This window comes from Bizionia paragorgiae, from assembly GCF_900107625.1.
Classification (GTDB): domain Bacteria; phylum Bacteroidota; class Bacteroidia; order Flavobacteriales; family Flavobacteriaceae; genus Bizionia; species Bizionia paragorgiae.
The window spans coordinates 1-57,671 of record NZ_FNQK01000013.1 but is presented as its reverse complement, the minus strand read 5'-3'; the positions used below and the strand labels follow the sequence as shown (position 1 = coordinate 57,671).

The window sequence follows — 57,671 nt, the reverse complement described above, 5'->3', positions numbered from 1 at the left end:
TAAGGAGAATGCCTTTGGTTATATCGATATCTAGTTTTTTGCAGTATTCGAAATCTTGAATAGCGTAGATACACAATTTGAAAATTATAGGGTGGTCTTCTTCATAAATTTTGAAATACTTACCGAATAAGAGTTTTCCTTTGGCTTCTAGGTAAATTAATATCTTCTGGAAGTCGTAGTGAATACAGTTTTTATTTATTGAACCTAGATGATAGGTTATACCGCCTTCGGTGATAATATGTGGTTCTGGATTCTTCATGATCTTAGTCGTTTAGAGTGGCTGGTTGTAATTTTTGTTTTTGGTAGTTTTTAGGTTGTCCTTGTTTTGGGACACTTGCTTGCTGTTTTTTATTTCTACTGCTTTTAGCATCCAGTTTTGAGCTGTTGCTTTCCAGTTTACAATTTTAGTTTTCCCACCAACTTTCCACCCAATTCCCAGGTAATGGTTGTAGAATTTTTTAGCTTCTAATTCCGGCCAATTTTCTTTTTTAAAAAAGGTTAAAACTTCAAATTCATTTTTTGGCTGGTCAAGTTTATAACTGTTTTTTATTTGTTTATTATGTTTATATAAAGGTACCACTGCTTGTCCTTGATTTGGGACACCTAAGTCCACTGGTTGGTTTGGTACTTGTCTTGATTTTGGGACAGTTGTTTTTTCAAGAAAATCATTTGTTATTTTAATAGGATCTTCATCGGATACGGGATGAAAAATAAGCATCCTAATTTGTGAGCCTTTAAAAGGGTTGTGCGAGGGAAAATAGACGAGGTACTTATAGTGATCTAATTCCTTAATACACTTATGATAGGTAGATTTGGACCCGATTTTAGATAGCTTCATGACATCCTCTCGATTGACGTGGAATTTTTTTGGGAATCGGTTGTGGTTCCACAATTGAAAGAATGCCATGTATAAGCTAATATGGGTAGGGTTTAATCTACTGTCTTTAGAGAACTGATGGAAGACTGCGTTAAGATGCTTTATGTAGTTTATAGTTGACATAGAGAGCTTTTGTGTTTACTTCAACTTCTTATCTGCTTATTTTTAGGTAAGCAGGGGTAAGTTGTATAAAAGGTCACCACTTTTTCTGGGATTAGATATGATGAATACGATTGGCTTCAAGAACCTTGTTTATGTCTTCTTCGTCATAATAAATTATACCTCCTAATTTGGTATATGGTAACACGCCATTAACTCTTAAGTTTTGTAGTGTTCCTGGACTTACTTGTAGGAGGTCCATAGCTTCTGAAGACCTTAAATACCTTTTTGAGGGTTGTGCGTTTGAAATAATGGTTTTGATTTCTTCGAATAACTCTGTTTTGAATTGATACAGATCGTCTGTAGTAAGAATAGCTGTTGGCATAATCATTAAAATTAAGTTAGTAAAAATGTAATTTGTTGATACGAGATTGTAAAAAGCCACCATCATAAGCTTTCGCATGTGATGATGGCTTCTAGCTACTAATCCGTCCATCACAAAACAAATTTGAGACAATTTGTTGGAGATTTTTCGGTAGTACCGAAGAGGTACCGAAAAAATTTAACATTTTAAAGAGGGAAGATATTGGTGTTTATTGGTTGCTTATAGGCTCGTTGGCATCGTCCTTAGCCATTTTTCTTAGTAATGAAAATTTTAGATTATCTAAGAATTTTGTTTTGTTTTTACCTCGAGCTTTGATCTCTCCGTAGGTTTTGTAGTAATTTCCTAATTCTATGCCAAAAAGGGATTCGCATATTTTAGCTTGACTTCTAATATCAACTTTGCCATTCTTAATGGCGCCGGTGGCATTAATGGCATATAATAATTCTACGAGATCTGTTTTGGAAGCTGTCCAAGATGGTTTGTCTGATAGCGGGGTAGTGGGGTTTGGATTTGGAAGTTTTTTTTTAGACTTTAGGTTTTTAAGTTCTTTTTGGAAATAGCTTATAAGTAAATCGTAAGCAACAATTTGAGCAACTTTATCATCGTGACTTGTGGAGAATTCTGGGTCTATAAAATGGTTTATGTTGTTGGAAAGATCAATGCTGTTGGAACCCCTAACGAAATAGATTTGATCTAGCTTTGTAGATTTATGTCTGTAGTATTTTACGAAGTCCATCTCTTGGGCTTTGGTCTCTTCGTATTTGTCTAAAATATGATAAATATGTTTTCTTTGTTTAGAGGTGCTTACCTTGGGTCGATTTATTAAATAGGAGTGAACGTGAGAGAAGTATTTTAAATGTCCGTTAACAAAAGGTTTTAGGCTTTTAAAGAATAGAATTTCATCTGATACAGAATTGAAACCACGTTGCCTTACCGATACTCTTAAGAGTTGAAGGTAATCACAGCTTAAATGTATTAGGTCTCTTAAATTAGTAATTTCATTTAGGTTGCCTTGATGATATTTGATGAGTTCAATTTTGTATTCATCAATAAGGGTGTTTATCTTATCCATAAATGGTTAGATTTGAGTTGGGATTATAAATATACTTAATTTTCAATAAATAAGTGAAAATGAGTATTATAGCTGTTTTTTAGACTCCCTGGACTTTTTTTCTTCCTTATTTAAAATTGATTTTAAAGCGCTCATATCGGAGCTGACTTTACGGTCTAGTATTTTTGCGTAGTGCTGGGTGGTTTTTAATGATTTATGTCCGAGCATTTTACTAACGGACTCAATAGGAACTCCATTGGTAAGTGTTACAGTAGTGGCAAAAGTGTGTCTTGCCAAGTGGTAGGTGAGATTTTTATTTATACCACAGTTATCTGCAATCGTTTTTAAATACGAATTCATTTTTTGATTGCTTAGGATCGGTAACAGTTTGTCACTGTTTACTACTTGTGGGTGGTCCTCGTAGCCCTTTATGATATCGGCCGGAATAGGTAGTAACGGAATATTACTTCGCGTATGTGTTTTGGCTCTTTTTGTTTTAATCCAATTTTCTCCATCAATGCCCTTTACAATATCGTTTTTTGATAGTTGTTTAACATCAATATAAGCTAGACCTGTAAAGCAGCTAAAGATGAATATGTCTTTTACTAATTGTAGGCGAGGAATTTCGAATTTCTTCTCTATTATGGTTTGGAGCTCCTCTTTTGATAAGAATTCACGATCGATAGTTTTTAATTTTGCTTTATAATGAACGAAAGGATCTTTGCTTATCCAATCGTTAGCGTAGGCAATTCGGATGATTTTCTTAAAATTGGTAATGTATTTAATCGCGGTGTTATGACTGCACTTTCGGTTAGTCTTTAAATAGTACTCTAAACCGGTGATAAATTTATGGTCTACACTTTTAACAGGAATATCGTCTACTTGGTATTCCTTATGGATATAATTTTGCACGTGTTTTTTAGTAGTTCGATAGCGTTCTGCAGTGCCAGGAGCAAAGTCTTTACCAATTAGACTTTCTACTTCGTCGTTGTGGTCCTGGAATATTACTAGGAGCATTTTAGTCGGCTGATCTTTTCCGATATATCGGTTTTTAATAATCATTGCAGTGAATGGTCTTTCAAGATCTAAAAGACGTTCGTGGATTTTGTTTAGCTTATACCTTACATCGTCAATATACTTATTGATGGCTCGCGCTTCTGCGGAATTTCCTAAAACTTTACCATTAGTACTATCCCATTTTTGGATTAATATTTTACGCTGGATACTTATAAGTGATCTTTTTCCATTTACGGTGATACGTGCGTAAATAGGAGCCTTTCCATCAGGAGTGGCTTTTATTTTATGTAGTATAAAAAGAATACTATACGTAGAAATCATCGGTTACCTATTATATTATAACTACTAAATCTAACTAAATATACAAAATTTAAATTAAAAATCAGTCTGTAATAGCTTTATTAATAGGTGTTTACGTCTAATTCGGTTACCTGTTGGTAAATTTCAATTAGGTAACCGAATAGGTAACCTATAAGATGTTATTTTATGTTATAATTTGGTATTTGTAGAAAAGTAAAAACCCTATAAACATTGAGTTTATAGGGTTTTGGTGGAATTTATGCTATTCCTAGCGGAGAATGAGGGATTCGAACCCCCGGAGGTGTGACCCTCAACAGTTTTCAAGACTGCCGCATTCGACCACTCTGCCAATTCTCCGAGTGTCTCATCAAGTATTCCCTGATTGCGGGTGCAAATATAGAATCCTTTTTAGTTTATTTCAAATAATTTGACACCTTTTTTTTATTTTTTTTATTTTCAATCATTATCTGCTTATTAATAAGTGAGTTATCAAATTATTTTTTTTATTGCATTATCTTATAATCATATCAAATAGTACTTTTGCAGATTAAATAACAAACCCATGGAGATAATAGAGCAGTTACAGTGGCGGTATGCCACGAAAAAATTCGATGAGAATAAACAACTATCCGCTCAACATATACACCAGATTAAAGAAGCGTTTAATTTAACAGCGACTTCATTTGGATTACAGCCTATAAAACTGGTGATTATTAGTGATAAAGTGCTGCAAAAAGAATTGATGGTTAACGCTATGAATCAAGGACAAGTTTTGCAAGCATCTCATGTCCTAGTATTTTGTATAGAAACAAAAATAGATACTGCATTTATAGAAGCTTATTTTAAAAGGGTAAAAGCGATTAGAAATACACCAGACGCCATTTTAAACCCCTTTAAACAGTTTTTAATTGAAGATTTTTATAAGAAGTCGCAAGAAGATATAGAAACATGGGCAGTAAAGCAAGCCTATTTGGCTATGGGAAACCTATTAACTGTATGTGCGCTAAATAAAATTGACGCCTGTCCAATGGAAGGCTTTGAAAATGATAAATACGACGCTATTCTTGATTTAAAGTCGAAAGACCTAAAGTCAGTGTTAATTATGCCTATTGGTTACCGTGCGGAAGATGATATGTTTGCCGATTTTAAAAAGGTACGTAAACCCTTGTCGGATGCCATTATAGAAATCTAATAAAACAGCTTATTTTAAAAGACACCCCTTTAAAAACCGCTAAAAACTATTTGTTAAGCGGTTTTTTTTATTAACGAATTTCAATTAATTTTGAGTTCATTTAAAAAGAAGAAAGATGCCAGGATTTGAACGCTTTGGAGACCAAGAACGCAAAGAAGTACAAGATGTATTAGATAACGGTGTATTAATGCGCTACGGTTTTGATGGGATGCGAAACGGCCATTGGAAAGCCAAAGAATTGGAGCGCGAGTTAGAGCGTACATTACAAACCAAACACGCACAACTAGTGTCTAGTGGAACGGCAGCAGTTACCGTGGCTTTAGCATCGGCAGGTATAGGAGCAGGAGATGAAGTGATTATGCCAACCTTTACCTTTGTAGCCAGTTTTGAAGCGATTATGATGCTTGGTGCGGTCCCAGTGTTAGTGGATATCGATGATACCTTGGCTGTAGATCCCAAAGCAGTAGAAGCTGCTATTACACCAAAAACAAAAGCTGTAATGGTAGTGCAAATGTGTGGAAGTATGGGGCGTATGGAAGAGCTGGAAGCTATTTGTAAGAACAATAAGCTCTTATTAATTGAGGATGCTTGTCAAGCGATAGGAGCCACTTTTAATAACAAACCTCTTGGAAGCATAGGTGATTTAGGTTGTTTTTCATTCGATTTTGTAAAAACCATTACAAGTGGTGAAGGGGGGGCGGTTGTTACTAACAACGACAGTTACTATACGCATACCGATCAATACAGTGACCACGGTCACGATCATATAGGATCGGATAGAGGGGCGGAAACACACCCGTATTTAGGTTATAATTTTAGGATTTCAGAATTGCATGCCGCAGTAGGTTTAGCGCAGATTAAACGCTTGCCAGAGTTTTTAGAGGTTCAAAAAAGAAACTTTACTGTGTTACGTGAAGCGTTATCGGCAGTGCCTGAAGTAACGTTTAGAACCGTGCCTAAAGGAGGAGAGGAAAGCTATGCCTTTTTAAGTTTCTTTTTACCAGATTTAGAATGCGCTCGAAAAGCGTCTAAAGGATTAAAAGAGGCCGGTGTAGATGGTTGTTTTCATTATTATGATAATAATTGGCATTATGTACGAGAATGGAGTCACCTTAAAAATATAAAGTCTTTATATCCTGTTTCAGCAGAGGTTAAAAAAGGATTAGCTTATTTAGAAACTAAAACTTTTGAGCAGTCAGATCATTATATCGCTAGAAATATTTCGTGCTTAATTAAGTTATCATGGACAGAAGAGGAAGTAAAGCGCAGAGCTGAATTAATGGTCGAGGCGATCAAGGGGGCTTTATAAAGTAAAAGTGAATTCCTAATATAGAGGTCATAAAAAAAGCGTCAAGTAACTCAGTTATTTGACGCTTTTTTTATGTGCAATTAAATTTAGTAATTCACATATTCTAGAATTTCTAATCCGTACCCAATCATCCCAACACGTTTTGTTTGTTGCGAGTTAGAGATCAGTTTCACTTTATGAATGTTTAAATCGTGTAAGATTTGTGCGCCAATACCAAAGTCTTTAGCATCCATTTGAATAGCTGGTGCTTTTACCAATGTATTGTCTTGTTGTGTGTCTTTTAAAACGTTGAGACGTTGCAATAGGTTTAGTGACTGCGCTTCTTGGTTAATAAATAATATAGCACCTTTACCAGCTTCATTAATCACCTTAAACATACCGTCTAATTTCTGGTCGGCATTATTGGTTAAAGTCCCTAAGATATCATTATTTACTAAAGTGGAGTTTACTCGTGTTAATACTGGTTCATTGGTTGTCCAATCGCCCTTAGTAAGCGCAATATGAACTTGGTTATTTGTTGTCTGCTGATACGCTCTTAAGCGGAAGTTTCCAAAACGTGTTTCTAGATTAAAATCTTCTTTTTTGTCTATTAAAGAGTCGTGGTCCATTCTATAGGCTACTAAATCTTCGATAGAAACAATTTTTAAATCAAATTTCTCAGCAACTTTTAAAAGTTGTGGCAGACGGGCCATAGTACCATCTTCATTCATTATTTCTACAATAACACCTGCTGGTTCTAAACCTGCTAAACGTGCAAAATCGATAGCAGCTTCTGTATGGCCTGTGCGTCGTAAAACCCCACCTTCTTTAGCGACTAAAGGAAAAATATGCCCTGGTCGCGCTAAATCGAATGGTTTGGTTTCCTTATTCACTAACGCTTGAACTGTTAGCGCTCGATCTCCGGCCGAAATACCTGTGGTTACACCTTGACCTTTTAAATCAACAGAAACGGTAAATGCCGTCTCCATAGGGTCGGTATTATTAGTAACCATCATGTGTAGTCCTAAATCTTTACAACGGTGTTCGGTTAGTGGTGCGCAAATTAACCCACGACCGTGAGTGGCCATAAAGTTTATCATTTCTGGCGTCACTAATTCGGCAGCCGCAAGAAAATCACCTTCATTTTCTCTGTCTTCATCATCAACAACAATAATGACCTTACCGGCTTTTATGTCGTTAATTGCTTCTTGAATGGTGTTTAATTTAATCTCTTTTGTAGCTTCTGTTGTTGTCATTACTATGCCGTTTTATTTTGCAAAGATAGTACTTATCAATAGGTTTTAGGCAGTATCTGATTTGAAATTTCTGCGTCTGTTTATTAGTACTATAGTTAATAGCTAGTACACTTTAAGTCGTCTCATCATTAGATTTAAATAACTTACTGTTTGGAAACCTCTTACTTATCCAATTTTTTAGAGGAATTGTAATATGATCAAATTCAAATATTCCACGATCTGCAGTCGCTCTTCGCGTAAGATATATACTTAAAGGCAACATGATTAAAGTAGAAAACCAAGTCGCTATTATAGGATTAATACTACTGTCTTTAGCGCTATTTTTAGCAAAAATACCAATAAAGTGATACGTTAAAAATAGAACTATAGCAATAACCATTGGTAATCCTAAACCTCCTTTTCTAATTAGCGCTCCTAGAGGGGCACCAACAAAAAACAGAATAATGCAGGCTATCGCTAAGGCAAACTTTTCATGAAAGGCCATGATATGTTTGTTTAACAAGATGGTCTTAGTTTTTAAATCGGCTTCCTTAGAATTGATAATATTTGTCGTACTGCTCACTGCATTTATAGCATACTCTATAACTTGTACCTGACGTTTGGTTTTAAATAAATCTAAAACGTTTCCGGTAAAATCAGTAGCCTCTTTAGTGTCTACAGTAAGGTTTAGCGTTTCTATATTTGTACGCTTATATAGTGTTGAAGAAAAATCGGTATACGTGTTTTGTCTTGCTTTTGCTAACGAGTCGGTGGTAATTGAAAGTTCACTAATATTAAGCATCGAGTACTTATCGTCGTAAGCCTTGTCGTCTAGATCTACTTCATTTAATTTCGATAAATCGATATTCATCGTGTATTTTTCAAAAGCACTTTTTAGAAAGGGTTCTTTACGGCGTTCTTGAATATCTTTTGGAGGCGTGTCATTATAGTAATAGCCATCAAACAAAATCAATTTTAAAACATTCGAGTTTTCAGCACTTACTAATTCTCCCTTATTGGCAATGATAGTGGTGAAATTCCCCACCTTATTTGCTTCCGATTGGTGAATAACTACCGAGTCTAAAAACTGTCCGCGATCACCAGATTTTTTTGAAACCTTAATATTAAAACTTTCTCCAATTTGATTAAACTGGCCTTCGGCAATAGCCATAGCAGGTTTTACTTTGGCAATGTTTTTACGAAGATTATAACTGTTGTATTCCGCCCATGGAATAACATTATTACTAAAAAAGAAGGTGGTTATAGCCAAACCAACGATAAATATACTTAAACCCGACATCGCTCGTTGTAGAGAGATACCGGTAGATTTCATGGCGGCAAACTCATAATTTTCGGCAAAATTACCAAAAACCATAATCGACGATAGCAAAATGGTTAAGGGCAGTATTAGCGGAATTAGAGTAGGGGTAATGTAAAATAAAAACTTAGCAACCGTAATTAAATCTAAATCTTTTCCTGCCAACTCTTTGATGTAAAGCCATATGGCTTGTAATACAAAAATCAGCATGAGTATTACAAACACGCTGATAAAAGTTTTTAGATAAGAACTTAATATATATCTATCTAGTATTTTCAAGGGTAGCCTAGTCTAATTTATTAATATAGAAGTCACTATACTTACTTTTGTCAAAAGTAAACAAGGTTTTCGAAATAGGCTCGTTAGTTTTAAAAGAATTAACAGTAAGTGTTGTTTGGGTACTGTTTTTTCCTGTTTCTATAAGATTATAAATGTGTTTAGTTTGTACATCAATACCTAAAAGGATGTGTTTAATTTCTGAATCGGAATCTATAGGGGTTAACTTTACATACTGAATTTTACGTCCCTTAACATTCTGAACGATATCCATCTTATAGTTAAAGCCATCCTCGTAAAAAGATAACATTTTGCTAGGTGTAATACTTCCTTCGCCTTCAGAATTTTCTGAAGAAATAGTTACCTCTTCGTCTTCAGGGCTAATGGTATACAATGTTTTACCATCAAATATACGTGTGATGCCTAAAATATTAAGCTTGTACTTATCGCCTTGCATAGTCACATCACCACGGGTTTCTTGCTGAATGTTTTCGGCAGAATTGTTTAAGGCGTACTTAAAATCGATGGAGATATTATTATAACTTTTTACTTTTTTAGAGACGTCGTTTAAAAGTGCTTTAGCTTCGTTTGACGATTGACTAAATACTGATGAACTGATGAGTAATAAGAGTAGTACTAATTTTTTCATTTTAAATTGTTTCGTTTATTTTATTGACCTTCATTTTCTAAAAGGGCATCTAAAGACGCTAAATCGGTTACCATAACTTGCCTTGCCTTACTACCTTCAAATCCACCCACAATTCCTGCGGCTTCCAATTGATCGATAATACGACCGGCACGATTATAACCTAACTTTAATTTTCTTTGTAATAATGAGGCTGAACCTTGTTGCGCTACCACTATGATTTCTGCCGCTTCTCTAAAGAGTTTATCCCTTTCCGAGATATCTATATCAAGATTTGTGCCACCTTCTTCGCCTACATATTCTGGAAGTAAATAAGCGTCAGGATACGCTTTTTGAGACCCTATAAACTCGGTGATTTTTTCGACTTCTGGTGTGTCTACAAAGGCACACTGAATACGGATTAAATCATTACCTTGAGTATATAACATATCTCCACGACCAATTAGCTGGTCTGCCCCAGAGCCATCTAGGATGGTTCTAGAATCTATTTTACTCGTCACTCTAAAGGCAATACGTGCTGGGAAATTGGCTTTAATAATACCTGTGATGACGTTCACCGACGGACGTTGGGTAGCGATAATTAAGTGGATTCCTATGGCACGTGCAAGTTGTGCTAATCGGGCAATAGGCGTTTCTACTTCTTTACCAGCAGTCATAATTAAATCGGCAAACTCGTCTACAACCAATACAATATAAGGAAGGTAGGCGTGGCCATCATTAGGGTTTAGCTTGCGGGCTTTAAACTTTACATTGTATTCAGCGATATTTCTACAAAAAGCATTTTTTAGCATCTCGTAGCGGTTATCCATTTCAATACAAAGTGAATTTAAAGTGTTTATCACCTTGGTATTATCGGTGATAATAGCATCTGCACTATCTGGAAGTTTTGCTAAATAATGTCTTTCTATTTTATTGAATAATGTTAATTCAACCTTTTTCGGGTCGACCAATACAAACTTAACTTCAGCAGGGTGTTTTTTATACAATAATGAAGTAAGAACCGCATTTAATCCTACCGATTTACCTTGTCCTGTAGCTCCTGCCATTAAAAGGTGAGGCATTTTTGCTAAATCAACAACGAAAGTTTCGTTGCTAATGGTTTTTCCTAAGGCTATCGGTAATTCCATTTCGGACTTTTGAAACTTTTGCGAAGCGATTACCGATCGCATAGAAACAATAGTCGAATTTTTATTGGGTACCTCAATACCAATAGTTCCTTTTCCAGGAATGGGTGCAATAATACGAATCCCTAAGGCTGCTAATGATAAAGCAATATCGTCTTCTAAGTTTTTTATCTTTGATATACGTACTCCCGCATCCGGAACAATTTCGTAAAGGGTTACTGTCGGCCCGATAGTCGCTTTTATAGATTGTATTCCGATTTTGTAGTTATTTAGAGTTTCTACAATTCGGTTTTTCTTTTCTTCAAGCTCGTCTTGATCAATTTTTATACCTTCAATACTATATTTTTTTAATAGATCTAAAGGAGGGAATTTAAAGTTTCCTAATTCTAAGGTAGGGTCAAATAAACCAAAATCGGCTACTAATTTATCCGATAGATTGTCGGTTTCCGATTTTTCTTCAACTATTTGTCCCACTTCCATAGCGATATCTTCCTCGTCATCTTCTTGTTGTGGAACTTCAATTTCTAGAGCTGTTTCCCCAGTAGGTTCTGCTGGTAATTCGTCGGTGGTATCTAGTATGACTTGCGGTTGTTCTTTGGTTTCAACAGGGGGTTCAGGTTTCGGTTTTGGAGTGTCCTTATCCAAGTCTAAAGCTGTCTTTATGTATTCGGCTTCACGGCTTAAATTATTATCAAAAGGTACGACGTCATTTTTAGCATCGTTAAGATCTGATTTAAAATCTTTTTTTACTTTTTTGAATGCGTTAATAAGGCGTTCTGGTGTGACTTTAAAACGGATGGCTACATACGTTATTAATCCGAATAACAGTAAGAGGATGGTTCCGATTTTACCAATAAAAGCTTGAATAAAAGTATTAACTTCAAATCCGATAGTCCCACTTAATAGGTCATTTTTATGACCAAAAAAGCCGAATAGGGTAGAAATCCATAAGGCAATTAGAGTGCCCCAAAACCAATGCTGAATAAGCTTGGCTTTTTTTAAGTCTAACAGGGTGAAAATTCCAGATAAAAATACTAATCCCGAAAATATAAATGCCGAAAGTCCGAAGCCACGTTGGATAAAGAAATCACTTAACCAAGCGCCCGTTTGACTCGCCCAATTTTCTGTTTCTACAGCACGAGAAGGTAATTCGCTAAGCACACTTTGGTCTGCTTCTCCTGTAAATATAAACGATAGAAAAGCAATAAATAAAAGGATACCAGAAAGTACCATAAAACTACCAAAAATCAGCTTCTGCTGACTGTTCAGAACAAATAGTGGTTTTCTAACTCTCGGTTCTTTTGCTTTTTTTGCTTTTGGTTTTTTCTTCGCCATTATAGGTTTTTAGGATGAGACAAAAATACAAATTACTAACGTTTATCCTAACGGAGAATTACATTTTAAAATTGCTTTCGCCTCAATTATTTTAATGCGGATTTTAGAACGGTGATTAGCCTCTAAATAACCCTTATGCTAATAGTTTAGGGAGGTAAATAATACAGCCAACACAAGCTGCAGCGACAGCGAAAATAAATACAGCACCAGCGGCTAAGTCTTTTATAAGCCCAATTTTAGGGTGTTGTTCCGGGTGTATAAAGTCAGCAATTTCTTCAATAGCAGTATTTACGCCTTCTAAGGCCATAATAATAGCTATTACTAGGGTTTGAATAATCCACTCTGTGGTACTTATGTTAAAATAAAATCCAGCAATAGTCACTAGGATTCCAATACTAAATTGTACTTGAATGCTGGCTTCAGTGGTGAGTAATAGATAGGCGCCTTTAAAAGCATAGCCTACACTTTTTACTCGATTTATAAAAAACGATTCTTTTTTAGCCATAAGGTTATATTATATAAGACGCTTGAACGTTATTAAACAATAACACTAACAAGCGTCTTACTAATTTAAGTTTAGCTGTAAATTTTAGGAGATTAGTTATCTAATAAAGCGTATAAAGAAGCTTTGTAATTAGGCTCGTCTACAATATCCGGAACTTGTTCGGTATAGGTTACAACGCCGTTTTCGTCTAGTACAATCACACAACGTGAAAGCAAGGTTTCTAAAGGTCCTGTGGTCATATCTAGTCCGTAATCTTTACCAAAGTTATCGCCTTTAAAAGCAGAAAGCATCTCGACATTTTTGATGCCTTCGGCACCACAAAAACGTGCTTGAGCAAAAGGTAAGTCTTTAGAAATACATAGAACTTTAGTGTTTTCTATTTCTGAAGCTTCGGTATTAAACGAGCGAACGGACTGTGCGCAAGTCCCAGTGTCTACACTAGGGAAAATGTTTAAAATAACTTTTTTGCCTTTGTAATCTGCAAGTGTTTTAGTTCCTAACTCTGTTGTTGTTAAGGTGAAATTAGGTGCTTTATCCCCAACTTTAGGTAGTGAACCAGAAGTTTCTATTGGGTTCCCTTTTAATTTTATTGTGCTCAAAATAATTACTGTTTAAGGTTAAAGCATAAATTTAAGACTATAAAAAATAGTAATGAAGTGTAAAGGGTGTTTTTTTTTAGAGTGTTTAAAAAAATCAGCTTAGAAAAATGATAAGCTTTAGGTTTTAGTGGTTATAAACCTATAAAAAAGCAAAAACCACCTTAATTAAGGTGGTTTTGTAATGCTTTATAGTGAAAGGTCTATGTGTCTATAGATCCTAAAACGCGTTTCATAAATGAATTTAACGCTTCTTTTTGAGGTGTTCCCTCTTTAATCATTTTATTGACTTCGATAGCGCCGTACATATTAGAAATTAATTCTCCAATAACATCTAATTCCTCGTCTTTTAAAGACGGTACTTCGGTTAATGCTTCAAGTGTTTCAATAGTTTCTACAACATAATCCTCGTCATTTTCGGCAATAAACTGAGTTAAATGTTTTATTACAGGTAATTTCATGTCTTAGTAGTTTATAATACGGGATTAACTAAATCTTTTAAAACGTCAAACTTATTTGTTTGTACTTGGTTTACAAACTTTCCATCCTTAAATACAGCGAAAGTTGGTAAATTATCTACCGTTGCCATTTTTCGAGACTCTGGAAATTTTTCTGAATCTACCATAACAAAGGTTGCATTTTCGTGTTCTGAAGCTAATTTTTTAAATTTAGGCTTCATAATGCGGCAGTTACCGCACCAGGTTGCAGAATATTGTACAACAACAGTGTCGTTAGTATTTACAACATCTTGCAAATTATCTTGTTCTAATTCTTTTACCATAATATTTAGATTTTTAATAAAACCACACGATTTTAAACTAACCGTGTGGTTTTAATATGAGATTAGTGAGATGCTAAATACGCAGCAGTACCTTCTCGGTTTGCTTGCATAGCGTCTTTACCTTCTTCCCAGTTTGCTGGGCAAACTTCACCTTTTTCTTGAACGTGAGTGTAAGCGTCGATTAAACGTAAAAATTCGTTTACGTTTCTTCCTAGTGGCATGTGGTTAATACCTTCGTGAACTACAGTTCCTTCTTCATCAATAATGTATGTTGCTCTGTAAGTAACGTTGTCACCTTCTACTGTGATGTTTCCAGTTTCTTCGTTGTACTCTTCGTTAGTGATATCTAAAATACCTAAAGTTGAAGATAAGTTTCTGTTAGAATCTGCTAATATTGGGTATGTTACACCTTCGATTCCGCCATTGTCTTTTGGTGTGTTTAACCATGCAAAGTGAACTTCTGGTGTATCACATGATGCTCCAATAACGATCGTGTTACGTTTTTCGAATTCAGCCATAGCTTCTTGAAAAGCGTGTAATTCTGTTGGGCAAACAAATGTAAAGTCTTTTGGGTACCAAAAAAGTAATACTTTTTTCTTGTTGTTAACTGCTTCTTCAAGAACGTTCACTTTAAAAGTGTCGCCCATTTCGTTCATTGCGTCAACGTTTAAATCAGGGAATTTTTTTCCTACAAATGCCATATTATATATATTTAATTGTTATTAATTTTTCTACTACAAATATAGTATAGAAAAGGCATTCTGCATAAGAAATGAAATTCTTAATATTTATTACTTAATAGATTTAACTTATCATGAATTAATTTAATGATAAGTTTATCTTATTTAGAAGTAAGCTGCTTAATTTTAATGCTAAAAGCTGCAAAAAGTAATGTTGTAAACGGACTTAACCAGTTAAAGATGGCATACATAAAATACTCACCTACGCCAACACCTAGGACACCGCTATGGTATGCACCACAAGTATTCCAAGGAATTAAAGCTGAAGTTACCGTTCCAGAGTCTTCCAGGGTTCGGCTTAAATTTTCTGGAGCTAAGTTTTTGTCTTGATAGGCTTTTTTAAACATTTTTCCAGGTATAACAATCGCCAAATATTGATCGGATGCAATAAGGTTTAATCCGAGGCAGCTTACAACGGTACTTGCAAATAACCCGAAAACACTAGACGCTAGTTTTAAGAGTTCTTTAGTGATGCGTGATAAGGCTCCAATACCATCCATAATACCTCCAAATACCATGGCACAGCATATTAATAGGATGGTCCAAATCATACCTTGCATTCCTCCAGAACTAAACAAGTCGTTAAGCTTGTCATTATCAGTTACTATTTGTACATCGGATAGGATGGTGGTAACAATAGCTTCGATTTTAGAAGACGACAAACTATCTAATATGTTAGGTTGAAAGATAAAAGCAAATACAGCAGCTAATAATACGCCAACAGTAAGAGCTATTAAAGGTTTTGTTTTAAATAATATAAGTGCGATAACTACTATAGGAACTATAAATAACAGAGGTGTGGTGTTAAATGTACTTTGAATGCTTTCTAATAAGGGAGTAACATCGGCAGTTCCTTTTGTGACAATCATAGCGCTCATAACGCTAAACGCTATTATGGTAACAATAAAAGTAGGTACCGTGGTCATCGCCATATATCTAATGTGGGTAAACAAATCTGTTCCAGCCATAGCAGGTGCTAAATTTGTGGTATCACTTAAAGGTGACATTTTATCACCGAAGTAACCACCAGAAATTACAGCTCCGGCAATCATACCCGGATTAATTCCTAAGGCACCACCAATACCTATTAAGGCAATACCAACAGTTGCCGAGGTGGTCCATGAGCTTCCCGTTGCAATAGATATTAAGGCGCAAATAATAACCGATGCAGGTAGGAAAATTGACGGTTTTAAGACTTCTAAGCCATAAAAAACCATGGCTGGAATTACCCCGCTAACGAGCCAAGTTCCTGCTAAAGCTCCTACAAGAAATAGAATCATAATCGGAACCAATACGCTTTTTAGGTTCGACCATACTTCTCGAATCATTAATGAAACCGTAACCTTATTAAACAAGCCTACAATTGCCGATACGGCTCCTCCCATTAATAATATAATCTGATTCGTGTAGGTTCCAAACCATTCTTGACCGTCTACAAAAAAGATGTTGTATGCCAATAACCCCATAAGTATTACAACTGGGATTAATGCTTCAACTAGACTTAATTCTTTGTTATCTATAATAGTTTCGTCTTCTAACTCTATATTCGAAAGGTTATTATCGTCTTGCATTCAGGTTTGTTTTTAGGATTGTAATGTTACGATTTTCGGTGTTGTTATGCAAATAAACTAAAAAACCAAAGCAGATAGTCTTTGTTTTGTTGTTAATATCTTAGAAATAAATAGGTTTCATTGCATATAAAGAGCGTTTAGCCATCTATGCTTTCAAATACATAAGGAATACAATCTTAATTTTAATCTTTTATCGCCTCGTTGTTGTCGGCTCTTTGTCTTTTTTGAGTTGCTTTTAATAGCTTGGTTTTATAGCGGTCCTTAGTTATGTGATAGCCAATAGCATAAAATAATAAGAGTAAAATAAAGGTGATAATAACTAGGTAATGATAATCGATATACGTTAAAAGACCATCGCCTCCACGGCGACTAGGTGTAAATGGAAGTATAAAGGCTGCAATCAAAATCCCAATGAGAACCCTGGGAATCTGCTTTTGCATTTTGCTTAATTTACGCTGGGTACCTATTAAATGCGGAGTGTTTTCTAAAGGCTTAGTTTTTGTTGATCTCGTCACAAAGCTGGTATTTGCGGTAAGATAAACCAAATTAATAAAAAGGTGTTATAAACACATTGAGCCAGGCGTTATGGCGCTGGCTCAATGCTTATATAAAAAGAAGTGCTCTTTAAATAAGGGGTTTTATTTTACTGAAAACGTGTTATATTATATTAAGTTCTTTCATACATGATTTCATCATCTCGAAAGTACGCTCAATATCGTCGTCTAGTCCAATTGAAAAACGGATTAAACCATCGCTCAGTCCCATTTCCTTTTGCTCGTCTTCAGGAATTTCTGAAGATGTAGAACTTCCAGGTGCGCTGAATAAGGTTTTGTAGAAACCTAAACTCACCGCTAAATAACCAAGATTTTTTTCTTGCATTAATTCCATTAAAGCATTGGCTTTATCCAATGATCCGGCATCTACAGTTAGCATACCGCCATAACCATATTTATCGTTAAGCATGCTTTTTATTAACTCATGAGATGGGTGTGAGGCTAAACCAGGATATACTGTTTTTAATCCTAGACCTTCAAATTTCTCTGCTAAATAATGCGCATTTTTACTGTGTTGTTGTATTCTAAGATGTAATGTTCTTAAGTTTTTTAATACAGAAGCAGCACGTAAACTATCCATAGTCGATCCTAAAAGCATGCAGGCACCATCATTAACGCTTCTTAATTCGTTAATAAAATCTTGGGTACCGCAAACCACGCCACCAACAGTATCACTAGAACCATTGATAAATTTTGTTAAACTGTGAATTACGATATCTGCACCAAATTGAGTAGGTGTAATCGATAGGGGTGAAAACGTGTTGTCTACTATTAGTTTTAAGTTGTGCTTTTTTGCAATAGCAGCTAGTCCTTTAATATCTGCAACTTCTAACAAAGGGTTACTTACCGACTCGCAGTAAAGTACTTTTGTGTTAGGAGTAATAGCTGCTTCAACAACATCCAATTTTGTAATATCTACAAATGATGTTTCAATATTAAAACGCGGTGTAAAGTTTTTTAAGAAGGCATAAGTACCACCATAAATAGTACGGCTAGATACAATATGATCTCCAGCGCCGCATAATTGCATAAGCACCGGTGTAATAGCACCCATTCCAGAAGCGGTAACATTTGCTGTCTCTGTTCCTTCCATAGCTGCTAAGGCTTCACCTAAATACAAGTTAGAAGGCGTGGAGTGACGTGAGTATAAGTAGCACCCGTCGGCATTCCCTTCAAAAGTGTCAAACATGGTTTTTGCAGATAGAAACGTGTAGGTCGAAGAGTCTGAAATTGATGGGTTTACTCCACCGAACTCACCGAAGTATTGCAAGTCTTGAATTTTATTTGCAGGTTTAAAAGACATAATTATTAATTTTATTAGTGTGTTTATACTATTTTATAATTACATCAAATGTGATGAATATTAGATAGATAATCAATAGATGTATTATAAATTAGATTTTTATTCTGATAATAGTTAAATTTGATGATAATATTGCGTTTCTGAATAGCTAAACCGCTTTTCCGATGAAAAATTTTCAAAATGACATTAGATACTATAGATAAAAAATTACTCGATTTACTTCAAAACGATAGTAAGCAAACCAATAAAGCGCTAGCTAATAAATTAAACTTATCGGTTACTGCCGTATATGAGCGCGTTAAAAAGCTAGAAAACCTAGGGGTTATTAGTAAATATGTGGCGTTGCTAACCAAAGAAAAAGCCGATATGGCCTTTGTTGCTTTTTGTCATATTAAACTCACGCAACACACACAAAATAATATTGTAGAATTCGAGAATGCGGTGAATAATTTAAATGAAGTGTTGGAGTGCTTTCATATTAGTGGCGATTACGATTATTTACTCAAGGTGATTGTAAAAGATATGGAGGCGTTTAGAGAATTTATGGTCGAAAAACTCACAACGATTAATCATATTGGGAGTACACACAGTATGTTTATGATTAATGAGGTTAAATATACTACGGCTATTTCGATGTAATCATAGGACTTAAAAGAAGGTACGAAAAGACAATTTATAGTGTTATATTGATTTTGTATATCGCGTGGAACCTCATATTTAAGATGTGATATTTATCCGTTGATAATCAGTTGGGAAAACAAATAAAAAAATCATCATAAGTCATTCGCAATTCATCCTACAAAATTGTACTTTTGTATAAATTTAAAATTTCACTATTTCAGCACAAGCGAAATAATATAAAATAAACACTTTTTATGAGTAAATACGATGTAGCCGTTATCGGCTCAGGACCTGGAGGATATGTAGCAGCAATACGTTGTGCACAACTAGGAATGAAAACTGCAATTATCGAAAAATATTCAACACTTGGCGGTACTTGTCTAAACGTGGGATGTATTCCAAGTAAAGCCTTACTGGATTCTTCTCACCACTACGAAGATGCTGTAAAACATTTTGAAGAGCACGGTATTGAAATACCAGGCGAAATTAAAGTGAATTTAGAAAAAATGATTGCTCGTAAACAATCGGTTGTTGATCAAACAACTGGAGGGATTGATTTTTTAATGAAGAAAAACAATATCGATGTTTATGAAGGTGTTGGTAGCTTTAAAGATGCAACTCATATTACCATAAAAGGAAAAGAAACTTTAGAAATTGAAGCAAAAAACACCATTATTGCTACGGGGTCTAAACCGGCTTCTTTACCATTTATTTCTATTGATAAAGAACGTATCATTACCTCTACTGAAGCTTTAAAACTTAAAGAAGTTCCTAAGCATTTAATTGTTATTGGAGGTGGAGTTATTGGTTTAGAATTAGGTCAAGTTTACAAACGTTTAGGAGCAGAAGTTACTGTTGTTGAATATATCGACCGTATCGTACCAACAATGGATAAAGGTGTTTCTAAAGAATTAAACAAAATATTTAAGAAGCAAAAAATGACGATTAACACGTCTCACAAAGTGAAATCTGTAGAGCGTGTTGGTGATGAGATCATTGTTAAAGCGGATAATAAAAAAGGAGAAGAGGTAGAAATTAAAGGAGATTACTGTCTTGTTTCTGTGGGGCGTCGTGCTTATACCGATGGTTTAAATGCTGAAGCTGCAGGTGTAAAACTAACAGATAGAGGTTTAGTGGATGTGAACGAACGTTTACAAACAAGTGCTTCTAATATTTATGCTATTGGAGATGTTATTAAAGGTGCTATGTTAGCGCATAAAGCCGAAGAAGAAGGGGTGTTTGTAGCTGAAACTTTAGCAGGTCAAAAACCACATATCGATTATAACTTAATCCCAGGTGTAGTTTACACATGGCCAGAAGCAGCATCAGTTGGGAAGACTGAAGAGCAGTTAAAAGAAGAAAAAATAGAATACAAAACAGGACAATTTCCAATGCGTGCTTTAGGTAGAAGTAGAGCAAGTATGGATTTAGATGGTTTTGTTAAAATCCTTGCTGATAAAACTACTGATGAAATTTTAGGAGTTCATATGGTTGGTGCACGTGCAGCAGATATGATTGCAGAAGCGGTAGTAGCTATGGAATACCGAGCGAGTGCAGAAGATGTGTCTAGAATGTCTCATGCTCACCCAACATTTACAGAAGCGATTAAAGAAGCGGCATTAGCAGCTACTGAAGATCGTGCTTTACATGTATAGTAAACCTTATATAATTGTATAGATAAAAAAAGCGGACTTTCGGGTTCGCTTTTTTTTGTTTGTTTTATAGCCGTATGCACTATAAACATCTGTTATAAGTTTTTCCATTACATTTATATAGCCTAAATTTGTTATAAACTACGATAAAATAAAAACGTAAAAGAATGATTATAGAACCAAAAACACGCGGATTTATATGCTTAACAGCACATCCGGAAGGCTGTAAAAGCAATGTTTTAAGCCAGATAAACTATATAAAAGACCACCCAACAACCAATGGCCCAAAACGTGTATTGGTAATTGGAGCATCTACAGGATTCGGTTTAGCATCACGAATTACAAGTGCTTACGGTTCTAATGCGTCGACTATTGGTGTGTATTTTGAAAAACCACCAAGCGAAGGACGACCAGCATCTCCTGGATACTATAACTCAGCCGCTTTTGAAGACCAAGCACATAAAGATGGCTTGTATGCGAAAAGCATAAATGGTGATGCCTTTTCTAACGAAATTAAAGCGCAAACCATAAAACTGATTAAAGAAGATTTAGGGAAAATAGACTTATTAGTATACAGTTTAGCATCTCCAGTAAGACAGCACCCTGTAACGGGAGAGAAGTTTAAATCGACCTTAAAACCTATCGGACAAACATTTACGAATAAAACAGTAGATTTCCATACAGGTGAGGTTAAAGATATTACTATTGAACCTTGTACTGAGGAGGAAATAAAAAATACTGTTGCCGTAATGGGTGGCGAAGATTGGGAATTTTGGATTGACGCCTTAAAAGAACAGGATGTATTAGCTGAAGATTTTAAAACGGTTGCCTATTCTTATATTGGCCCTTCATTAACAAAAGCGGTATATAGAGACGGAACCATAGGTCGCGCTAAAGACCACTTGGAAGCGACGGCTTTTAAAATTAAAGACCAGTTAAAAGACATAAAAGGAGAGGCTTACGTTTCAGTAAATAAAGCACTAGTAACTCAAGCCAGCTCGGCGATTCCTGTTATTCCTTTGTATATATCGTTGTTATATAAAGTGATGAAAGAAGAAGGAATTCACGAAGGGTGTATCGAGCAAATTGAACGTTTGTTTAATCAGCGTTTGTATGCCGATAATATGCCATTGGATAGTGAAGGAAGAATTCGTGTGGACGATTGGGAAATGCGTGAAGATATTCAAGCTAAAGTTGCCGATCTTTGGAAAATAGCAACGACGGAGACCCTACCAGAAATAGGGGATTTAAAAGGCTATGCTAAGGATTTCTTTTACCTATTTGGGTTTGATGTAGAAGGTATAGATTACGATAAAGATGTTAACGAAATGGTGAGTATTCCTGGATTACAGGAGTAATTATCGCGTTATAACTAATTAAAAAGAGAACCATTTTGGTTCTCTTTTTTTAGTATAGGGGTTTTTCTTTGCTGTCTATTAGTTGCCAAAAAGGCGTTTAAAAAAGCCTTTTTTCTTCCGTTTTTCCTTCTTTTTTATTTGTTCTTGCTTCTTTTCGTAAGAAACCTCAGATTTCTTAAATAATTCAAAGAATTTTTCTATTCCAGATTTTTCTTTAAAATCTTCACAGTCCAGCTGATTGCGTTCATCTTCTGTTAATGGGGCAAAGTTACCACGGATTTTCTTTTTTAATTCGGTATCACCTTCTGCTTTTTTAAGGGTTTTAGCGACTAGAGGTAAAGCTAAAGCGCTACCTGATCCTAAACCACTATTAAAATGAATTTTTGGCGAATCACATCCCACGCGACTTACCACTACAATATCGGGGTTGTAGCCTACAAACCAAGCATCGGTATAGTCTTGAGAGGTTCCTGTTTTTCCGGCTAATGGTACTGTAACACCATACTGGCTGCGTAAACGCTGTCCGGTACCTCGCGAAATAGCATTTTGTAGAATTTCGTTTATATAAGCAGTGGTGCGTTTAGAAAGCACTTCTTTTTGTGCTTTGTTTTTGTGTTCGTATAAAACAACACCCGATGCTGTTTCAATTTTTACAATGGAGTAAGGCGTAGTCGATTGTCCGGAATTAGCAAATGCACTATAGGCATTGGCAACTTCATATATACTCGCATTGGTGGTTCCCAAGGCTAAAGACGGAACGTTTTTTAGTTTAGAAGTGAAATTTAAACGCGACCATACGCTGTCTAATGTGCTAAAATCTGTTTCTAAATATAAGTTTATTGTCGGAATGTTTTTCGAATTTAATAAAGCACCTTGAAGTGAATATTTACCACCAAAAGTATGGTCGGCATTAGTAGGATTCCAATCTTTATATTCTTTTAATTTTATGGAGTCATTATCTAAATAGTAACAGGGTTGTTTGCCACTTTCAAATGCTGTTGCATATAATATAGGTTTGAAAGTAGAAGCTAATTGCCGTTGTGAAAATATTTGATCGTAAGCGTAACGTTGGTTATCAATACCTCCAACATAAGCTTTTACAGCCCCAGTTTTTGGTGATAGGGCTAAAAGACCAGCATGCAGTATCGTGTGTTCTAATTTTAAACTGTCTCTAGTACTAATAGAATCGGTTTCTAAACCTTTCCAAGTAAAAACCGATTGCTTACGTTTTATTTTGGCGGAATCAGGATGAATATTCATCTGCTTTATTTGGGCGTCCACAAGCTCATTTAATGTCCGCTTTTGATAGCCGTTGCGCTGGTATTGCGATCTAATCTTTTCTTGCATACCACTTAAGTGTGAAGCAAAAGCGTCTGTAGCATAAGTTTGAAGTTTATCGTTTAAAGATGTTGAAATTACTAGTCCGTCCTTTTCTAAACTGTAGGATGTTTTATTCGCTTTATTTATAGAATCGATAAGTTTAGTAGCTTCCTTTTTTACATAGGTAAGAAAGTGGCCCGACTTGTTTTTAGTCGTTAAATTATTGTAATTTAATTTTAAGGGTAGGTTTTGAAGTGAATCGCTAGTTTTTTTATCGATATACTCATAGCGATGCATTTGGCCTAAAACCACATTACGACGCATAAGGGCGTTTTCGGGATTTTTATTCGGATTGTAAAACGTGTTTGCTTTTAAAATACCGACTAATACTGCAGACTCTTCAATAGATAAGGCGCTTACCTTTTTATTAAAATAGCGTAGGGCAGCACTTTCAATACCGTAAATATTTTCACCAAAAGAAACGGTGTTAAAATAAAGCGTCAATATGTTTTCCTTGGAGTAAATAGATTCAATACGTCGCGCTTGAATAATCTCTTTGATTTTGTTAACAGGAAGACTTAATATGCCGTGATGACTTCGTCCCGTCATGTTTTTCGCCAATTGTTGTGACAGGGTGCTACCACCACCAGAACGCTTATCGCCAGACAATATAGATTTAAAAAGTACGCGAAGCAGACTTCGGGTGTCGACACCCTCATGTTCAAAAAAGCGAGCGTCCTCTGTTGCTACTAAAGCATTAATTAAATGCTTAGGAAATTGCTCGTAATTTGCATTGGTACGGTTTTTATCAAAATACTTACCCAAGACCACTTGGTTTTCCGAGAGTACTACCGATGCGGTTTCATTTTTATAATTGATAAGCTCGTCCTCTGTATATACTTTACCAAACACGTTAAAGCGTACGGCAAGTACAAAGACGATGAGTAAAAGTAGTAAGCAGATTGCTATTTTAGTAGCAAGAAGTATAAGGCGTTTCAAATATAAGTTGCTTTTAAAATCGGAAAATTAGAAGTTTAGAATTTATTAAGCTAAGCTCTTAACAAAGATTTATAGCTCATCACGCTGTAAAAAAGCGTATTAAGAATAAAGTAAATCTTTAATGCGTAGCCGTTTACTGTAGTCGTGGTCATTAATATCTCTAATAAAACAATACACACTTAAGGCATTGCTTTTAACCTTTTCTACGAGTTCCTTTGCTGTATAAGGACCAAATTCTTTAAAATTATCGATGTAATAAAACTCATGTTTATGGATGACCTCTTTTACTTTTTTTTCATATTTAGCCTTTAAAAATCGGGTCACATCGTCAATAGAGTTGATACCGTCTTCTACCTTGTCTTCATTTATAAATAAGGCATAATCTTCCTTGTCTTGATGTTCTAAGACCAAGACATCTTTATCCTTAAAGTAGGCCTTAACAGTAATTAATCCATCGGTGGTTTCTATAGAAAAAATATTGTGAAAACTAATAGTCCACGAGGTTTCGCTAACTACATCATCATCTTGAATACTAAGGATATTATCGTCCTTAAAAACGTAAGTTGCTTTTTTTTCTGATATCCCATTTATTAATACCCAATTCTGATTAATAAAAAGGGGCTCATAGTGACGTTCATAATTAAACGCAACAAGGTTAGGAAGTAGTTCGAAAATGTCTGAAGGCATTATTTGGGCACGTATGATTCACAATAAAAATAACGAAAATAAATTAATTTTATTTGAATTACAGCGAGAAATCTATAGCGAAATGGCCGGTATACTATTTTTTATTACGCTTATTATAATTCTTATCACCACGTGTTTTTGGCTTTTTATATTTCGCAGCAATTTTAAATTTATAAGAACCTCCTAAGTTTTCTTTAGAGTTTTTAGCCGATTTCTCATGGAAAGCTTCACCGCGTTCTTCTAAAGTTTTACGCTTGTGCGGGTTGTTTCTTTCTTTTATTTGCGGACGCTCCTCTTCGATAAGTTCGGTAGAAATCTCAACCGTTTCAGGAATATCTAGACGCTTAATTTTCATTTGCATCAAGCTTTCTATCGCTTCTAAAGATTCTTGCTCATTTTCCGTTGAAAACAAAATAGCTTCTCCTTCACGTTCTGCACGACCGGTTCTACCAATTCTATGCATGTAATTTTCAGGGTAGTCTGGTGTGTCAAAATTGATAACGTGAGAGATATTATCAATATCCAAACCACGTGCCATAACATCGGTAGCGACCAAAATACGGTTAAAACCTTCACGGAACTGCTCGATGCTTCTCAATCGGTAATTCTGAGTTTTATTCGAGTGAATAACACATAATTCTTCGTGAAAGAAGTCGTCTAAACTTTCAAATAAACGATCGGCCATCTTTTTATAAGCCACAAAAATTAATACTTTATTAAAAGTCTCTTTGTCTTGAAGGAGTTCTTTTAGTAAGTTAAATTTAGTATAGTAATTTGGTACATCATAACGTGTTTGATTGATGTTTTCTAAAGGTGTTCCCGAAGTTGCAATCGATACTTTCTCAGGGTTAACAAAGAAATCAGAAATTAACTCGTCTACATCATTTGTCATCGTAGCCGAAAACATGATATTTTGACGACGCTCTGGTAAAATATCAAAAATATTAATCAGCTGATGTCTAAACCCTAAGTCTAACATAACATCTACCTCATCAATCACTAGTTTTTTTATCGATTTTAATTGTAAAACACGACTTAGTGCTAAATCATATAAGCGACCCGGAGTTGCAACGATAATATCTTGACCTTGTGCAATGGCTTGTTTTTGGGTGTTTATATTGGTACCCCCATACACACCAAGCACGCGAAGATTAATGTATTTGGCTAGTTTTTCGATTTCATCAACAACCTGAACGACCAATTCTCGAGTGGGTACTAAAACTAAAATACGAGGATTTTCTTGTTTAGAATACGGTAGATTCTTTAAAATAGGTAGCATGTAGGCAAAGGTTTTTCCCGTTCCTGTTTGTGCAATTCCTACCATATCTTTTCCGCCAGCAATAACGCCATACGCCTCTGCCTGTATTGGCGTGGGTGCCGTAAAGCCTAAATCGTCAAGTCCGTTGTATAATGCTGTGTTTAAATTTAAATCTTGAAAAGTCACTCTATTGTATTTTTATTTATGCTGCAAAGGTAAGTTTTAAAACTTAATCTGTTTTACATTATTGCGTTTTTGCTGAAAAACCTGTTAAATCCTATTTAATATGATAATAGTCTTTAAATTTTGTTTTATAAATTGTCCTAAAATAACAAAACAAAGCTTAACGCCACAATAAATACTGATCGGTTTATACTAAAAATAGCTTAATTCTTAATAAATTTGCCACCGACAAAAATCACTAAGATTGAGGAATAAAACGGTATTTGTAAAAGAGGAGATTCAAGAATTTAAACAGCAATTACTAGCATGGTCTCAGCAATTTGACGATGTGGTATGGTTAGATTCTAATCACCATAAACAACAGTATTCTAGCTATGATGCGGTGCTGGCAGTGGATGCATTTACAGCGATTCAAACCGACTATGTAGGGGCTTTTGAAAAGTTAGAGGAGTATCAGAAATCCACTAAGGATTGGTTATTTGGTTATCTTACCTACGATTTAAAGAACACGACTGAAGAGCTACAGTCTAATAATTATGATGGCTTAGCATTTCCTGATCTCTATTTCTTTCAACCAAAAAAACTCTTTTTAATTCAGGGGAATACGGTCGAAACATTGTATTTACATGCAGTAGAAGAGGATTTGGAAAATGATTTAAAAGCCATAGAACGTTTAAATAGCAATACTCTATTCGAAACAGTCGATAAGATTTATATACAACAGCGCATTCCAGAATCTGCTTATTACGAAAAGCTAAAAATCCTTTTGGCACATATTCATAGGGGAGACATTTATGAAGCCAATTTTTGTCAGGAGTTTTATGCTGAAAACACCACAATTCATCCTTTAGATACCTACCGTAAACTTAATGCGATCTCAAAACCACCATTTGCAACCTTTTTAAAGCTAGGAGATAAATTTTTGTTATCGGCAACCCCAGAGCGCTATTTAAAAAAAGAAGGTTGCAAGATTATTTCTCAACCTATTAAGGGGACGGCAAAACGGGCAAGTGACCCTAATAAAGACGAGGCCTTAAAGCAAGCGTTAGCATCAGACGATAAAGAGCGTAGTGAAAATATTATGATAGTAGATTTGGTGCGAAACGATCTATCGCATACAGCAACCAAAGGCAGTGTAAAGGTAGAAGAGCTTTGCAAAATATACTCTTTCGAACAGGTGCATCAAATGATATCTACCGTAGTTTCTGAAGTTGATCCTGCAACCAGTCCAGTATCCATCCTCCAAACGACCTTTCCTATGGGGAGTATGACTGGCGTACCAAAAATTTCAGCTTTAGAAATTATTGAAAATTTAGAGGAAACCAAACGCGGTTTGTATTCTGGTGCTGTTGGGTATATAACGCCTTCTGGTGATTTTGATTTTAATGTGGTAATACGTAGTATTTTATATAATGAGTCAAAACACTATGTTTCCTATTCTGTTGGTGGTGCAATAACCGCCAAAAGTACGCCTCAAAAGGAGTATGAAGAGTGTTTGGTTAAAGCCAAAGCCATGCGCGAGGTTCTAGAAAACTAGTTTTGTTGCTATTTAGGGTTTAATTTACAATCCTTTCTTACATTTGTATAAGGGATTAAGACCTCTATAATTGAAATCCATACCGTGCAAAACGCCTTTATAAACCATATCAACAATCAGCTTCCTTTTTTAAAAAATGGCCGACTACTAATCGCTATTTCTGGCGGATTGGATAGTGTCGTGCTTACACATTTATGCCACAAGGCGGGTTTAAATGTCGCTCTGGCACACTGTAATTTTAACCTGCGACCAGGCGATTGTGATGAGGATGAGGATTTTGTGGTACATCTCGCCGATACCCTGGATGTTGAAGTTTTTGTACAGCGTTTTGAGACTAGTACTTATGCAGACGAGCATAAATTGTCGACTCAAATGGCTGCACGCGAGTTGCGCTATAATTGGTTTAATGACTTACAAACCTTGCTAAAATTCGATTATGTGCTCACCGCGCATCACGCCGATGATGCACTAGAAACCTTTCTAATTAATTTGTCTCGTGGCACCGGTTTAGATGGTTTAACGGGGATTCCAGAAATTAATAATAGCATTGTAAGACCGTTGTTGCCGTTTTCTAGGTCTGAACTTGAAAACTATGCAAATTCACAGGATATTGAATGGCGTGAGGATGGTAGTAATGCTTCTACAAAATACTTAAGAAACAAATTACGTCACGATATCATTCCGCAGCTCAAAGCGGTTAATCCGCAGTTTTTAAATAACTTTGAAAACACCTTACAGCATTTAAAAGCCAGTCAGTCTATTATCAACGAAAGTATAGAAGCTGTTTTAAAAGAGGCTGTGCTGTTTTCAGACGCTACGAGCACGCGTTATGACATTGCTGTGTTACAGCGCTTAAAAGCTAGCGAAGCATACCTTTACGAACTATTTAAAGGGTATGGGTTTAATAGTGGTACCGCAATTTTAGAGTTAATGAGCGCGCAATCTGGTAAATACTTGCTTAGTGCGACACACATGCTTTTAAAAAACAGATCGGAATTAGTCGTTACAGTAAAAAAAGAGGCTTTAGAAAATGACAGTATTATTATAGCACCTAACGTTAATAGTGTTCGTCTAAACGATGGGGAATTAACCATAACGGAAGTCGATAGCATTTCTGAACATGATACCTATTCTGTATTTGTAGATAAGGATAAGCTTGCGTTTCCCTTGGTGTTGAGGCACTGGGAAAAAGGCGATATTTTTTATCCCTTAGGAATGACTGGTAAAAAGAAGCTGAGTAAGTTTTTTAAAGATGAAAAGCTATCGCTTATAGAAAAATCAAACTGTAGGTTATTGTGCACGGATAGTGCTATAGTCTGGGTGGTTGGGAAACGTTTAGATAACCGATTTAAAGTTACCCATAACACGCAGAGTATTCTAAAAATAACGTATAAAAAGTAAATCATAAATAGCGTCTGTTACGACGGATTACCACGGTTCGTAACGCCTATAAAAATACCAAAAATGAAAATACAAGGACAACTAGTCGATATACAAAACAAACGCATTTATAAAGGAGAAATTACGGTTGAAGCGGGTAAAATTGTTGCGATTGAAGAACGAGATCATGCTGTAGAGACCTTTATTTTACCAGGATTTGTAGATGCGCATATTCATATTGAGAGTTCCATGTTAGTCCCTAGCGAGTTCGCTAAATTAGCGGTAACACACGGTACCGTATCCACGGTATCCGATCCTCATGAAATAGCTAATGTTTTAGGAGTAAAAGGGGTAGAGTTTATGATTGAAAATGGAAAGCAGACCCCGTTTAAGTTTAATTTTGGAGCACCGTCATGTGTACCAGCAACCGAATTTGAATCGGCAGGAGCGGTTATCGATGCCGATGCAATTAAAACCCTTATGGCAAATCCGGATATAAAATATTTGGCCGAAATGATGAACTATCCGGGCGTTTTATTTGATGATGAACAGGTATTAGAAAAAATAAAATGGGCCAAACACTACAATAAACCAGTAGATGGTCATGCCCCGGGATTAAAAGGTGAAGCGATTACAAAATACATTGCGGCTGGAATCTCTACAGACCATGAGTGTTTTACTTATGAAGAAGCTCTAGAGAAGTTGCAAAAGGGTATGAAAGTGATTATTCGTGAAGGCAGTGCTGCTAAAAATTTTAACGCTTTAATCGATTTGTTACCTGAGTACTATGAAAATATGATGTTTTGTAGTGACGATAAGCACCCCGACGATTTAATGATTAACCATATTAATGCCCTTTGTGCGCGAGCAATTGCTAAACAAATGGACCTGTTTAAGGTTTTGCAAGTGGCCTGTGTTAATCCTGTAAAACATTATAATTTGGATGTGGGATTACTACAAAAAGGAGATGCTGCCGATTTTATTATGGTTAAGGACCTAATAGATTTTAAAACCGTGGCAACTTATATTGATGGGAACTGCGTGTATTCAGAAGGGAAAGCACATATTAAGGATGTCGCCTTCGAGAATTTGAATAATTTTAATACCGACCTTAAGACGGTTGAAGATTTTAGATATGAATCAACCGCTAAAAATATTCGCGTTATAGCGTGTTTAGATGGCGAGTTGGTGACCCATGAGATTATTACAGAATCCTTAATAGACAACGGAAATTTAGTGTCCAACACGAAGACAGATGTTTTAAAAATGACGGTTGTTAATCGCTATCAGAATCAAAAACCAGCTGTTGCATTTATCAAAAATTTCGGATTAAAAGAAGGGGCGATTGCCAGTTCGGTAGGTCATGATTCTCATAATATTATTGCTGTCGGAGTTAATGATGCTGAAATTTGTAAGGCGGTAAATGCTATTATTGAAGCTCAAGGTGGGATTTGTGCGGTTAATAATACAAACTCAAAAACAGTAGCCTTACCAGTTGCAGGGATTATGAGTGATAAGGATGGTTACACTATTGGTAAGCAATATGCCGAATTAGACCAAATGGCTAAAGCAATGGGATGCACATTAAAAGCACCCTATATGACCTTGTCTTTTATGGCCTTATTAGTGATTCCTGCTTTAAAATTAAGTGATAAAGGCTTATTTAACGGTACCGATTTTAAATTTACCCCGTTGGAGGTTTAAAACCTACATTGTATTAATTAGTATAAAAACAGATTCTAAATGCCAATAATTACCTCGACTTACAAACCGCCTTTTTATTCTAAAAATGGTCACTTGGCGACAATCTACTCCGGAATTATGCGCCGTGTAAAAGGTGTGCAGCAAGAACGTGAGCGTATCACCTTATCGGATGGGGATTTTATCGATTTAGATTGGAGTTTTTCTAAGAAAAAATCGGAGAAACTTATAGTTGTTCTTCACGGACTGGAAGGCGATGCTCAACGGCATTATATGTTGGGTGTGGCTAAACTTTTTAATGAAGAAGAAGGTGATGCCGTTTGTATAAATTTTAGGGGATGTAGTGGTGAGGATAATATAAAATACCGTTCGTACCATTCTGGAGTCGTGGAAGATTTAGATGAGGTCATACAGTTTGTACTTAAACATAAAAACTACACGGAAATCTATCTTAACGGTTTTAGTTTAGGTGGCAATGTATTGCTGAAATATTTAGGAACTCATAATGATTTGCCAGCTTCAATAAAAGGAGCAGTTGCTATTTCAGTTCCAGTATTTTTAAAAGGGTCGATGTTGCAGCTGCATACGGTTAAAAACAGTTTATATAATAGACGGTTTAAAAAACACCTAATCGAAAAACTAAAACGGAAGCAACTCCATTTTCCTGAAGACGTATCGCAAGATATGATTAACAGGGTAAAAACCTTAAAAGATTTTGATGATGTTTACACGTCTAAAGCTCATGGGTTTCAAGATGCTTACGATTATTACGAAAAGAGCAGTAGCCGACAGTTTTTACCGTCGATTTCAATACCTACATTACTGATTAATGCACTTAATGACTCCTTTTTATCCCCGGAGTGTTATCCTGTAAAAGAAGCTAAAAACAATCCGAATTTATTTTTAGAAATGCCTAAGTATGGAGGACACGTCGGCTTTTACGATAAAAATAACCTGTATTATAGCGAGAAACGAACTTTAGAGTTTATTCAATCCATTTAGATTAAAATTTTACTAACTTTAAGGAAATCAATTGGTTTCGTTATGTTGGTGTTATTAGACAATGGCCATGGAGGACTTATAAATGGTGTTTACCAGACTTCTGGTAAGCAAAAAGATTGGGGACCCCAAGGTGTCTTTTATGAAGGCGAATTTAATCGCGCTATCGTAAACGGCATTATCGAAGCGCTAACCCGTTTAGGTATTCGATACGTCAATATTACACCCGAATATCGTGATGTTACCTTGCAAACACGTGTTAATCGTGCCAACAGGTATAACTTTAAAGATGCGTTCTTGGTTTCTGTTCACGCTAATGCTGGTGGTGGTTCTGGCTTTGAAGTCTATACTAGCCCAGGGGAAACAAAAAGCGATGCTATAGCTACTGTATTTGGTGATGCTTTTCAATCTGAATTTCCTAAAGAAATTTTAAGACATGACTTCTCAGATTTTGATTTAGATAAAGAACGGCGGTTTTTCCTGTTGAGGAAAACCAAAATGCCCGCGGTTTTAACCGAAAACTTCTTTATGGACAGTCTTAAAGATTTTCAGTCCATTTTAAACACTAAAGAAGGTCGTGAGCGTATTGTAAAGTATCACGTTAATGCCATTACTAGAATCCAAAACCAAATATTCTAATACCCATCAATATGCTTTTAAAAAAAAACTACACCCGATCACTAGTGCTGCTAATAATGACCTTTTTAGTCATTTCATGTCAGAGTTTAAAAACGGCAGTTTACGACCAGTATTCCTATCAACAAGCCATTTCCTTAAAAGTTGAAAGCGATGCTATTATTGACCATGCTACAACACCGTTTCGCGATCATATTAACGTAATCACGGGGTTGCGAATGGATTTGAAGAAGTTAGTAGAGTATGAAAAAAACAAACCTAATAACTCCATTTCGTATGCTATGCTTCAATTGTTAGAGAATGAAGACAGGAATCTATTAGGAGGATTTTTAAAACGATGGGAAGAGGAGCAACAACTGTCTGAAGCCTTTACCAAGGAGGCTAAGGCACAAATTATGGAGGCTTTTGACTTAATCATTAAATATGAAGCTGAAAAAAATAAAACCAACGAAACTAATATTCTCAATTTTTTAGAGAAATAAAAATGTCGTTAATATTAAAAACTAATACCGCTAAATTATGGATTTCGAAGAGTTGTTAAAATTGATAAAAGAGGAGTTAATCCGTGTTCTAGGGGAAAGTTATGCCGAATATAAGGAAGAAGCAAAGGAAGATATTGATGCCTTTTTGGAATCTTCAAAGGTAAAATTAGAACGGTGGACGCACTTATTGGTATCCACAGAACTAACCGTTAAAGATTATGAGTGGTTAGTAAAAAGTCAGAAAGATATTTTGGTCTTAGAAGCCTTGTATGCAGCGGGAGCTTCTAAACGTCGGTTAGGACACTTAAAAAATAAAATTATTAAAACAGTGGTTGATACGGTAATTCGTGTTGTATTGTAAAATTTTCCTTACATTGTTGTAAAAATCAGGCGTTTATGCTGAGAAAAGTTTTTGGAAGTGCGGTGTTTGGAGTTGAAGCCACAACAATTACAGTTGAAGTCAATGTCGATAGCGGTATAGGCTATCACTTGGTAGGCTTGCCTGATAATGCCATTAAAGAAAGTAACTACCGTATTGCGGCAGCGCTTCAAAATAACGGTTACAAAATTCCAGGTAAAAAAATCACTATTAATATGGCACCTGCCGATTTACGCAAGGAGGGAAGTGCTTACGATTTAACTTTGGCTATTGGTATATTGGCTGCTTCTAATCAAATTATAGCAGAAACAATAGATGAATACCTTATTATGGGTGAATTGTCCTTAGACGGAAGCTTACAGCCAATTCGAGGTGTGCTTCCTATTGCTATAAAAGCTAAGGAAGAAGGTTTTAAAGGGTTTATTTTACCGACACAAAATGCAAAAGAAGCTGCTATTGTTGAAGGATTAACTGTTTATGGTGTAGATAATATCGAGCAAGTAATTCACTTTTTTGATAAGAATGAGCCTCTAGAAGAAACTATTATCGATACTAAATTAGAATTTGAAAAAAATCTCAACTTCCCGGAATTTGATTTTAGTGATGTTAAAGGTCAGGAATCCATAAAACGCTGTATGGAAATAGCAGCGGCGGGAGGGCATAATATTATTTTAATCGGTCCGCCTGGAGCAGGTAAAACTATGTTGGCAAAACGATTGCCAAGTATTTTACCACCTATGACCTTAAATGAAGCTTTAGAAACGACAAAAATTCACTCGGTTGCAGGACGAATTAAATCGCATGTTGGTATAATGGCGCAACGCCCTTTTCGCAGTCCGCACCACACCATTTCCAATGTGGCTCTTGTTGGTGGGGGAAGTTATCCCCAGCCAGGAGAAATATCTTTATCGCATAATGGCGTGTTGTTTTTAGATGAACTGCCAGAGTTTAAACGCGAGGTGCTCGAAGTTATGCGTCAGCCGCTAGAAGACCGCGAAGTGACAATATCTAGAGCAAAGTTTACGGTGACCTATCCTTCGTCTTTTATGCTAGTTGCTAGTATGAACCCGAGTCCTAGTGGGTATTTCAATGATCCCGATGCTCCAGTAACTTCAAGCCCCGCCGAAATGCAACGTTATCTAAGTAAAGTATCTGGGCCGTTACTAGATCGTATAGATATCCATATTGAAGTTACTCCTGTGCCTTTCGAAAAATTAAGCGACGAGCGTAAAGGGGAATCGTCTGTAGATATAAGAAAGCGTGTCACTTTGGCAAGGTCGCTTCAAACAGAACGTTTTAAAGAATCTTTAGCTGTGCATTATAATGCACAAATGAATACCAAACAAATAAGAAAATATTGCGTGTTGGACGAGGCGTCGAAAGGCTTGTTAAAAACCGCTATGGAGCGCTTAAATCTTTCCGCCCGTGCTTACGATCGCATTTTAAAAGTATCACGAACAATTGCCGATTTGGAAGGTGTCGAAGCCATAAACGGTTCGCATATTAGCGAGGCGATTCAGTATAGAAGTTTAGATCGTGAAGGATGGTTGGGCTAAACGTTCCAGAATCAAAACTTACGGTATTTAAATACTAATTAATAAATTATAAACCTAACGCTATTAATCAATTATGAAAACATTTGGAATTTTATTACTAGGACTTGTTGTTGGAGTAGGAGTTACCTATTTCGTTTTAAAAAGCACATTATCTTCTCCTGGAAATGGCACGCCTGCTGTACCATCAGGTGTAATTACACCGGCTCAAGCAAGAGTGCTTGATGAAAATTGGACTGCACTTAGAAAGGTGGCAAACGATAGTGCCGCAGGAAAACCTGACAACCGTTCTACGTGGTATGCCTTGGAAGATATGGAAAACTATATAGCCTTAACGAAAACGGAACAAGAGCGTGTTAATGGTTTTCGTTTGTATTTGGGGGTGAAAACAACGGAAACTGACGAAACAGGATATACAACAGTATTTATCGTTCCTACTGAAGATGATCGCGGAGATACCAAAGATATTTCTTCCGCCAAAGTATTAGATATGGGCAGTAATGGTATGCCACCACAAGCAACATACCCACAATAGTATTTTTTTGAAAGATTTTATACTTAAAAATTACAGTTTTTTAATCCTTAGTATCGAGCTATTGGCATGTGTTGTAGGTTTTTTAAGTTTTAGAAAATATAAGGATACCCCAGTAAAATATTTTATTTACTTTTTAGCCTATGCGCTACTTATAGAGACCTTAGGGAACTATACCGTATGGATAACTAAAGACGGTGTCTTGTGTTGGTTGTTTTTCCTTGTAGAGGATACTCTTTTTGTAAAAAATTATTGGCTTTTTCAGGTCTTTTGGATTATTGGTAGTCCATTGTTCTTTTCGTTCTACTACTATCAAATTATTAAAAACAAGACTTTAAAAACAAGTATAAAATATGTAGCTATTTCTTTTGCCGTAGTTTCTATTGTTTTAGTAAGTGTAAATTATCACGTGTTATATAGTGGCTTTTATACCCCTATAACATTACTAGGCTTGTTAACCATTTTGTTTTTGGTTTTCTCTTACTTTATAGAACTCACGAACTCCAATACTATTTTGGTGTTTTATAGAACTATGACGTTTTATATTAGTTGTGGTATTTTGGTTTTTTGGTTATTAACAACGCCTTTAGAGTTTTATGAAAAATACTTCAATGCCTATGATTATAGTTTTGTGTTTTTTAAATTTATGGTATTTCTATTCTCTATTGTATTTATGTATTTAATTTTCATAATTGGCTTACTGGTTTCTAATCCGAAAAACAGTTAAGTGATTGGTGTAAAGTGGTTTGAAGTTATATTAAATAGGATTAACGTTTTTGGAAAAGGCAATTTTGTATATTTTTTGTAATAAAACTACTACAGTAGTGTTGTTAACAGATTTTTTTATAATTTTAGATTCTAATTAACCATTAACCAAAACATTAAATGTCAACACCAAAAGGAATAATCACCGCTGCAGAAGCTAAAGAGTTAAACGATAATTGGACATCTTTAAGAGCTAAAGAAAACGAGACTGCGGCCGGGCAGCCCGACAATCGTTCGTCTTGGTATTCTTTAGAGGATATGGAGCAATTTTTAAGCCTTATCAAGGCAGAAAATCCAACAGTAAATGGCGTGCGCTTTTATTTGGGAGTGCAGACTACAAAAGAAGCGCCAAAAGGATTAACCACAATATTTATGGTGCCTACAGAAGAAATTGACAGTGAGAATAAAGATATTCCAGAGGCTAGAGGTATGGATAAGGGAGCTAATGGTATGCCTCCAGGTGAAGACTACCCAAACTAAATATTTTGGAAGAGTTTTTTCGACAAAATTATTTCTTACTGACTAATAGTACAATATTAATAGCTGTTTTTGCCGGCCTTTTTTCAATTAAAAAGTACAAAGGTAACCCCGAGTTTTTTTTTATAATTATAATTTTTTACTTGTTTGCTATTGAGTTAGTAGGGAATTACCCTAGACTTTATGGTAAGGTTGAATTTTTAGAACCCCTATATAATTCGGTTTTTAGAAAAAATTATTGGTGGTATACTTTAGCTTTCGATATAGGCGTAATTTTATTGTTCTCCGTATTATATCAAAAAATAATTAAGTCCATTGCGTTTAAGCGGATTATTAAAGCTGCTACCATTCTATATTTTGGTTTTTCTGTAATTTTTATTCTGATTAATTACCAAGACTTATTTAAACAAACATTTCCTGTTTTTCAACTTTTAGGAGCGCTAATTATTTTGATGTGTTGTGCTTTTTATTTATTCGAATTACTACAAAGTGATGCTGTTTTACAGATGCATAAGCACTTATATTTTTATATTACTATCGCTATTTTTTTATGGTGGATTATTGTAACGCCTCTAACATTTTATGACTTATATTTTAGGTCTGCCGATTGGAATTTTATAATCCTAAAATGGCAAATTCACTTGTTTGCCAATATGTTTATGTATTTTACATTTAGTTTTGCTTTATGGTGGTGTAAACCAGAGTTCAAAAAAAATTCATAGTGTCCTTATGTTGCACGAGTAAATTGACTGTAGATTCCCTAGTTTTAAAATGCCAATTATGAATATAGTATTGTTTTTTATTTTAATAAGCACACAAAATGTGTCCACGGCTGCAGAGCGTTATTTATTAGCGTATATGATTGGTGTTTTACTTATCGTTTGCTCGCTTATTATTATCTTTTTTATTGTATTTCAGAAACGAAAAAATAAATTACTTCTAGAGAAAATTGAACGTGAACAAGCATTTCAAGAGGAAATTTCCATAACTCAGATTGAAATTCAAGAGCAAACACTAAAAAACATCGGACAAGAGCTGCACGATAATGTGGGGCAAATATTATCGGTAGCCAATATGAATATGAGTATTCTGGCCATGCAAGTTCCTGCCGATCTTAAGGAGTCTTTTACCGACACCAAGCAAGCAGTTAAAGATAGTTTAAGCGAGTTGCGAGCCTTGTCTAAAACCTTGAATAGTGATGTGATTTCTAATCGCGGACTTCAAGAATCTATTAGCAGTGAAATTAATCGCTTAAATAAATTAAAGTTAATTGATGCTTCCATAGAAGTTAAGGGTAATCCCGCTTTGTTTACTGAAGGTAAGCAGAGTATAATCTTATTTAGAATTCTCCAAGAATGTATCTCGAATACCATAAAATACGCAAAAGCGACTTCCTTTCAAATTGTGCTTAATTTTACCCAAGATCATTTAATCATTACAGCGATAGATAATGGTATTGGTTTCGATATAGCTTCAGCAGAAAAAGGATCGGGACTCATTAATATGAGAAATAGAGCCGAACTGATTAATGCTCAATTTAAATTAACCACAGCGAACGGTCAGGGTATGAAATTAGAAATTAATTATCCCTATCAAGAGGCTTTTAAAAGTAGTTTTAAAAAATAAGGCAGTGGCAGAATACGAGAGCTGCTCTAGAGCTTATTTATTAAGTTTTTATAACCACTTAAGTACCTGTTTTATAAAGCCTAGCTTATTGTTATATGGGGCATAACGCAAAGGAAGGTCTAACCAATTTCCTTTTTTAACAATTGCTTTTTGATGTGAAAAAGTGTCGAAAGATAATTTACCATGGTAAGCGCCAATCCCACTATTACCAACGCCTCCAAAAGGCAGTCTGTGGTTTATAAAATGAATAATCGTATCGTTTATAACGCCGCCACCAAAACTAAATGTATTAATAATCTTTTTATAGAAAGCAGTGCTTTTTGTAAATACATAGAGCGATAATGGCTTTTCGTATTTTAAAATAATAGACTCTAATTCAGAAGTGTTGCTGTAAGAAATCACAGGTAATATAGGTCCGAAAATCTCATCCTTCATAACCTCGCTATCCAAATCGGGCTCATCGATTACCGTAGGGGAGATATATAGGTGTTCGCTACATGTGTCTCCGCCAATCACACAGTTTTCATTAGTTAGCATAGCCTGTAAACGCTCAAAGTTTTTCGTGTTTACAATGCGTGCATAATCATCAGATTGTTGTGGGTTTGGGGAATACGCCTTGTCTATTTCGTTTTTTAATGCCGTATAAAAGGCTTCTTTTTTAGTGTGGTGTATTAGTATGTAATCGGGTGCAATACAGGTTTGGCCGGCGTTTAGGAATTTTCCCCAAACAATGCGTTTTGCCGTTAAGCCAATTGGAGCAGTATCATCAATAATACACGGGTTTTTCCCTCCTAATTCTAAGGTCGTAGGTGTTAAATGTTCAGCTGCAGCCTTAGCTACAATTTTGCCAACGGCAACACTTCCGGTAAAAAAGATATAATCCCAGCGTTGTGCTAACAGAGTTTGAGAAACGTCGACACCGCCTTCTATAACCCTAACATGTTCGGGTTTAAAAACCGTGGTCACTATACTATTAATTAGTGATGAGGTATTTGGTGTAAGTTCGCTAGGTTTTAAAACTATAGTGTTTCCTGCTGCTATAGCCGCAATTAACGGTGCTAATGCTAATTGGTAAGGGTAATTCCATGGTGCGATAATTAAAACGGTACCATAAGGTTCAGAGTAAATTTTATCGGTAGAGGGGAAGTTAAGTAGTGATGGAAAAACACGCTTTGGTTTGGCCCAGCCACTCAGTTTCTTTAATGTGAGTTCGATTTCCGAAATAACAACCGCAGTTTCAGACAATACACTTTCGAATGCAGGTTTGTTAAAATCCTTTTTTAATGCCGCTACAATATCATCTTCTCGTAGTAAAAGCTCCGTTTTTAGCGCTTTTAAAATCTTTTTTCTGTAGGCAATAGATTTGGTTTCACCGGTTTGAAAATAGTTTTTTTGCGACTGTAGCGTTTCTGAAATCATAAACTGTATATTTTAAGGAATTTTACCGAGCAAAAGGTAATCATTTTAAGGCTAATTTATTTCTTAGGCCTATAAAATATTTGTTTGGTAAGTATAGAATGTCTAATCTAAACACGCATTCCACACAGGGTCGTTTGGTAAGGGAGCTTCAATGTTTAAGTCTTTATTAGAAACAGGGTGGGTAAAAGCAATCGACCTAGCGTGTAAACTGATGCTAGCATCTTTATTACTGCGATCAAATCCGTATTTTAAATCCCCTTTTATTGGCGATCCAATACTCGAGAGTTGTGATCGGATTTGGTGATGACGACCGGTTTCCAAATTGACTTCCAATAAATAATAGTTGTCTAAAGCTTTTAAGGTTTTATAATGTAGAATGGCCTTTTTACTATCCGGAACCTCTTTAATATGAGCAGTAGACTTATTGTTTTTAGGATTCTTTTTTAAATAGTGAATAAGTGTGTCAGCTTCCTTTTTTGGCTTATTCTTAACCAATGCCCAATAGGTTTTAGCGATGTCCTTAGAAACAAAGAGTTTGTTTAACCGTGGTAAGGCCTTCGAAGTTTTTGAGAAAATAACCAATCCTGTGGTTGGTCGGTCTAAACGATGTACCGTTCCTAAGTACACATTACCTGGTTTGTTGTATTTAATAGCTATATATTTCTTAACAACATCACTTAGTGGTTTATCTCCGGTTTTATCACCTTGTACAATATCACCCGCGCGCTTATTAACCACAATAATATGGTTGTCTTCATAGAGCACTTGTAAGTTTGTAGCGTTAGATAAAACTTTAGACACGTTAGTATGGGGTTATGGGAAAATGAGAACAGACGTTATTGTATATAAAATAACGTCTGTTTAATAGGGTTAATATTGCTCTGAATCGTTAGGGAAATCTTTGCTTTTTACATCATCTCTATATTGACCAATAGCAGTGGTCATATCTTCGTAAAGATTCATATAGCGACGTAAAAATCGCGGATTAAACTCATGTGTCATTCCAATCATATCGTGTGTAACTAGCACTTGACCGTCAACACCGTTACCTGCGCCAATTCCAATAACTGGAATCGATACACTTTCGGCAACTTCTTGAGCTAATTTAGCGGGTATTTTTTCTAAAACGATAGCGAAACATCCTGCTTTTTCTAATAGTAAGGCATCCTCTTTTAATCGTTTTGCTTCTTCTTCTTCTTTAGCACGAACAGTGTAGGTGCCAAATTTATAGATAGATTGCGGAGTTAAGCCTAAGTGTCCCATCACAGGGATTCCGGCATTAATAATCCGCTTAATAGATTCTTTAATTTCCTTTCCACCTTCAATTTTTACGGCGTGGCCACCACTTTCTTTCATGATTCTAATAGCAGAGCGTAAAGCTTCTTTAGGATCACTTTGGTAACTACCAAAAGGTAAATCGACAACCACCAATGCGCGCTCTACAGCACGTACCACAGAAGAGGCGTGATAAATCATCTGGTCTAAAGTTATAGGTAAGGTGGTTTCATGACCTGCCATAACATTACTTGCAGAATCACCAACCAAAATAACATCTATACCTGCGCCGTCCACAATTTTAGCCATGGTATAATCGTAAGCTGTCAGCATCGATATTTTTTCACCGTTAGCTTTCATATCTACTAACGATTTTACTGTGATTCTTTTGTATTGTTTTTTAGCTACAGACATAGTCTTGAGTATTACGTTTTATTTGTTGTGCAAAAGTACTAAATTATCAATAACCAAGCGTATTTTATTTTCCTCCGCAAGCGGAAAGGCTTTCTATTTGCTGTAGACCGGTTAGTTATTTTTGTTTGCTTTCTCTTGCGTCAAGTATTTTTTAATAGAGCTGCTTTTGAAGCTATAAGCTGTTATTGTAGTCTATAGTACAGATTAACAGTCGGCTAAATTTACTCGTACGGCCAAACCACCTTCGCTAGTTTCTTTATATTTCGTGTTCATATCCTTAGCCGTTTCCCACATGGTATCGACCACCTTGTCTAAAGGAACTTTAACGTTTTTAGGATCGGTCTCAAGAGCCAACTCGGCAGCATTAATCGCTTTAATGGCACCCATAGAGTTACGTTCTATACACGGTATTTGAACTAAACCACCTATAGGGTCACAGGTTAACCCTAGGTGATGTTCCATAGCGATTTCGGCAGCAATCATAACTTGCTCCGGACTCCCTCCTAATAACTCACATAAAGCAGCGGCAGCCATTGCCGATGATACGCCAATTTCTGCTTGACAACCTCCCATAGCAGCACTAATTGTAGCTCCTTTTTTAAAGATGCTTCCAATTTCTCCCGCTACCAATAAGAATTGTTTGATTTCGTCATAACCAGCATCGTGGTTTTCAATGACTAAATAATACATGAGTACAGCAGGAATTACTCCTGCGCTTCCGTTTGTTGGAGCGGTAACAACACGTCCTAAAGAGGCATTTACCTCATTAACACTTAGTGCAAAACAACTTACCCATTTTAAAATTTGTCTGAATTTAACCTCACTTTGTCTGATGCTTTGCATCCATTCTTTCGAGCATACATAAGGGACTTCAATGTTTAGTTTTTTGTGCATGTCAAAAGCACGACGACGTACATTTAGTCCGCCAGGTAAATGACCTTCGGTATGACAGCCAATAAACATACATTCTAACATGGTGTCCCAAATACGATTAAATTCGAAATCGATTTCTTCATCAGTACGCAGGGAACGTTCATTTTCTAATACTATTTCAGAAATGGTTTTGTTTTCTGCAATACAAAAAGCTAAGAGTTCGTGCGCTTTATCTATAGGGTAAGGAAATTCCTTTTTTAATTCTTTATTCTCTTTGTCAACCGTACGTTCTTCTTTAACTACAAAACCACCGCCAATAGAGTAGAAGGTCGATTGGTGTAATTCTTCATTTTGATCATTAAAAGCGGTAAATGTCATGCCATTAGCATGAAAAGGTAAAAAGGACTTGTTATAAACGATGTCTGTTTCGGGATTAAAATTAATAATCCGTTCGTTGTTTAAGACTAGTTTATGCGTATTGTTAATCGATGCAATTATAATATCTATGGTATCTGTAGGAATGTACTCAGGGTCCGATCCGCTCAAACCAAGCATAGAGGCCAAGTCGGTCGCGTGCCCTTTTCCTGTTAATGATAAAGAACCGTATAAATCTACTTTAACGTTGGCAATCTGGCTAAACACATCGTCCGATTTTAATTCGTAAATCCAACGTTCTCCAGCACGCCAGGGGCCTAAAGTATGAGAACTTGAAGGTCCAACACCTATTTTTAACATATCAAAAACCGAAATGCATTCCATTTTTCAAATCATTTTATAATTAGTATTACAAATATAGATTTTAGTTCTGGAGTTACTAAATAAATCAAGGGTATTAATGGGAAAGTTAACAGATATATAAAGGCTACTATTTATTAATAAAATGAAATGTACTGACACGATGTCATATTTTTTTAGTTGGCATAATCATTGTCTTAAACAGAGCGTAACATTTACAACGCAAAATTAAAAAAATATAAAATTATGAGTAAGATTATTGGAATCGATTTAGGTACAACAAACTCTTGTGTTTCTGTAATGGAAGGAAACGAGCCTGTTGTAATCCCAAACGCAGAAGGTAAACGAACAACACCTTCAGTGATCGCTTTTGTTGAAGGAGGCGAAATCAAAGTTGGTGACCCAGCAAAAAGACAAGCAGTAACAAACCCAACTAAAACAGTTTATTCTATTAAGCGTTTTATGGGAACTAAGTTTTCTGATGCTAAAGATGAAACAGGACGTGTAGCCTATAAAGTAGTAAAAGGAGACAACGATACACCAAGAGTAGATATCGATGGTCGTTTATATACACCTCAAGAATTATCAGCTATGATTCTTCAAAAAATGAAGAAAACAGCCGAGGATTATTTAGGAGCTACAGTTTCTGAAGCAGTAATTACAGTACCAGCATATTTTAACGATGCACAACGTCAAGCGACTAAAGAAGCTGGTGAAATTGCAGGATTAAAAGTACGTCGTATTATCAACGAGCCTACAGCAGCAGCTTTAGCTTATGGTATGGACAAAAAAGGAACAGATCAAAAAATCGTAGTATTCGATTTTGGTGGAGGAACACATGATGTCTCTATCTTAGAATTAGGTGATGGTGTATTCGAAGTATTATCTACTGAAGGAGATACACACTTAGGTGGTGATGATGTTGATGATAAAATTATTAACTGGTTAGCAGACGAGTTTAACGCTGAAGAGTCTATGGATTTAAGAAAAGATCCTATGTCATTACAACGTTTAAAAGAAGCTGCTGAAAAAGCGAAGATCGAATTATCATCTTCTGAATCAACAGAAATTAACTTACCTTATATAACGGCTACGGCTTCAGGACCAAAGCACTTAGTACGTACTTTAACACGTTCTAAATTCGAGCAGTTAATAGACGATTTAGTAAAAAGAACAATTGAGCCTTGTCAATCCGCTTTAAAAGCAGCAGGATTAACAAAAAGTGATATTGATCAAGTGATATTAGTAGGAGGTTCTACACGTATACCAGCAGTACAAAAAGCAGTAGAGTCTTTCTTCGGAAAAGCGCCTAGTAAAGGAGTAAATCCAGATGAGGTTGTTTCTTTAGGAGCAGGAATCCAAGGTGGTGTATTATCAGGAGATGTTAAAGATGTCTTATTATTAGACGTAACACCTTTATCTCTTGGTATCGAAACAATGGGTAACGTTATGACGAAACTTATTGAAGCGAATACGACTATTCCAACTAAGAAATCTCAAGTATTCTCGACAGCAGCAGATAATCAACCGTCTGTAGAAATTCACGTATTACAAGGTGAAAGAGCAATGGCTGCCGATAACAATACTATTGGACGTTTTCACTTAGATGGTATTCCACCAGCACAAAGAGGAGTGCCTCAAATTGAAGTAACTTTCGATATCGATGCAAACGGAATCATTAAAGTATCAGCTACAGATAAAGCAACTAACAAGACTCAAGATATTCGTATCGAAGCGTCTTCTGGTTTAACTGAAGAAGAAATCCAAAAAATGAAAGCCGATGCAGAAGCTAACGCTGAAGCAGATGCTAAAGCAGCAGAAAACGCTAAGAAATTAAACGAAGCAGATTCTATGATTTTCCAAACGGAAAAACAATTAAGTGAGTTTGGTGATAAATTATCTGATGATAAGAAAAAACCAATCGAAGACGCTTTAGAAGAATTAAAGAAAGCTTACGAAACTAAAGATCTTGCTGTTATCGATCCTGCTTTAGAAAAAATTAATGAAGCTTGGAAAGTAGCAAGTGAAGAAATGTACAAAGCACAAGCAGAAGCTCAAGGCGGAGCGCAACCAGGACCAGATGCAAATGCAAATGGAGCAGGGAACGCAGACGAAAGTAGCGATGTAGAAGATGTAGATTTCGAAGAAGTAAAGTAAGCAGCAACCCAAGTTTTGCATAGCAAAAATTGAGTGAATCGCTTATCCGAAATTTATTTTGGAACCTTCACGAAAACACATAAATAAAATAAAACGCAATCATTAATTTGATTGCGTTTTTTTATGCTTTAAACGCTGTCAATATATTAAATTAGCAGTGTTAAATGTCCGTGTCTATGTACAATACTTTAAAGCAACTCATACCAAAAACTTTTCTTAAAAAAAATGAATCTAAAATAAGACCCCTAGTGGCTCTGTTTTATAAAGGAAATACGGTACACTGTAATTTATGCGGATTTAAAGCTTCTAAGTTTATAGAAAATCAAAGAGGTGGGAACTTGTGTCCTAAATGTGGTAGCGTAGCACGTGCAAGACGCTTGTGGAGTATTTTAGAGTCAAGCCTTAAAGATCGCGTGGTACTCCATTTTTCACCAGCCTTAAAATTGAGTGAATGTATTCGCAAAGCTCATACTAAGGAATATATTACTACAGATTTTTCAAAAGAGTTTAAAGCAGATAAACGCTTAGATATATTAGACATTGCAGAACCTGACAGCTATTTTGATTGTGTAATTTGCTATCATATCTTAGAACATATAGAAAACGATATTCAGGCAATGTCTGAGCTGTTTAGAATATTAAAGCCTAATGGTGTGTGTTATATTCAAACACCTTTTAAAGATGGTGAAATTTACGAAGATCCCTCTGTTCAAACTGAAAGTGAACGTCTTCTTCATTTTGGTCAATCTGATCATGTTAGGATTTATTCGGTTTCTGGTTTAATAAAACGGCTGGAGCATGTCGGTTTTACCATAGAACGCTTAGATTTTAAAAGTGATGCTAATAATGTTAATGGGTATGCTGCACAAGAAACCATTTTAAAAGCCCAAAAACGCGTATGATTTTTTTATAGGGCGCTATTATTAACAATGTATTATGCACGCATAACAAATTATTGATTATATTTGTTATTGCTTCAAAAGCACACTTATTTTAAATCATTAAATCTAAAGATTTTTCTAACTATAGAATTGATTATGCAAACAAAACTCACACAACTTCTTAAAATAAAATATCCAATTATTCAAGCGCCTATGTTTTTAGTTTCCAATGTTGCGATGGTGACAGAAGCTATGAAAGCCGGGATTGCAGGATGTATTCCTGCCTTAAACTATAGAACGCTAGAAGAATTAAAGGCGGCTATTCAAGAATTAAAGGCTGCAAAAGTAGAAGGCGGATCCTTTGGGTTTAATTTAATTGTCAATAAATCTAATCTTAAATACAAAGAGCAATTACGTGTTTTATGTGAAGAAGGGTGTGATTTTATTATCACCTCTTTAGGTAGCCCAGAAGAGACTATTAGAGAAGCGCATAAGGTAGGTATAAAAGTCTTTTGTGATGTCACCGATTTACGTTTCGGAATGAAAGTTCAAGAGCTCGGTGCCGATGCAGCAATAGCTGTAAATAACGAAGCAGGAGGACATAGAGGTAATTTATCGCCTCAAGAACTTACCAGCTTATTATGTGATAAATTAGCGATTCCAGTTATTTCTGCCGGTGGTGTAGGTTGTAAAGCAGATATTGATAAAATGATTAGTTATGGGGCAGAAGGTGTATCTGTTGGTAGTCCGTTTATCGCTTCAGTAGAAGCAGGGGTAACCGAAGAGTATAAACAAGCCTGTGTAGACTATGGGGCCGATGATATTATAATGACACAACGTATTTCTGGAACGCCATGTACAGTGATTAACACGCCTTACGTTCAGAAAATAGGAACTAAAGAATCTTGGTTAGAGACTATTTTAAACCGTAATAAAAAACTTAAAAAGTGGGTTAAAATGATTCGATTCGGTATTGGAATGCGTGCTACAGAAAAAGCAGCTACAAAAGCCACTTACAAAACCGTATGGGTGGCAGGACCTAGTATCGAGCATACAAAAGCTATTCTTCCTGTTAAGGATATTATTTATAAGTTAACCCACGATTAGCATATGCCCTTATTTATTTGATCTAATGATTTGATTCTTTATGGATTTATTAGTACTTTTTATGCTGCTTAACTAATTATTAAATAGTTATTAGTCCGTATGAAAAAAGTATTACTTGTAGTAGCTCTTCTTTTCGTTGTTTTTATCGCCTTTTTATATTGGTCGGTTAAAAGCACTCCGGAGATCACTACCTATGGTAAAGTAATTCATAATGATACCATCGAATCTATCGATTTTAAATCGCACGATTCCATTGTAATAGCCGCTAGTACATTATACACGGGGGATCCTGTAAAAAGGGTGATGCAAGGTGAGCAGTATAGAAAAGCTTGGGAAACGCCTATAAAAGTTCCTGTTGTATATTTAGACACCTTGTTTGGAGGGGTAAACATTACAAAAGAAGGCGGAGGTAAACAAACACACTCCCTAAAATTAGAGTGTAAAAATAATATTCAATACACCTTACGTAGTATAAATAAAGACCCTGAAGCTTTAATTCCAGATTTACTAAAAGCACTAAGTCTAGAGAATATTGTAGTCGATGGTATTTCGGCTCAACATCCTTACGGAGCTATATTAGTCGCAGAATTGGCCAAATACGCCAATGTATTATCGACACACCCAAAAGTTGTTTTTATTCCTAAACAAGAAACTTTGGGCGACACGTATAATGAAAAGTATGGTAACCGACTCTTTCTATTAGAGTATGAAACCGAAAGTGATACGAATTGGACGGCTTTAAAAGATGTGCAATCGATTGTAGAAACTGATGATCTTCAAGAGTTAAAACAAGAGCTAAAAGATTCCGTTTTTATTGATGAAAGACAATTGGTTCGTGCACGGCTTTTTGATTTAATTATTGGCGATTGGGATAGGCACGCAAAACAATGGGGCTGGGTGTTACAAAAGGAGAATGGTAAATTAAAAGGCATCCCTATTCCTGGTGATCGTGATAATGCCTTTTTTAAGGCTGAAGGATTGATACCTTCACTATTGTCTAACGAAAATATAGTCCCGAGATTACGTCCTTTTCAGGAACAAATAAAATACATGCCGGGCTTGGTATACCCGTTCGATCGCTACTTCCTTTTACAAACTCCTGAATCGGTTTTTATTGAGGAAGCTAAAGCTTTGCAAAATGTACTTACAGACAATCAGATAGAAGCTGCCTTTAGTGTTTGGCCAAAAGCGATATCGGATTTAGATCAATCGGAAATTAAAGACATAGTCATAAAGCGCCGAAACGCAATTGTAGATTATGCGATTGCTTTTAAAAAGGAAATCGATAATAAAGGAGGGTTAACAGCTCCCTTAAAAGGGTCTGAAGATATTCAATTAAGTGAAGCCTTGCAACGCTGCTTTAGTTGTGAGTAATACTTATGAGATTATACTAAGGTATTAATTAACTCTACATTTACCACATGCTTTCCTTTAAAAGGCATAATATCTATACGCTTTCCAAACAAAGCTTCAGCCTTTTTTGTTTCCTCTTCTATGCGGCCCGAGTTTAAATATTCATCTTCAGTGCCATAAATTAATCGAACAGACGTCTCTTGGTTTAAGTAAGAAAAATCATCGGGGGTTAATTCCTTTGGGATTCCTCCAGAGTGGATTACCAATTGCTGACATTGTAGTTTTGTTTTTGCGAGATAGCGCAGGGATACACTAACACCTTGAGAATAGCCAAAGACGATGAGGTTTACAGATTTCGGGAAGTATTCAGCTTTTAAAACGGCATCAAAATAGGCGTAGATATTTTTAGTTTCTACAACCGTGTTTTCTTTGGTTAACCAACTTGCACCTACATGTTTGAAGTTTTTTGATTGGTAGTACTTACTTTGTGCTTGAGGTGCGATAATATAATTTTCTTCGGGATTCAGTTGCGAAAAATACTTTATAAAATAACGACTTAAATAGCCCATACCGTGACAAACGAACCAAATAGTCTTGGTTTTTTCAGTTAAACGGTTTAGTGTGGAATAAGAATTTTTAGAAACGTAAGAAATTTCTTTTTCAGTAGAATTCATTTTAGGCTTAGGCTTTGGTTTTGTATTTTTACACAACAAAAATACTGTAATTTGATGAATTTATCTAAAGCTGAAATATTAGCAAAAGCAAATGCTGCCTCTAAGAATACATTAATGGAAACATTAAACATTGAAATGGTAGATTATGGTCCAGACTTTTTAGTGGCTAGAATGCCAGTAAACTCAAGAGTATATCAACCGGACGGGGTGCTACATGGTGGTGCAACCGCTGCCTTGGCCGAAAGTGTAGGTAGTTTTGCATCGCATATTTTTCTGGATGTTACCAATAAATTTGTCCGCGGTACAGAAATTACTGCCAATCACCTAAAAAGTGTTACAGAAGGATTTATTTATGCCAAAGCAACCTTTTTACATAAAGGAAAAACTACTCAGTTATTAGATATTAGAGTCACCGATGACGATGATAATTTAGTGTCTATTTGCAGACTCTCAACTATTTCTTTACCTAGGAAAAAGTAAATATTAACTGGAAAATTATGACTTTTAGTTCACTCTTAGAAAGTGCCGAAACGTATTTTAACGAGGCCTTACCTTTTGTATTATATCGAGAACCCAATGCGACAGAGCTTAAAGGGGTATTTCAAACGGATGATACCGTTTATTATACGACCGATTATAGCGAAAGTGGTTTTGTTTTCGCTCCTTTCGATAGTGAGCAAAAAACAGTGTTACTCCCATTCGCTAATTCTGAAGCTTTTTCAGTTACTGTAAACTATGATGAGGTGTCTTTAAAATCAAAAAGTAAGGATACTGCTACCTTAGCCGATAAGGAAGCTCATATTGCTGTTGTAGAAAAAGCAATTGAATCTATGAAAGCTGGTAACTTTCAAAAAGTAGTCCTATCGCGCAAGGAGATGGTAGAGGTCAAAGCAGAAGATTTTTTGGCGATCTACAAGCGCTTACTGTCTAACTATAGAACTGCATATGTATATTGTTGGTATCACCCTAAAATAGGATTGTGGTTAGGTGCTACTCCCGAAACCTTATTAAAAACCGAGGGGAATCGCTTTAAAACCATGTCGTTAGCAGGAACTCAAAAGTATAAGGATACAGAAGCTGTAGAATGGCAAGAGAAGGAAAAAGAAGAACAACATATTGTAACCCAGTTTATCACGTCTAGTTTGCAAGGGGTTTCCGATCGCTTGGAAGTATCCGACTTACAAACCGTTCGAGCAGGAGGTGTTTTACACTTAAAAACGGAGATTTCAGGACGCTCCAACTCACGTCATTTAGATTTGCAATCGGTAATTGGTGCCTTGCATCCTACGCCTGCAGTTTGTGGTTACCCTAAGCTATTGGCTAAAGCTTTTATTTTAGAAAATGAAAATTACCGCCGCGAGTTTTATGCTGGCTTTTTGGGTGAGTTAAATAAAAAAGTGAAAATCAATAGAAACCCTAAGTTGCGAAATGTAGAAAATAGCGCCTACGGAACAGTGAAAACAGTGTCGAATCTGTTTGTAAACCTGCGCTGTATGCAGCTTAAAGAACATGAAGGCTATATTTATGTGGGTGGCGGAATAACAACCAGTTCGGATCCGGAATCAGAGTGGGAGGAAACCATTAATAAATCTAGAACCATTAAAAATAGTCTGTAAAAATTTTAAATCGTTCGCCTTTTCCGTAAATTTACGCTTCGATTTTTTATCCTATGACCTACCCTAAAATTCCGTTAGCACAAACGGTTCTAAGCCTTTGTAAAGCCAAACGTATTAAACATATTGTATTATCGCCAGGAAGTCGAAATGCACCTCTAACTATTGGTTTTACTCATGATCCTTTTTTTAAGTGTTATAGTATTGTCGATGAGCGCTGTGCTGCATTTTTTGCCCTAGGAATCGCACAGCAATTGCAAGAACCTGTAGCGGTAGTCTGTACCTCAGGAAGTGCTTTACTTAATTATTACCCTGCCGTTTCTGAAGCGTTTTATAGCCATATTCCATTAGTAGTTCTATCGGCAGATAGACCACAATCACGAATAGGTATTGGTGACGGACAAACGATTAATCAGCAAAATGTTTTTGAGAATCATATTCTGTATTCTGCGAATTTAGTGGAAGATGTAAATGAAAATGAGTCGCAAGCTGAAATAGGATGTGTTACTGATAGAGAAAAGCAACAAGCAATCATTCAAAAAAATAATGAAAAAGGAATTAATGAAGCGCTAAACATGGCGATTCAGAAACCAGGTCCTGTGCATATTAATATTCCGTTTAACGAACCGCTTTACGATCGGGTTGATGCACTTTCGGTAGCACCTGCGAATGTAATGCCTAGTGAGAATGACATGGGGACTGAAGATCTTAAGTCTTTTATTTCGGACTGGAATCAAGCCCAAAGAAAATTGGTGTTGGTTGGTGTTAATCAGCCAAATAAAATAGAACAACAGTATTTGGATCGCTTGGCTGCAGACGATAGTGTACTGGTACTTACAGAAAGCACATCGAATATTCATCACAATAATTTTATACCGAGTATCGATAAGTTAATCGGTGCATTATCCCCTTCGGAGTTTGAAGCTCTTAAGCCAGATGTATTGCTTACGTTTGGAGGTTTGGTTATTTCCAAAAAAATTAAACAATTTCTCCGCACCTATCAACCAAAACAGCATTGGCATATTGGGGAACATAATGCCAACGACACCTTCTTTATATTAAATAAGGTATTTAAAATGTCCGAAAACACATTTTTTTCACAGTTTTTAGACCATACAACTCCAATAACTAGCACATACCAATCATTTTGGTTAAGCGAGATGGAAAAACGAAGAGAAAAACATAGGGACTATGTAAAGGAGATGCCGTATTCAGATTTTAAAGTTTTTAATATTCTTTTAAAAAGCATACCGAGTCATAATCAATTGCAAATCGGGAATAGCTCGGCGATACGCTATGCGCAATTATTTGATTTAGACCCCTCATTAAAGGTGTTTTGTAATCGGGGGACGAGTGGTATAGATGGTAGTACAAGTACGGCGGTAGGTGCAGCTGTAGCTTCAAAGGAGCCAACAGTTTTTATTACCGGAGATCTTAGCTTTTTCTATGATAGCAATGCCTTGTGGAATAATTATATACCTAAGAATTTTAGAATAATTATAGTTAATAATAATGGTGGAGGCATCTTTAGAATTTTACCAGGTCATAAAAACACTGAAAATTTTGATACCTATTTTGAAACTAAACACCAATTAACGGCGAAGCCATTATGCGACCTTTATGGTTTGGATTACCGTTATATTACTAATGAAAACGACCTGGAGTTAGCCCTTGAAGATTTTTATAGTTTATCGGATAAACCAAGGGTGATGGAAATAGCAACACCAAGTACAAAAAATGATGAAATATTGCTGAAATACTTCAGTTTTATTAAATAAAATAAGCTTTTATTACTTTTTAAGTATTTTTTTAATTTAAAGAAAAATACTTCATAATAATTCGTATATTTAAACACATTAATTAACTTAAAAATTATAAAATATGAGTAAGCGTGACGAACTAATCACTAAATATGCTGCAGATTTAAAAGATAAATGTGGTGTAAATCCAGACATGGATTTTTTAACTAAGGTAACTATTGGTTGCGGACCTTCAATTTACAATAAAGACGCAGCTACTGTTTCAGGGAGTGATGAGTCTGAATTATTAACGGTTAAAAATAACTTTTTAATCAAGAAACTAGGTCTTAATGATGGTCCTGAGTTAGATAAAGCAATTGACTCAGTTATGGAAACTTACGGACGCTCAAACAGAAATAAATATAGAGCTGTTGTTTACTATCTTTTAGCTAAACACTTCAAAAAAGAATCTGTTTATAAATAAAATACAGAATAATTTACCATAAGCGTTGCAACATTTGTTGTAACGCTTTTTTTATATAACTATCTTTGCAAAATGATACAAGTAGGAAAATATAATACTCTTGAAATTTTAAGAGATACAGAGCCAGGATTATTCTTGGGCGATGAAGATGAAAATGAAGTGTTGTTACCCAACCGATACGTTCCCGAAACCTTTGAAATAGGAGATTCTATAGAGGTTTTTATTTATTTAGATAATAACGAGCGTTTGGTTGCTGTAACCGACAAACCCTATATTTTAAGAGACCAATTTGCTGTTTTACGTTGTAATGCAGTGACACCACACGGTGCGTTTTTAGATTGGGGAATGGTTAAAGAGCTGTTTTGCCCATTTAAAGAACAAGCCTTCCCAATGAAAAAAGGAGGATGGTACCTCGTACACTGTTATTTAGATGAGAAAACAGAACGTTTAGTAGCGTCTAGTAAAACCAATCGCTTTTTAGACAATTCAGAATTGACAGTTGAAGAGTTTGATGAGGTCGATTTAATTGTTTCTCACCCTAGTGATATAGGGATGAATGTTATTGTAAATAACAAGCATGCGGGATTAATCTATAAAGATAATATTTATACAGATTTAAGTATTGGCGATAACCTTAAAGGGATCGTTAAAAAAATTAGACCCGGTAATAAAATTGATATTACTTTAGGCCAAATAGGGTATAGAAATATCGAGCCGAACGCGCAAAAAATAGTTGAAGAACTTCAAAATAATTCGGGGTTTCTTCCTTTAAATGATAAGTCTTCTCCTGAAGCTATTAAAGACACACTTCAGATGAGTAAAAAACTTTTTAAGAAGGCGATCGGATCGTTATATAAAGAAAAAACAATTACCATTAAACCGGATGGGATTTATTTAAATTAAACCAATCACAACCTATTGATTTGTGATTTTTAGTGTTCAATAAAACAGAAAACAATGAGCGAAATTAAATGGATAAAAGTTAAAGACTTTGAAGACATCACTTATAATAAATGTAACGGAGTAGCACGAATTGCTTTTAACAGACCAAATGTAAGAAACGCATTTAGACCAAAAACAACCAAAGAATTGTATGAAGCATTTTACGATGCGCAAGAAGATACTAATATTGGTGTTGTTTTATTATCTGCTGAAGGTCCTTCAACAAAAGATGGCATATATTCGTTTTGTTCGGGTGGAGATCAAAAGGCAAGAGGTCATCAAGGCTATGTTGGTGAAGATGGTTACCACCGTTTAAACATATTAGAAGTACAACGTCTTATCCGTTTTATGCCAAAAGCTGTTATCGCTGTAGTTCCAGGATGGGCTGTTGGTGGAGGTCATAGTTTACATGTGGTTTGCGATTTAACACTTGCCAGTAAAGAACATGCTATTTTTAAGCAAACAGATGCAGATGTAACTAGCTTTGATGGTGGTTATGGTTCTGCTTACTTAGCAAAAATGGTGGGCCAGAAAAAAGCGCGTGAAATTTTCTTTTTAGGTCGCGACTATTCAGCACAAGAAGCTTACGAAATGGGAATGGTGAATGCCGTAATCCCTCATGATAAATTAGAAATAACCGCTTACGAGTGGGCTCAAGAAATTTTAGCCAAGTCCCCTACATCTATTAAAATGCTTAAGTTCGCAATGAATTTAACAGACGATGGTATGGTTGGTCAGCAAGTATTTGCTGGTGAAGCAACACGCTTAGCGTATATGACCGATGAAGCTAAAGAAGGTAGAGATGCGTTTTTAGAGAAAAGAAAACCTAACTTTCCAAAACAGTGGATCCCATAGTCGGTAACTTATGAATAGAGTCTCCGTATGGTTATCTGCAATGCGATTACGAACCTTACCGCTATCAATATCAGGGATTATTGTAGCCGGCTGTTTGGCCGAATATAATGGTGTCTTCGATTGGGGCATCTTTCTGCTGGCTATTGGGGTAACCTTAAGTTATCAAATACTTTCTAACCTCGCCAATGATTATGGTGATGGTGTTAAAGGCACAGATAATAACGATAGGATTGGTCCAGAACGCGGGTTACAAAGTGGTGCCATTTCACCACAAAGTATGCTTAATGCGATACGACTTAATGTATTTATTAGTATTGTGCTTACAGTACTTTTAATTTTTATGGCCTTTGGTTCTGAAAACCTATTGTTAATCTTTTTGTTTTTTGTGTTAGGCGTTCTCTCTGTAGTCGCGGCCATTAAATATACGGTAGGCGATAGTGCCTATGGTTATAGAGGATTGGGGGATATTTTCGTATTTCTGTTTTTCGGATTGGTCAGTGTTATAGGAGGGTATTTCTTGTTTGCTAAACAAATAGATCACGTGGTGTTTTTACCTGCAATTACTATTGGTTTGCTAAGTACAGGAGTGTTAAACCTTAATAATATGCGCGATATAGAAAGTGATATTAAATCAAATAAAATCACTAAGGCTGTTAAATTAGGCGCTGAAGGATCGAAAAAATACCATTACTTTTTAATCGTTGGAGCACTATTTACAGCGTCACTATTTGGTGTTTTGTATTATACTTCGCCATACAATTTGCTGTTTGTAATAGCCTACCTACCGTTAATTAAACATATCATTACAGTAAAAAATAATACGATTCCTAAAGAATTAGATCCAGAATTAAAAAAGTTAGCACTTACAACAGTATTGTTATCTGTTTTATTGGGTTTAGGACATTTGATATAGTTTTATAAATCTATTTTTACAATTAGAAAAACCCAGAAGTATATTATAGTAGGTCTGAAGTTTTTTGTAATTTTCTTTTTTAAAAAATTTATATATGAAAATCACATTTTATGGCCACGCCAGTTTAGGAATACAAATAGAGGATATACATATTTTAGTAGATCCGTTTATTACAGGAAACCCAAAAGCTTCTCATATAAATATAGATGATTTAAAAGCCGATTATATTTTGCTAACGCACGCGCATCAAGATCATATTCTAGATGTTGAAGCTATTGCAAAACGTACAGATGCAGTTATTGTTTCTAACTTTGAAATAGTGTCTCATTTTCAAGCTTTAGGACTAGAAGGACACCCAATGAATCACGGAGGGTCGTGGGATTTCGAATTCGGAAAACTAAAATACGTAAATGCTATTCACACCTCTTCTTTTCCAGATGGGAAATATGGCGGACAGCCAGGTGGCTTTGTTATAGAAGGCGAGCATAAAAATATTTATATAGCTGGAGATACTGCTTTAACTTTTGATATGAAGCTTATTCCTATGCAAACACAGTTAGATTTAGCGATTTTACCTATTGGAGATAATTTTACGATGGGAATTAAAGATGCTATTATTGCTAGTGATTTTGTGCAGTGCGACAAAATATTAGGCTATCACTTTGATACTTTTGGATATATTGAAATAGATCATGAAAAGGCAAAACGTATGTTCTTTGATAAAAATAAAGATCTTATGTTATTAGAAATAGGCGAGAGTATAGAGCTTTAGGAAACGCTTTTACAATTTAAATGAAAACCTTATAGACTAGTGCAAACTACAGCTATAAGGTTTTTATTTTTTTAATACTCCTGCTAGCAAGCTTAACGTACTTTACTTCGTAAAACCATATAGTGAAGAAGTCTTGGCGATAGCCGTTTTAAGTACACACCAAGTGTTTCTTTTTTTCCTATATAAGCTTCAAATTTTTCTTTGCGGATAGCTCGAATCATTTTCTTCGTAAATACATCGACCTGCAAACCATTTTCTGTCATACTATCTTGTTCTTCTTGTTTACTTCCATCTGCAGTTAGTGCGTTTCTTGCTACATTCGTATTTACAAAACCAGGGCAAATCATAGTGACTTTAATATTATCGGCATCATGTTCTAATCGTAAGGCATCAAAAAACCCATGTAAAGCATGTTTTGCTCCACAGTAAGCAGATCTAAATGGCGAGCTAAATTTTCCCATTAAACTTGAAACTACAACATAATGACCCGATTTATGAGCAACAAAATGAGGTAGAAGGGCCTTGCTTAAAGCCACTGTCCCTAAATAATCAACCTCCATGAGTTTTCTGTCCACGGCTATAGTCGTTTCAATAATTGCTGAGCGCTGACTAATTCCGCCATTATTAATAAGCATATCAATTTTTCCGAAAATAGAAATGGCATGTTCTGCAATACCTGCGAGCGTATCGGTTTCAGCTAAGTCTAAAGTTAAAACTGATATATTTTCTTGATTGTCACACAGGCTTTTTACTTTTTCTAATGGACTTGCAACAAAAAACTGGACAATTAGTTGAATGACTAAGCTGCTAGTTCATGATTATACATATCTAATTCAAATTCTTTGATAGTTTTGTTCCCTAAAAAGGAATGTCTTCGTTTATTATTGTACCATGTTTCTATCCACTGAAAGATAGATAATTCAGCTTCAGATTTTCGTTTATAATTGTGCCTATATACCCATTCTACTTTTAAGGATTTAAAAAAGGATTCTGCCACCGCGTTATCCCAACAGTTTCCTTTACGACTCATAGATTGCTTAACTAGCCCATCATAGTTTTTAATGATAGAGGTGAATTTTTGACTAGCATATTGTATACCTCTATCAGAATGAAAAATCAGAGGTTCC

56 protein-coding genes and 1 tRNA gene (1 of these 57 running past the window's edge) are annotated in these 57,671 nt (G+C 35.6%); 29 read left to right on the top strand and 28 right to left on the bottom strand.

From position 1 onward, the window contains the following. From BLV64_RS10315 to BLV64_RS10290, 6 genes are all read right to left on the bottom strand, one after another. A protein-coding gene (locus tag BLV64_RS10315; protein WP_092134945.1) for a P-loop NTPase family protein crosses the window boundary here: on the bottom strand, window positions 1-259 show its 5' portion. It extends 416 nt beyond the left edge of the window; the window shows 259 of its 675 coding nt (coding positions 1-259); its start codon is at window positions 257-259; its stop codon lies beyond the left edge, outside the window. Window positions 260-271: 12 nt separating this feature from the next. Beyond that, window positions 272-1,000, bottom strand: a complete 729-nt coding sequence (locus BLV64_RS10310; protein ID WP_177165319.1) for a hypothetical protein — start codon at window positions 998-1,000, stop codon at window positions 272-274. Between the two features lie 91 nt (window positions 1,001-1,091). Beyond that, window positions 1,092-1,361 (bottom strand): helix-turn-helix domain-containing protein, encoded by a 270-nt coding sequence (locus tag BLV64_RS10305; RefSeq protein WP_092135034.1) that lies wholly within the window; start codon window positions 1,359-1,361, stop codon window positions 1,092-1,094. A gap of 208 nt (window positions 1,362-1,569) precedes the next feature. Continuing rightward, window positions 1,570-2,433 (bottom strand): RteC domain-containing protein, encoded by an 864-nt coding sequence (locus tag BLV64_RS10300; protein WP_092134942.1) that lies wholly within the window; start codon window positions 2,431-2,433, stop codon window positions 1,570-1,572. Between the two features lie 66 nt (window positions 2,434-2,499). Then, complete coding sequence (locus BLV64_RS10295) at window positions 2,500-3,750, bottom strand: site-specific integrase (protein ID WP_092134939.1); 1,251 nt, start codon at window positions 3,748-3,750, stop codon at window positions 2,500-2,502. A 251-nt stretch (window positions 3,751-4,001) separates the two neighbouring features. Next, a tRNA-Ser gene (locus BLV64_RS10290) sits at window positions 4,002-4,086 on the bottom strand. 205 nt (window positions 4,087-4,291) lie between these two features. Here BLV64_RS10290 and BLV64_RS10285 point away from each other — a divergent pair. Then, on the top strand, window positions 4,292-4,921 hold the full coding sequence (locus BLV64_RS10285) for an NAD(P)H-dependent oxidoreductase (RefSeq protein ID WP_092134936.1): 630 nt from the start codon (window positions 4,292-4,294) through the stop codon (window positions 4,919-4,921). Window positions 4,922-5,036: 115 nt separating this feature from the next. After that, complete coding sequence (locus tag BLV64_RS10280) at window positions 5,037-6,230, top strand: DegT/DnrJ/EryC1/StrS family aminotransferase (RefSeq protein ID WP_092134933.1); 1,194 nt, start codon at window positions 5,037-5,039, stop codon at window positions 6,228-6,230. Window positions 6,231-6,316: 86 nt separating this feature from the next. Here BLV64_RS10280 and ribB read toward each other — a convergent pair whose 3' ends face one another. The 12 genes from ribB to BLV64_RS10220 form a co-directional block, all read right to left on the bottom strand. Beyond that, window positions 6,317-7,465 carry a 3,4-dihydroxy-2-butanone-4-phosphate synthase gene (gene ribB, locus BLV64_RS10275; protein WP_092134930.1) on the bottom strand — a complete coding sequence of 383 codons (1,149 nt, stop codon included), beginning with the start codon at window positions 7,463-7,465 and terminating at the stop codon, window positions 6,317-6,319. Window positions 7,466-7,577: 112 nt separating this feature from the next. After that, entirely contained in the window at window positions 7,578-9,041 is a 1,464-nt protein-coding gene (locus BLV64_RS10270; RefSeq protein ID WP_092134927.1) for an LptF/LptG family permease, read from the bottom strand. 7 nt (window positions 9,042-9,048) lie between these two features. After that, window positions 9,049-9,687: an outer membrane lipoprotein periplasmic chaperone LolA1 gene (locus BLV64_RS10265; RefSeq protein WP_092134925.1), complete on the bottom strand. Its 639-nt coding sequence runs from the start codon at window positions 9,685-9,687 to the stop codon at window positions 9,049-9,051. Window positions 9,688-9,707: 20 nt separating this feature from the next. Then, window positions 9,708-12,143, bottom strand: coding sequence for a DNA translocase FtsK (locus BLV64_RS10260; protein WP_092134922.1), 2,436 nt, complete (start codon window positions 12,141-12,143; stop codon window positions 9,708-9,710). Window positions 12,144-12,276: 133 nt separating this feature from the next. Further along, complete coding sequence (locus tag BLV64_RS10255) at window positions 12,277-12,648, bottom strand: diacylglycerol kinase (protein WP_092134919.1); 372 nt, start codon at window positions 12,646-12,648, stop codon at window positions 12,277-12,279. Window positions 12,649-12,740: 92 nt separating this feature from the next. Beyond that, complete coding sequence (tpx, locus tag BLV64_RS10250) at window positions 12,741-13,247, bottom strand: thiol peroxidase (RefSeq protein ID WP_092134916.1); 507 nt, start codon at window positions 13,245-13,247, stop codon at window positions 12,741-12,743. A 200-nt stretch (window positions 13,248-13,447) separates the two neighbouring features. Then, complete coding sequence (locus BLV64_RS10245; protein ID WP_092134913.1) at window positions 13,448-13,705, bottom strand: DUF6952 family protein; 258 nt, start codon at window positions 13,703-13,705, stop codon at window positions 13,448-13,450. Between the two features lie 11 nt (window positions 13,706-13,716). After that, window positions 13,717-14,025, bottom strand: coding sequence for a thioredoxin family protein (locus tag BLV64_RS10240; protein ID WP_092134910.1), 309 nt, complete (start codon window positions 14,023-14,025; stop codon window positions 13,717-13,719). A 62-nt stretch (window positions 14,026-14,087) separates the two neighbouring features. Then, window positions 14,088-14,726, bottom strand: coding sequence for a peroxiredoxin (locus BLV64_RS10235; RefSeq protein ID WP_092134907.1), 639 nt, complete (start codon window positions 14,724-14,726; stop codon window positions 14,088-14,090). A 140-nt stretch (window positions 14,727-14,866) separates the two neighbouring features. After that, the gene (nhaC, locus tag BLV64_RS10230) at window positions 14,867-16,336 is read right to left on the bottom strand and encodes a Na+/H+ antiporter NhaC (RefSeq protein ID WP_092134904.1); all 1,470 of its coding nucleotides are present in this window, start codon (window positions 16,334-16,336) and stop codon (window positions 14,867-14,869) included. A gap of 182 nt (window positions 16,337-16,518) precedes the next feature. Beyond that, window positions 16,519-16,851 (bottom strand): hypothetical protein, encoded by a 333-nt coding sequence (locus tag BLV64_RS10225; RefSeq protein WP_143034150.1) that lies wholly within the window; start codon window positions 16,849-16,851, stop codon window positions 16,519-16,521. A gap of 142 nt (window positions 16,852-16,993) precedes the next feature. After that, entirely contained in the window at window positions 16,994-18,193 is a 1,200-nt protein-coding gene (locus BLV64_RS10220; RefSeq protein WP_092134898.1) for an aminotransferase class I/II-fold pyridoxal phosphate-dependent enzyme, read from the bottom strand. A gap of 180 nt (window positions 18,194-18,373) precedes the next feature. Between BLV64_RS10220 and BLV64_RS10215 the strand changes: the two genes are divergently transcribed. The 3 genes from BLV64_RS10215 to fabV all read left to right on the top strand — a co-directional run bounded on the left by BLV64_RS10215 (window position 18,374) and on the right by fabV (window position 21,824). Then, window positions 18,374-18,832, top strand: a complete 459-nt coding sequence (locus BLV64_RS10215; protein WP_092134895.1) for an Lrp/AsnC family transcriptional regulator — start codon at window positions 18,374-18,376, stop codon at window positions 18,830-18,832. Window positions 18,833-19,068: 236 nt separating this feature from the next. Next, the gene (gene lpdA / locus BLV64_RS10210) at window positions 19,069-20,469 is read left to right on the top strand and encodes a dihydrolipoyl dehydrogenase (RefSeq protein WP_092134892.1); all 1,401 of its coding nucleotides are present in this window, start codon (window positions 19,069-19,071) and stop codon (window positions 20,467-20,469) included. 164 nt (window positions 20,470-20,633) lie between these two features. Beyond that, complete coding sequence (fabV, locus tag BLV64_RS10205) at window positions 20,634-21,824, top strand: enoyl-ACP reductase FabV (protein ID WP_092134890.1); 1,191 nt, start codon at window positions 20,634-20,636, stop codon at window positions 21,822-21,824. 78 nt (window positions 21,825-21,902) lie between these two features. Here fabV and BLV64_RS10200 read toward each other — a convergent pair whose 3' ends face one another. The 3 genes from BLV64_RS10200 to BLV64_RS10190 all read right to left on the bottom strand — a co-directional run bounded on the left by BLV64_RS10200 (window position 21,903) and on the right by BLV64_RS10190 (window position 26,274). Further along, the gene (locus tag BLV64_RS10200; RefSeq protein ID WP_092134888.1) at window positions 21,903-24,143 is read right to left on the bottom strand and encodes a transglycosylase domain-containing protein; all 2,241 of its coding nucleotides are present in this window, start codon (window positions 24,141-24,143) and stop codon (window positions 21,903-21,905) included. Window positions 24,144-24,242: 99 nt separating this feature from the next. Beyond that, window positions 24,243-24,830 (bottom strand): hypothetical protein, encoded by a 588-nt coding sequence (locus BLV64_RS10195; RefSeq protein ID WP_092134885.1) that lies wholly within the window; start codon window positions 24,828-24,830, stop codon window positions 24,243-24,245. Between the two features lie 94 nt (window positions 24,831-24,924). Further along, window positions 24,925-26,274: a DEAD/DEAH box helicase gene (locus BLV64_RS10190; protein WP_092134883.1), complete on the bottom strand. Its 1,350-nt coding sequence runs from the start codon at window positions 26,272-26,274 to the stop codon at window positions 24,925-24,927. Window positions 26,275-26,515: 241 nt separating this feature from the next. Here BLV64_RS10190 and BLV64_RS10185 point away from each other — a divergent pair, with 241 nt between their 5' ends. From BLV64_RS10185 to BLV64_RS10125, 12 genes are all read left to right on the top strand, one after another. Next, window positions 26,516-27,808: an anthranilate synthase component I family protein gene (locus BLV64_RS10185; RefSeq protein WP_092134880.1), complete on the top strand. Its 1,293-nt coding sequence runs from the start codon at window positions 26,516-26,518 to the stop codon at window positions 27,806-27,808. A gap of 84 nt (window positions 27,809-27,892) precedes the next feature. Then, on the top strand, window positions 27,893-29,209 hold the full coding sequence (gene tilS, locus BLV64_RS10180; RefSeq protein WP_092134877.1) for a tRNA lysidine(34) synthetase TilS: 1,317 nt from the start codon (window positions 27,893-27,895) through the stop codon (window positions 29,207-29,209). Between the two features lie 63 nt (window positions 29,210-29,272). Continuing rightward, a complete protein-coding gene (gene ade, locus BLV64_RS10175; RefSeq protein WP_092134874.1) occupies window positions 29,273-30,892 on the top strand; it encodes an adenine deaminase in 1,620 nt (539 codons plus the stop codon). 39 nt (window positions 30,893-30,931) lie between these two features. Beyond that, the gene (locus BLV64_RS10170; RefSeq protein ID WP_092134871.1) at window positions 30,932-31,891 is read left to right on the top strand and encodes a YheT family hydrolase; all 960 of its coding nucleotides are present in this window, start codon (window positions 30,932-30,934) and stop codon (window positions 31,889-31,891) included. A 42-nt stretch (window positions 31,892-31,933) separates the two neighbouring features. Continuing rightward, entirely contained in the window at window positions 31,934-32,527 is a 594-nt protein-coding gene (locus BLV64_RS10165) for an N-acetylmuramoyl-L-alanine amidase (protein ID WP_092134869.1), read from the top strand. Window positions 32,528-32,538: 11 nt separating this feature from the next. Further along, window positions 32,539-33,006: a hypothetical protein gene (locus BLV64_RS10160; protein ID WP_143034149.1), complete on the top strand. Its 468-nt coding sequence runs from the start codon at window positions 32,539-32,541 to the stop codon at window positions 33,004-33,006. Between the two features lie 37 nt (window positions 33,007-33,043). Further along, window positions 33,044-33,367: a hypothetical protein gene (locus BLV64_RS10155; RefSeq protein ID WP_092134864.1), complete on the top strand. Its 324-nt coding sequence runs from the start codon at window positions 33,044-33,046 to the stop codon at window positions 33,365-33,367. A 35-nt stretch (window positions 33,368-33,402) separates the two neighbouring features. Further along, the gene (locus BLV64_RS10150) at window positions 33,403-34,941 is read left to right on the top strand and encodes a YifB family Mg chelatase-like AAA ATPase (RefSeq protein ID WP_092134861.1); all 1,539 of its coding nucleotides are present in this window, start codon (window positions 33,403-33,405) and stop codon (window positions 34,939-34,941) included. 73 nt (window positions 34,942-35,014) lie between these two features. Continuing rightward, window positions 35,015-35,473 carry a hypothetical protein gene (locus tag BLV64_RS10145; protein WP_092134858.1) on the top strand — a complete coding sequence of 153 codons (459 nt, stop codon included), beginning with the start codon at window positions 35,015-35,017 and terminating at the stop codon, window positions 35,471-35,473. 7 nt (window positions 35,474-35,480) lie between these two features. After that, complete coding sequence (locus BLV64_RS10140) at window positions 35,481-36,197, top strand: hypothetical protein (RefSeq protein ID WP_143034148.1); 717 nt, start codon at window positions 35,481-35,483, stop codon at window positions 36,195-36,197. A 158-nt stretch (window positions 36,198-36,355) separates the two neighbouring features. Beyond that, a complete protein-coding gene (locus BLV64_RS10135) occupies window positions 36,356-36,715 on the top strand; it encodes a hypothetical protein (protein WP_092134852.1) in 360 nt (119 codons plus the stop codon). A gap of 777 nt (window positions 36,716-37,492) precedes the next feature. Further along, complete coding sequence (locus tag BLV64_RS10125) at window positions 37,493-38,338, top strand: sensor histidine kinase (protein WP_245705899.1); 846 nt, start codon at window positions 37,493-37,495, stop codon at window positions 38,336-38,338. 48 nt (window positions 38,339-38,386) lie between these two features. Here BLV64_RS10125 and BLV64_RS10120 read toward each other — a convergent pair whose 3' ends face one another. The 4 genes from BLV64_RS10120 to BLV64_RS10105 form a co-directional block, all read right to left on the bottom strand. After that, complete coding sequence (locus tag BLV64_RS10120; RefSeq protein WP_092134847.1) at window positions 38,387-39,757, bottom strand: aldehyde dehydrogenase; 1,371 nt, start codon at window positions 39,755-39,757, stop codon at window positions 38,387-38,389. Window positions 39,758-39,859: 102 nt separating this feature from the next. Next, window positions 39,860-40,558: an RluA family pseudouridine synthase gene (locus BLV64_RS10115; protein ID WP_092134845.1), complete on the bottom strand. Its 699-nt coding sequence runs from the start codon at window positions 40,556-40,558 to the stop codon at window positions 39,860-39,862. A 69-nt stretch (window positions 40,559-40,627) separates the two neighbouring features. Further along, window positions 40,628-41,446 carry a 3-methyl-2-oxobutanoate hydroxymethyltransferase gene (gene panB, locus BLV64_RS10110; protein ID WP_092134842.1) on the bottom strand — a complete coding sequence of 273 codons (819 nt, stop codon included), beginning with the start codon at window positions 41,444-41,446 and terminating at the stop codon, window positions 40,628-40,630. Between the two features lie 204 nt (window positions 41,447-41,650). After that, window positions 41,651-43,078 carry an L-serine ammonia-lyase gene (locus BLV64_RS10105; protein ID WP_092134839.1) on the bottom strand — a complete coding sequence of 476 codons (1,428 nt, stop codon included), beginning with the start codon at window positions 43,076-43,078 and terminating at the stop codon, window positions 41,651-41,653. A gap of 222 nt (window positions 43,079-43,300) precedes the next feature. On the opposite strand from BLV64_RS10105, the gene dnaK reads away from it, so the two are divergent. The 4 genes from dnaK (at window position 43,301) to BLV64_RS10085 (ending at window position 48,573) form a co-directional block, all read left to right on the top strand. After that, entirely contained in the window at window positions 43,301-45,211 is a 1,911-nt protein-coding gene (dnaK, locus tag BLV64_RS10100; protein WP_092134836.1) for a molecular chaperone DnaK, read from the top strand. Window positions 45,212-45,387: 176 nt separating this feature from the next. Then, window positions 45,388-46,113 carry a class I SAM-dependent methyltransferase gene (locus tag BLV64_RS10095; RefSeq protein ID WP_177165318.1) on the top strand — a complete coding sequence of 242 codons (726 nt, stop codon included), beginning with the start codon at window positions 45,388-45,390 and terminating at the stop codon, window positions 46,111-46,113. Window positions 46,114-46,248: 135 nt separating this feature from the next. Next, window positions 46,249-47,199, top strand: coding sequence for an NAD(P)H-dependent flavin oxidoreductase (locus BLV64_RS10090; protein WP_092134830.1), 951 nt, complete (start codon window positions 46,249-46,251; stop codon window positions 47,197-47,199). A gap of 99 nt (window positions 47,200-47,298) precedes the next feature. After that, on the top strand, window positions 47,299-48,573 hold the full coding sequence (locus BLV64_RS10085; protein WP_092134828.1) for a hypothetical protein: 1,275 nt from the start codon (window positions 47,299-47,301) through the stop codon (window positions 48,571-48,573). 11 nt (window positions 48,574-48,584) lie between these two features. On the opposite strand, the gene BLV64_RS10080 is transcribed toward BLV64_RS10085, so the two are convergent. Continuing rightward, on the bottom strand, window positions 48,585-49,226 hold the full coding sequence (locus BLV64_RS10080; RefSeq protein ID WP_092134825.1) for an alpha/beta hydrolase: 642 nt from the start codon (window positions 49,224-49,226) through the stop codon (window positions 48,585-48,587). Between the two features lie 54 nt (window positions 49,227-49,280). On the opposite strand from BLV64_RS10080, the gene BLV64_RS10075 reads away from it, so the two are divergent. From BLV64_RS10075 to BLV64_RS10040, 8 genes are all read left to right on the top strand, one after another. Continuing rightward, entirely contained in the window at window positions 49,281-49,706 is a 426-nt protein-coding gene (locus BLV64_RS10075; protein WP_092134822.1) for a PaaI family thioesterase, read from the top strand. A gap of 17 nt (window positions 49,707-49,723) precedes the next feature. After that, a complete protein-coding gene (locus BLV64_RS10070) occupies window positions 49,724-50,842 on the top strand; it encodes a chorismate-binding protein (RefSeq protein ID WP_092134819.1) in 1,119 nt (372 codons plus the stop codon). A 53-nt stretch (window positions 50,843-50,895) separates the two neighbouring features. Next, window positions 50,896-52,617, top strand: coding sequence for a 2-succinyl-5-enolpyruvyl-6-hydroxy-3-cyclohexene-1-carboxylic-acid synthase (gene menD, locus BLV64_RS10065; RefSeq protein WP_092134816.1), 1,722 nt, complete (start codon window positions 50,896-50,898; stop codon window positions 52,615-52,617). A 103-nt stretch (window positions 52,618-52,720) separates the two neighbouring features. After that, on the top strand, window positions 52,721-53,062 hold the full coding sequence (locus tag BLV64_RS10060) for a DUF2853 family protein (protein ID WP_092134813.1): 342 nt from the start codon (window positions 52,721-52,723) through the stop codon (window positions 53,060-53,062). 72 nt (window positions 53,063-53,134) lie between these two features. Then, window positions 53,135-53,965, top strand: a complete 831-nt coding sequence (locus tag BLV64_RS10055; protein ID WP_092134810.1) for a CvfB family protein — start codon at window positions 53,135-53,137, stop codon at window positions 53,963-53,965. 54 nt (window positions 53,966-54,019) lie between these two features. Beyond that, complete coding sequence (locus tag BLV64_RS10050) at window positions 54,020-54,859, top strand: 1,4-dihydroxy-2-naphthoyl-CoA synthase (protein ID WP_092134807.1); 840 nt, start codon at window positions 54,020-54,022, stop codon at window positions 54,857-54,859. A gap of 10 nt (window positions 54,860-54,869) precedes the next feature. Beyond that, on the top strand, window positions 54,870-55,772 hold the full coding sequence (menA, locus tag BLV64_RS10045; RefSeq protein ID WP_092134804.1) for a 1,4-dihydroxy-2-naphthoate octaprenyltransferase: 903 nt from the start codon (window positions 54,870-54,872) through the stop codon (window positions 55,770-55,772). Between the two features lie 94 nt (window positions 55,773-55,866). Further along, on the top strand, window positions 55,867-56,544 hold the full coding sequence (locus BLV64_RS10040; protein WP_092134802.1) for a metal-dependent hydrolase: 678 nt from the start codon (window positions 55,867-55,869) through the stop codon (window positions 56,542-56,544). 92 nt (window positions 56,545-56,636) lie between these two features. On the opposite strand, the gene BLV64_RS10035 is transcribed toward BLV64_RS10040, so the two are convergent. Beyond that, window positions 56,637-57,332, bottom strand: a complete 696-nt coding sequence (locus tag BLV64_RS10035; RefSeq protein WP_262484287.1) for an SDR family NAD(P)-dependent oxidoreductase — start codon at window positions 57,330-57,332, stop codon at window positions 56,637-56,639. Between the two features lie 11 nt (window positions 57,333-57,343). Further along, the coding region (locus BLV64_RS10030) for an integrase core domain-containing protein (protein WP_143034147.1) at window positions 57,344-57,671 on the bottom strand (328 nt) is incomplete at its 5' end.

Coding starts and splice junctions, on each gene's coding strand:
- BLV64_RS10280 (WP_092134933.1), top strand. CDS start 5,037: ATGCCAGGATTTGAACGCTTTGGAGACCAAGAACGCAAAGAAGTACAA.
- ribB (WP_092134930.1), bottom strand. CDS start 7,465: ATGACAACAACAGAAGCTACAAAAGAGATTAAATTAAACACCATTCAA.
- BLV64_RS10300 (WP_092134942.1), bottom strand. CDS start 2,433: ATGGATAAGATAAACACCCTTATTGATGAATACAAAATTGAACTCATC.
- menD (WP_092134816.1), top strand. CDS start 50,896: ATGACCTACCCTAAAATTCCGTTAGCACAAACGGTTCTAAGCCTTTGT.
- BLV64_RS10120 (WP_092134847.1), bottom strand. CDS start 39,757: ATGATTTCAGAAACGCTACAGTCGCAAAAAAACTATTTTCAAACCGGT.
- BLV64_RS10150 (WP_092134861.1), top strand. CDS start 33,403: ATGCTGAGAAAAGTTTTTGGAAGTGCGGTGTTTGGAGTTGAAGCCACA.
- BLV64_RS10265 (WP_092134925.1), bottom strand. CDS start 9,687: ATGAAAAAATTAGTACTACTCTTATTACTCATCAGTTCATCAGTATTT.
- BLV64_RS10165 (WP_092134869.1), top strand. CDS start 31,934: ATGTTGGTGTTATTAGACAATGGCCATGGAGGACTTATAAATGGTGTT.
- BLV64_RS10285 (WP_092134936.1), top strand. CDS start 4,292: ATGGAGATAATAGAGCAGTTACAGTGGCGGTATGCCACGAAAAAATTC.
- BLV64_RS10070 (WP_092134819.1), top strand. CDS start 49,724: ATGACTTTTAGTTCACTCTTAGAAAGTGCCGAAACGTATTTTAACGAG.
- BLV64_RS10260 (WP_092134922.1), bottom strand. CDS start 12,143: ATGGCGAAGAAAAAACCAAAAGCAAAAAAAGCAAAAGAACCGAGAGTT.
- BLV64_RS10105 (WP_092134839.1), bottom strand. CDS start 43,078: ATGGAATGCATTTCGGTTTTTGATATGTTAAAAATAGGTGTTGGACCT.
- BLV64_RS10220 (WP_092134898.1), bottom strand. CDS start 18,193: ATGTCTTTTAAACCTGCAAATAAAATTCAAGACTTGCAATACTTCGGT.
- BLV64_RS10295 (WP_092134939.1), bottom strand. CDS start 3,750: ATGATTTCTACGTATAGTATTCTTTTTATACTACATAAAATAAAAGCC.
- dnaK (WP_092134836.1), top strand. CDS start 43,301: ATGAGTAAGATTATTGGAATCGATTTAGGTACAACAAACTCTTGTGTT.
- BLV64_RS10170 (WP_092134871.1), top strand. CDS start 30,932: ATGCCAATAATTACCTCGACTTACAAACCGCCTTTTTATTCTAAAAAT.
- BLV64_RS10095 (WP_177165318.1), top strand. CDS start 45,388: ATGTACAATACTTTAAAGCAACTCATACCAAAAACTTTTCTTAAAAAA.
- BLV64_RS10050 (WP_092134807.1), top strand. CDS start 54,020: ATGAGCGAAATTAAATGGATAAAAGTTAAAGACTTTGAAGACATCACT.
- BLV64_RS10135 (WP_092134852.1), top strand. CDS start 36,356: ATGTCAACACCAAAAGGAATAATCACCGCTGCAGAAGCTAAAGAGTTA.
- BLV64_RS10310 (WP_177165319.1), bottom strand. CDS start 1,000: ATGTCAACTATAAACTACATAAAGCATCTTAACGCAGTCTTCCATCAG.
- BLV64_RS10235 (WP_092134907.1), bottom strand. CDS start 14,726: ATGGCATTTGTAGGAAAAAAATTCCCTGATTTAAACGTTGACGCAATG.
- fabV (WP_092134890.1), top strand. CDS start 20,634: ATGATTATAGAACCAAAAACACGCGGATTTATATGCTTAACAGCACAT.
- BLV64_RS10055 (WP_092134810.1), top strand. CDS start 53,135: ATGATACAAGTAGGAAAATATAATACTCTTGAAATTTTAAGAGATACA.
- BLV64_RS10085 (WP_092134828.1), top strand. CDS start 47,299: ATGAAAAAAGTATTACTTGTAGTAGCTCTTCTTTTCGTTGTTTTTATC.
- BLV64_RS10145 (WP_092134858.1), top strand. CDS start 35,015: ATGAAAACATTTGGAATTTTATTACTAGGACTTGTTGTTGGAGTAGGA.
- BLV64_RS10060 (WP_092134813.1), top strand. CDS start 52,721: ATGAGTAAGCGTGACGAACTAATCACTAAATATGCTGCAGATTTAAAA.
- BLV64_RS10040 (WP_092134802.1), top strand. CDS start 55,867: ATGAAAATCACATTTTATGGCCACGCCAGTTTAGGAATACAAATAGAG.
- BLV64_RS10305 (WP_092135034.1), bottom strand. CDS start 1,361: ATGCCAACAGCTATTCTTACTACAGACGATCTGTATCAATTCAAAACA.
- ade (WP_092134874.1), top strand. CDS start 29,273: ATGAAAATACAAGGACAACTAGTCGATATACAAAACAAACGCATTTAT.
- BLV64_RS10125 (WP_245705899.1), top strand. CDS start 37,493: ATGAATATAGTATTGTTTTTTATTTTAATAAGCACACAAAATGTGTCC.
- menA (WP_092134804.1), top strand. CDS start 54,870: ATGAATAGAGTCTCCGTATGGTTATCTGCAATGCGATTACGAACCTTA.
- nhaC (WP_092134904.1), bottom strand. CDS start 16,336: ATGCAAGACGATAATAACCTTTCGAATATAGAGTTAGAAGACGAAACT.
- BLV64_RS10240 (WP_092134910.1), bottom strand. CDS start 14,025: ATGGTAAAAGAATTAGAACAAGATAATTTGCAAGATGTTGTAAATACT.
- BLV64_RS10155 (WP_092134864.1), top strand. CDS start 33,044: ATGGATTTCGAAGAGTTGTTAAAATTGATAAAAGAGGAGTTAATCCGT.
- BLV64_RS10075 (WP_092134822.1), top strand. CDS start 49,281: ATGAATTTATCTAAAGCTGAAATATTAGCAAAAGCAAATGCTGCCTCT.
- BLV64_RS10255 (WP_092134919.1), bottom strand. CDS start 12,648: ATGGCTAAAAAAGAATCGTTTTTTATAAATCGAGTAAAAAGTGTAGGC.
- BLV64_RS10215 (WP_092134895.1), top strand. CDS start 18,374: ATGACATTAGATACTATAGATAAAAAATTACTCGATTTACTTCAAAAC.
- BLV64_RS10195 (WP_092134885.1), bottom strand. CDS start 24,830: ATGCCTTCAGACATTTTCGAACTACTTCCTAACCTTGTTGCGTTTAAT.
- BLV64_RS10080 (WP_092134825.1), bottom strand. CDS start 49,226: ATGAATTCTACTGAAAAAGAAATTTCTTACGTTTCTAAAAATTCTTAT.
- BLV64_RS10160 (WP_143034149.1), top strand. CDS start 32,539: ATGCTTTTAAAAAAAAACTACACCCGATCACTAGTGCTGCTAATAATG.
- BLV64_RS10090 (WP_092134830.1), top strand. CDS start 46,249: ATGCAAACAAAACTCACACAACTTCTTAAAATAAAATATCCAATTATT.
- lpdA (WP_092134892.1), top strand. CDS start 19,069: ATGAGTAAATACGATGTAGCCGTTATCGGCTCAGGACCTGGAGGATAT.
- panB (WP_092134842.1), bottom strand. CDS start 41,446: ATGTCTGTAGCTAAAAAACAATACAAAAGAATCACAGTAAAATCGTTA.
- BLV64_RS10245 (WP_092134913.1), bottom strand. CDS start 13,705: ATGAAATTACCTGTAATAAAACATTTAACTCAGTTTATTGCCGAAAAT.